The organism is Streptosporangium sp. LJ11, from assembly GCF_051918945.1.
Lineage (GTDB): Bacteria > Actinomycetota > Actinomycetes > Streptosporangiales > Streptosporangiaceae > Streptosporangium.
Window position 1 is genome coordinate 113,316 of sequence record NZ_JBPXMB010000006.1, and the last position, 55,976, is coordinate 169,291.

Sequence of the window (55,976 nt, forward strand, 5' to 3'; positions counted from 1 at the left end):
CGGCGGGCCCTTCAGCATCCTGCGGTTCTCCCAGCCCGACCTGCCCGACGTCGTCTACATGGAGCAGCTCACCAGCGCCGTCTACCTGGAGAAGCGCGACGACGTCGACAGCTACCTGGAGGTCATGGAGCGCCTGTGCATCAAGGCCGAGCCGGCCACGCGCACCCGCGAGATCCTCCTGGGGATCCGCGAGGAGTTCCAGCGGAGGCTGTGAGCCGGGAACGGGGCTCGCGGGACCGCCGGGCGGCGCCGTAAGCGGGGTCTCCGAGCCCGTGACGCGGCCCGGTCGCGACCGCCGGGCGGTGTCACGCCCGAGGTGTCCGAGCCGGTGACGCGGCCCGCCCGCAACCGCCGGGCGGCGCCGTACGAAGATGTGGGCATGAGATGTCTCGTGACCGGCGCGGCCGGATACATCGGAGGGCGGCTCGTCCCCGAACTGCTCGACGCGGGTCATGAGGTCCGCTGCATGGTGAGGTCGGCCGGCCGCCTGCGTGACCAGCCGTGGGCCTCCCGGGTCGAGGTCGCCCAGGCGGACGCGTCCGACGCCGAGCAGGCCGCCAGGGCCCTGGAGGGCATCGAGGTGGTCTACTACCTCATCCACACGATGGGCGGGGGGAGCGACTTCGCCGCCGCCGACCGCGAGGCGGCCACCACCTTCGCCGCCGCGTGCGAGCGCGCGGGGGTCCGCCGCGTCGTCTACCTCGGCGGTCTCGTCCCGGAGGAGAGGCACTCCCACCCCGGCGGTCCCGCGCCGGGCGAGAAGCTCTCGCCGCACATGAGCTCCCGCGTCGAGGTGGGGGAGATCTTCCTGCGCTCCTCGACGCCCGCGGTGGTGCTGCGGGCGGCGGTCATCATCGGATCCGGCTCCGCCTCCTTCGAGATGCTGCGCTACCTCACCGAGCGGCTGCCCGTGATGACGACGCCGCGCTGGGTCGCCACCAGGACGCAGCCCATCGCGATCCGCGACGTGCTGCGCTACCTCGTGGCCTGGGCCTCCGTCGAGGAGGAGGTGAACCGCTCCTTCGACATCGGCGGCCCGGACGTGCTCACCTACGCCGACATGATGCGGGTCTACGCGGAGGTCGCCGGGCTGCCCCGCCGGCTGATCATCCCGGTCCCGGTGCTCAGCCCCGGCCTGTCGAGCCACTGGGTGGGGCTGGTCACCCCGGTCCCGGCGGGCCTGGCCCGCCCGCTGGTGGAGTCGCTGCGCAACGAGGCCGTCTGCGGCGAGCACGACATCGCCCGCCACGTCGAGGACCCGCCCGGCGGCCTGACCGGGCTGAGGCGGGCGATCGAACTCGCCCTGGAGCGCATCAGGGAGGCCAGGGTCGTCACCCGCTGGTCCTCGGCCTCCATCCCCGGCGCGCCGAGCGACCCGCTGCCCACCGACCCGGGCTGGGCGGGCGGCAGCCTGTACGTCGACGCGCGGGCCCGCCGGGTCGGCGCCTCGCCGGAGGCCCTGTGGGCGGTCGTCGAGGCCGTCGGCGGGGAGTCGGGCTGGTACTCCCTGCCGCTGGCCTGGAGCCTGCGCGGCCTCCTCGACCGGCTGGTCGGCGGCGTGGGCCTGCGCCGGGGGCGCCGCGACCCCAAGCGGCTCCGGGTGGGCGACTCGGTCGACTTCTGGCGGGTCGAGGAGGTCGAGCCGGGCCGCCTGCTGCGGCTGCGCGCGGAGATGCGCCTGCCCGGCCTCGCCTGGCTGGAGATGCGGGTGCTCACGCACCGAGGGGAGACCGTCTACGGCCAGCGGGCGATCTTCCACCCCCGCGGCCTGGCCGGGCACCTCTACTGGTGGTCGGTCGCGCCCTTCCACAGCCTGATCTTCGGGCCCATGCTGCGCAACGTGGCGAAGGCCGCCGAGCGCGGCGTCCTGCCCGTCCCCTCCGAGGGCCGGACCGCCGGCCTCGACGCGCCCGCCGCCGGCGAGCCCAGGGACGCCGTCCCCCGCTGACCCGCCGCCGGCGGCCCGCCGTCACGACCGGCTGTCACGGCTCGCCGTCGCGGGATACGAGGACGTCGACGATGTCCGCGTACCCGATCTCCTTGTGCGTGAACTGTCCCGCCACCGCGAACTCCGCGAGGCCGTGGGCGGTCGAGAGCAGGGCCATCACCCGGGCCTTGGGCGCCGGCCCGTCCCAGGGACCCCGCATGCCGAGCGCGGTCGTCACCTGGTCGATCGCCGTCTCCAGCTCCGGGTGGTCCCCGGCGAGGAACTCCGCGGCGAACACCAGCCGGTACTCCTCGCGGTGCGTCGTGGCGTACTCGACGTAGCTCAGGTAGAAGGCCCGCAGCCGGTCGCGCGGGCTCGTCCCCTCCAGGATCGCCGCGGCGACGTGCGCGCTGAGGTCGGCGATGACCCGGACGGCGAGCGCCGCCAGCAGCGCGGTCTTGTCGCTGAAGTGCCGGTAGGGGGCCGTACGGGACAGGCCGGCCAGGTCGCCGACGGCACGCAGCGTCACGGCGTCGAGGCCCCCTTCGCGCAGCAGTCTCAGCGCGCTGTCGACCAGGCGGGTCCTGGTGTCGTCCACCATGTAGGTCCACCTTCCCGGGCCTCGCGTGTTGACAACGTCAACGTACCTGGTTGACACTGTCAACATGATGTTGACGACGTCAACCGGAGAGCTATGAAGATCACGGTGAACGGGCTGCCCGCCACGGTGGACGCCGGCCCCGACGACGCCGCCGTGGACGTCCTGCGAGACGGACTCGGCCTCACCGGCACCAAGGCCGCCTGCCGCACCGGAGTCTGCGGCGCGTGCACGGTCATGGTCGAGGGGGTGCCCCAGGCGAGCTGCCTGCTGCCGTCCGCCGCGCTGGAGGATCGCGAGATCACCACCGCCGAGGGCCTCGACCACCCCGTCCAGCGGGCGCTCGCGGTCCACGACGGCCTGCAGTGCGGCTACTGCACGCCCGGGTTCGCGGTCGAGGGCGCCGCCTTCGTCGACGCCTGGCGCGCCGAGCACGGCGACGTCGCGCCGCCGCGCGAGCGGATCGCCGCCGCCCTCGCCGGTCACCTGTGCAGGTGCGGCGCGTACGAGGGGATCTACGCCGCGATCGCCGCCGCCTGCCGGGGAGAGCACGACGGCGCCGCGGGGACACCCGCCCGGGTCGAGGCGATGGACAAGGTCACCGGCCGCGCCCGCTACACCACCGACGTGCGCCTCGAGGGCCAGCTGGAAGGGGTGATCATCCGCTCGGCGAGGGCGCACGCCCGCGTCACCTCGGTCACGGTGGACGCCGCCCACGTGGTCGACCTGCTGCCGCCCGACCGTACCGTCCGCTACGCGGGCCAGCCCGTCGCCGCCGTCGCCGCCCCCACCCGCCGCGAGGCGCTGGCGATCGCGGAGGCCGCCGAGATCGGCTACGACCCGATGCCCGCCGCGCTCGACGACGCGCCGGACGCCCCGCCCGTCTACGACGAGGCCGCCAAAAAGCACGTCCCCAGCTCCAGCGAGGGGCTGGAGCTGCCCGGCGACTGGAACGGCAACGTGCGCGGCCCCTTCACCAGGGCGAGCTGGCGCGGGCGCACCGCCGTCAAGCGGATCGAGGCCGCCCGCCGCGACGCCGACCCCCGCCTGGTGACCGGCACCTTCACCACCGCCGTCCAGGTCCACACCCCGCTGGAGCCGCACGCCTGCGTCGCCCGCTGGGACGCCGAGGGCGACCTGCACCTGCACCTGTCCACCCAGACCGTGGGCGTGGCCGCCGAGCAGGCCGCCAAGCGGTGGAACCTGCCTGCCGGGCGGGTCCACGTCGTCACCGACCACGTCGGCGGCGGCTTCGGGGCCAAGAGCGGCGTCGGCACGGAGACGATCGCCGCCGTCGAGCTCGCGCGGGCCTGCGGCGCGCCGGTGCGCGTGGTGTTCGGCCGCGCCGAGGAGCTCACCGACGCGGGCAACCGCCCCGGCACCCGCACCACCCTCGAACTGCTCACCGACGACCGGGGCGACCTCGCCGCCCTCACCATGGACGTCCACGGGCGCGGCGGCGTGGCCATCGGGTCGGCCGTCGCGGTGATGGCCCGCCTCATGTACGGCACCGCGCCCCGCCGGCTCCGCGACTACGACGTGGTCACCAACGAGCCGCCGGGCACCCCGTTCCGCGGGCCGGGGGCGCCGCCCATGCTCTGGGCGCTGGAGCAGGCGGTGGACGAGGCCGCCCACCGCCGGGGCGAGGACCCGATCGCGCTGCGCCGCCGCTGGGACGGCAACCGCAAGCGGCACGCCCTCTACGACCTGGCCGCGGCCCTGCCCGGGTGGACGGCCAGGCCGCGGACCGGCTCCCAGACGGGCCGCTTCCGCCGGGGTGTCGGGGTGGCCGCCGCCAACTGGGCCTACATGCTCGACCCCGGCACGGAGGTGGAGCTGCGCGTCGAGGGCGACGTGGTCGTGGCCCGCACCACGACCCAGGACATCGGGACCGGCATCCGCACCGTCATCGCCGACGTCGTGCGCGAGGAGCTCGGGCTGCCCGCCGAGCGCGTCCGCGTCGAGATCGGCAGGACGGGCACCGTGCACGGGCCGGCCTCGATCGGCAGCCGCACCACGGTCTCGGTGGCTCCCGCCGCGCGCGACGCCGCGCGGCGCCTGCGGAAGCTGGGCCTGGCCGACGGCGCCCGGGTCGTCGGCGGGCGCCGCCGCGACCGGCGCGGCTACGTCACCCCGTTCCCGGTGGGCGGCATGGCGATCGGCCGCGGGTTCAGCGGTTCGGTCCACGTCACCGAGGTCGAGGTCGACACCCGCCTGGGCGCCGTCAGGCCGCTGCGGGTGTGGGCCGGGATCGCGGTGGGCCACATCTACGCCGAGCGGCTGGCGCGCAGCCAGTGCGAGGGCGGCGTCGTGCAGGGCATCGGCTACGCCCTGTACGAGGAGCGCCTGGTCGACCCGGTGACGGGAGTCGTGCTGACCGCCAACCTCGACGACTACCGCATCCCCGGCATCGGCGACACCCCGGAGATCACCGTGCACTTCCACCGCGACGGGTGGGACCACGTCAACGGCCACGGCGTCGGGGTCGGCGAGATCTCCACGGTCGGCGTGGCCGCCTCGGTGGGCAACGCCGTCCACAACGCCACCGGCTGGCGCCCCCACGACCTGCCCATCCGTCCCGACCGGCTCCTCGAGGGGATCAACCGGTGATCCTCTTCCCGCGGATCCGCGCCGGAAGGTGTTCGACGATCCCTGCACTGGAAGGTGTTCGATGACCGTACTCACCGACCTCGGCGAGGCCGTGCGGCGCGGCGGCGAGTTCCGCGCCGGAGGCACCGACCTGATGGGCCGCCGCGCGGCGGGGCCGCACGTGGACCTGCGCGGCCTGCCCGATCTGTCCGGCGTCACCCGGCGGCCGGACGGCTCCGCCGGGATCGGCGCGCTGACCACGGTCGCGCGGGTGGCCCGCGACGCGCGCCTGGCCGCCGACCACCCCTGCCTGGCGCTGACGGCGGCGGCCCTGGCCACCCCCCAGATCCGGGAGGTGGCCACCGTCGGGGGCAACCTGCTGCAGCGCAACCGCTGCGCGTACTTCCGCAACCCGGCCTTCTCCTGCCACCAGGACGGCGGCGACCACTGCCCGGCCCGCGCCGGGCTCGCCCCGAACGCCGCGATCCTCGACACCGGCCCGTGCGTCGCGCCGCACCCGTCGTCGCTGGCGGTGGCCCTGCTCGCCTGCGACGCCTCCGTCGAGGTGCACGGCAGGGACGCGTTCCCGATCGCCGAGCTGTACGGAGACGGTTCGGACCCGTCCCGCGACCACCTGCTGGCCGCGGGGGAGATCCTTCTCTCCGTCGTCCTGCCGCCGCCCGTGCCGGGGGAGCGGGCCGCCTACCACCGGGCGATCGGCAGGTCGGAGGCCGAGTGGCCGCTGGTGGAGGCGGTGGCGCGGCTCGTCGTCGACGACGGCGGGAGGATCACCTTCGCCCGGGTGGCCGCGGGGGGCGTCGCCCGCGTCCCCGTCCGCCTGCCCGAGGTCGAGGAGGCGCTCCTGGCGGGCGAGCCCCTGGACCGGGCGGCCGGGCTGGCCACCGCCCGGTGCGCCCCGGCGGCCCGCGGCTCCTACAAGCTCGCGCTGCTCGCCGGGACCGTCCTGGAGGTCCTGGAGCGCGCGACCGGCACCGGCGAACCCCGCTGACCGTACCGTCCCCCGCCGCGCGAGGACGGGTGCGGCGGGCGCCCGGCCGGTCCGGTGCCCGAAAGGACCCGTCACGGCGGAACCGCGGGGTGGGGGCGCGGGGTCCGGCCTAGCGGGGCGGGCCCGCCGCCGTGACCAGGCCCGTCTCGTAGGCGACGATGACGAGCTGGGCCCGGTCGCGCGCGCCGAGCTTGCCGAGCAGGCGGCCCACGTGCGTCTTCACGGTCGCCAGGCTCAGGGTCAGATGATCGGCGATCTCCGTGTTGGACAGTCCTCTGGCGACGAGCGCCAGCACGTCGAGCTCCCGCCCGGTGATCCCGTCGAGCTCGCGGGCCGTCGGGCGCGCCGGTTCGGGCCGCCGGGAGAACTCGGCGATGAGCCGGCGCGTCACCGTCGGCGCGAGCAGCGCCTCGCCGGAGGCGACCACCCGGATCGCGGCCAGCAGGTCGCCCGGCGGGGTGTCCTTGAGCAGGAAACCGCTGGCCCCGGCCCGCAGCGCCGCGTAGACGTACTCGTCCAGGTCGAACGTGGTGAGCATGAGCACCCGCACGCCCGGGACGCCCGCCGGGCCGCAGATGCGGCGGGTCGCCTCGATGCCGTCCATCTCCGGCATCCGCACGTCCATGAGCACCACGTCCGGCGACCCGCCGCGCGCCAGCTCCACCGCCTCGGCGCCCGTCCCGGCCTCGCCGACCGTCACCAGGTCGGGCGCGGTGTCCACCAGCACCCGGAAGCTCCCGCGCAGCAGCGCCTGGTCGTCGGCGACGAGCACCCGGATCACCGGGCCTCCTCCTGCGGCGCGCGCGTCCTGCCGGGTGACGCGGACGTCTCCCCGTGCGGCACGCGCGGCGGGTGAGTTCCCCGGGGTGGCGGGCACGTCCCCTCGCCCGGTGCGCGCGCCTCCCGGTGCGGCACGCGCGTCTCCTCGTACGGGATGCGGGCCGAGACCCCGAACCCGCCCTCCGGGCGGCGCCCGGCCGTGAAGCTCCCGCCGTAGACGGCCACCCGCTCGCGCATCCCGATCAGCCCGTGCCCCGGCCCGCCGGGCAGCACCCGCTCGCCGGGCCCGTCGTCGGCGACCTCGACCCGGACCTCGCCCCCGGACGCCTCGACCGAGACCCGGCACCGGGCGGGGGCGGCGTGCCTGACGACGTTGGTCAGCGCCTCCTGGACGATCCGGTAGACCGACAGCTCCACCCCCTCGGGCAGGCCGGTCGCCCGGACGTCCAGCTCGACGCGCACCCCGGCCATCGACGCCCGCTCCACGAGGCCGGCGAGACCCGCGAGGCCGGGGGAGGGGGCGAGGGCGGGCGGCGCGCAGAGATCGGCGTCGTGGTCGGCCTCGAGGCCGAAGCGGAGCACTCCCAGCAGCTGGCGCATCTCGGCCAGGGCGCTCCTGCTGGTGGTCTCGATGACGCGCAGCGCGTCCGTGGCCTCCTCGGGCCGCACGGCGGCGACGTGGTGGGCGACGCCCGCCTTGACCGCGATCAGGCTCATGCTGTGCGCCACCACGTCGTGCAGCTCGCGGGCGATCCGCAGCCGCTCCTCGGCCACCGCCCGGTCCGCGAGCTGCTCGGCCGCCCGCGCCGTGTACGCCCGCCGCTCACGTACGGCGCGGCCCGCGATCCAGGCGCCGCCCATGAACGCCACCCCCACCAGCAGCGGCCCGGTGACGCCGGGCGCCGGGGCGGAGGTGCCCACCGCCGACAGCAGCAGGACGGCCACCGCGCCGCAGGCGCCGATCGCGATCGTGGGCTCCCACCGGGGCCGGGGCCGGGTGAGCGCCACGAGGTAGATCGCGAAGGCCGCCGCCGCGAACCTGTCGTGCACCGTGCCGAGGACGACGAGGGACACCAGCGACATCGCGAGGACGGCGCAGAAGACGGTGAGCGGCCACAGCCGCCGTACCGCGAGCGGCAGGGTGATCCCGGCCAGGATCAGGAACCGCGCCCACGCGGGCGCCGCCGGGTCCGGGTGCCCGGCTCCGAACAGCAGCAGCGCGAGCGCGTACCCCGCCGCCCCCAGGGTGTCGAGGCGGACGAGCCGGGCGCGGCTCCAGTGCCGCGGGAAGAGCGAGTCGTCCATGGTGAGGTCCACGGTGAGACCGTATCCGCCAGGGTCGCGTCCCCGCCTCCTCCCACGGGACGTCATCCCCGGGACCGACCCTCCCGCGCCGCGGGCGCCGCCGTCGGACCAGGGGCCGACCGCGAAGTGCCCGCCCTGGCCCGACGCGCCCGGGGCCTGCCCCGCGAGAGCCTCGACGGCATGATCGAAGTCAGGGAGTTGACCAAACGCCACGGCGCGACCGTCGCGGTGGACGGCCTGTCGTTCCAGGTGGGGCCGGGCCTGGTCACCGGGTTCCTCGGCCCCAACGGCGCGGGGAAGTCGACCACGATGCGGGTGCTGCTCGGCCTGGACGCCCCCACCTCCGGGCAGGGGCTCGTCAACGGGCGCCGCTACGCGACGATGCGGCACCCCCTGCACGAGGTCGGCGCGCTGCTCGACGCGAACGCGGTGCACGGCGGGCGCAGCGCCTACGACCACCTGCGCTGCCTGGCGCGGAGCAACGGGATCGGGGCCTCGCGGGTGGCCGTCGTCCTGGAGCGGGTGGGCCTGGCGGGGGTGGCCCGCAGGCGGGCCGGTGACCTCTCGCTCGGCATGCGGCAGCGGCTGGGGATCGCGGCGGCCCTGCTGGGCGACCCGGGCGTGCTGATGTTCGACGAGCCGGTCAACGGGCTCGACCCGCAGGGCGTGCGGTGGATCCGCCACCTGATGCGCTCGCTGGCCGCCGAGGGACGCACCGTGCTGCTCTCCAGCCACCTGATGAGCGAGATGGAACTCACCGCCGACCGCCTCGTGATCATCGGGCGCGGCCGGCTGGTCGCCGAGACCACGGTCGGGGACCTGGCCGCCCGCCGCGACCGGGGTGTGCTGGTGCGCTCCCCGCGCGCCGCCGAGCTCACCGGCGTGCTGGAGGCCGCCGGCGCGACGGTCGGGACGGAACCGGGCGGGGGACTGGTCGTCAGGGGGCTGGACATCGCGCGGATCGGGGACCTGGCCGTGGCCGCCGGCCTCGCCGTGCACGAGGTCACCCCGCGCGGCGCCTCGCTGGAGGAGGCGTACATGGAGCTGACCGGCGACAGCGCCGAGTACCTGGCGGGCGGGCGATGACCGGCCTCCCGCGTCTCCCGCGGGGCGAGGTGACGGGGAGCCGGCTGGCGGCGGACGTGCTGGCCGCCGAGTGGCTGAAGCTGCGCACCGTCCGCTCCACCTGGTACGTGCTGGCCGCCGTCGCCGCCTCCGTCGTGCTCATGGTGGTGTTCACCCTCTACGTGGGCGGTCTGTGGGACGGCCTGCCTCCCGAACGGCGGGCCACCCTGCGCGCCGCGCGGCCCGAGCAGCTCCTGCTGCTGCCGGTGCAGATCTGCATGGCCGTGCTCGGGGTCCTCGCGTTCACCTCCGAGTACGCCACCGGCATGGCCCGCACCACCTTCACGGCGGTGCCGCAGCGCGCGGCGGTGCTGGCGGCCAGGGCGGCGGTCGTGGCCGCCGTCGCGTTCGCCGTGGGGCAGGGGAGCGGGCTGGTGACGTTCGCCGCCGGCCGGCTGATCATCGGTGACCGCCCGATCCCGGGCTTCGCGACGCCGCTGTGGGAGGAGTTCCCCGGGATGTTCGCCACCGGGCTGTCGGCGGTGGTGCTCGCCATGGTCGGGCTCGGCGCGGGCGCCGTGCTGCGCTCCACCGCCGGGGCGATCACCGGCGTCGTCGCGTACCTGTACGTCCTGCCGAGGTTCGCGACCGCGCTGCCCGACCCGTGGAACGCCAGGGTCGGCTCGGTGCTGCTGGAGGACCTGACCCGGCAGGCCGCGGGCGAGCCGCCCCTGGCGGTCGGGCTCGGCGACGCGCCCGCCGGGATCGGACTGTCCCCGGCGGCGGCGCTGGCGGTGATGGCCCTGTACGTCGTCGCGGCCCTCGGCGCGGCGGCCGTCGCGCTCACCCGCAGGGACGTCCGGTGACCGGCGACGCGTGGTGGTGGGCCCCGAGGGAGATCCCGGGTCTCTCGCGTACGGCGGACCGCTGCCGCCGGCGCCGCGGGTCGCGATGGGGGACACCGGCGCACCCGCTGGGGGCGGTCGGCTCAGTGCCGGTGGAACGCCCTTACCGCCAGCACCGATGGGACGGCGTGCTCGCGTGGCTCGAAGAGCCGATCGATGCTCAGTCCCGCGTCGACGAACGCGTTGACCAGGTCGGGCAGCGGCACGTGGCTCATTCCGACCCGGTCTCGGACCCCGCCTTCGCGCCACCACGGCGAGCGCTTGTGCCGGCCCCTGAGCCGGTAGGTGGGGTGAATGACCACCGCTCCGTCGGTACGGAGCTCGATGTGCGGACCGTTGAAACAGGGGTGTACCCCGTAGAACAGCAGCAGCCCGCCCGGAAGCAGCACCCGGGCCGCCTCCTTGATCAGCCCGGCGAAGTCGCCGATGTCGGTGGAGACCCAGAGGGCGGTGACGGTGCCAAAGGTGTCCGCGGCGAACGGGAGCGTCGTCGCGTCACCCTGGAGGAGCGGGGCGCCGTCCCTGCGGCGGGCGAGACGCAACTGGTCGGCCGAGTGGTCGAGGCCGACGACGGTCCGGCCGGTGGATCGGATGGCGTCGAGGTAGAGGCCGGTGCCGCAGCCGACGTCCAGGCACAGGCCTTCACCGGGGCCCAGGAGATCGGCTATGTGGGCGACGTTGGCGGCGGCGCCGGGCCCGATGTAGTCGTCGTACCACTCGGCCTGGCCGTCATATCGCGCGGTCATGATTCAATCAAACATCAGGACCGCGGTTCACTGACGACAATCCCGGGTGTCCACCGGCACCGTCTCCGCGCGCGACGACAGATGGCAGTGAGCGCCGCACCGTTCGAACTCACCTTGCGGCGGGCCGGACATCCGTGTCGCGCGCGGAGACGATGGCTTCGGCTCACTCGGGGTCCCGGTAGCAACGAAGAAATTTCCAACGAAGTGCGGCCTGACCTGCAGTAACGGTTGTGTTTGACGGGTTGGTGATCACTGCCGCTACGTTCGTTCCGGTTTCGTCCGGTACGGCAGGTAGAGGTGGTGCGTTGTCCGAGAGGATGTTCTCCGAGGAGCATCTGGAGCAGCTGCGTTCGTTCCCGGAGATCACGAGTGATGAGTTGATCCGGTACTTCACGCCGACGGCGGCTGATCTGGCGTTCGTGAGCCCCGGTGGGCGGGGCCCGGTCGATCGGCTGGGCATGCTGGTCCGGCTCTGTGCGTTGCCCTGGCTCGGGTTCGTACCCGACGATGTGGCCTCGGCCCCACCAGCGGCGGTGGCTCGCCTGTCCGAGCGGCTGGGGGTAGGCCCGAAGGCGCTGAAGCTGTACGGCAAGAGGGAGCAGACCCGCTCCGACCACCTGGGCCAGGTCGCCAAGTACCTGGAGTGGAAGACCGCCCCGGCCGGCAGCCAGGCGATGAAGGAGTTGGAGCAGTTCCTACTGGACCGGGCGATGGAGCACGACTCGCCGACGCTGCTGTTCAACCTGGCGCGCGAGTACCTGATGGCGGCCAAGGTGCTCCGGCCCGGTGCGCTCATCCTGTGACGATCGGTGATCCGGGCGGGCGTGGTGCCTGGCCGGCTCCAGGCCGGTTTCCCGGTCCCGGCCCCGCGACCGCGCTTGCCACTGGCTCCGGCGGCAGCTGGGGCCGGCCCTGTTGCCGGTCGAGTTCGGCGGCCTGGCGGATGTAGCCACCCAAGGCGTCGCGGTCGATGTCCTCCGGCTTTTTGATCTTGACGTGCCGGGTTGTCTTCCCGACGCCTTCGAGCAGCCCGTGGGCGTCGGCGAACTCGGCGCCGCGGTCGAAGGCGAACGTGATGTGGGTCTTGCCGGCGCTGATGACGGCCAGAATCTTCTTGCCCCGCCAGGCGGGCGAGCCGTACGCGATCACCTCCCGGGCCTCGGGCGCGTGCTGTCTCATCAGCTCGCGCAGGGCGGCCACGGTGGGCCGGTGGACGGGCGCGACCCGGGTGGCGACGTACTCGTCGATGGCCGACTCGCTCATGAGCTTCTCCTTTCGGCAACGGGGCGTGCGGTCATCGAGCTGAGGCACAGGGCGGAGGCCCAGGTCCAGATGACGGCGCCGCCGGCGAGCATCAGCCGGTAGTCCTGGGCGGGAAAGGCGGCGAACCCCAGGACGAGGTACGCGGCGGGGGCCAGGACGCTGTAGACCGTCCAGCCGCGTCGGCCCTCGCGCGCGAATCGGCGGGCGAACACCAGGCAGGCCACGCTCAGCGCGAGCCCCATCCCGACGGGGGCGATGTTGTGCAGCATGCCATGCCAGCTCGCCTGGACGGGGGCGCCGGCAGGGGTTCCCGGCGGGAAGGCGTAGGCCGGATCGGTGGGGAAGAGGCCGGCCCAGATCAGGCTGGTGCCGTACACGGCCAGCAGTCCGGTACCCCAGGCGCGGCCCAAGGTCCTGGGTTCGAGCACGCGGCGCAGGCCGATGACGGAGGCCAGGATCAGCAGCCCGCAGACCAGGAAGTTGGCGGTCTGGATCCAGCCGTGTTCGCCCAGGCTGAGCATGCTGAGGGGATGACGGCGGGCGTCGAATCCGTCGCGGGTCATCGCCTGGCCCACGATCAGCAGGACGAATAGCGGGCCGGCGAGCACGCCGCAGGCGAGAAGGGCACGGGCCGGGGCGGCCGTCCCGGCCATGCGCCGGGAGACGGAGGCGTCGGAAGACATGGGGTGAGCTCCTGTGAACGGCCGGGCCCGCGCCGTGCAGGCGCAGGCCCGGGGGTGGGTCAGTGATAGAGAGGCCGGCCGGTTTCCAGCAGGGTCTTCAGGTCGCTGAGGATCTGGTTCCAGCCGCCGCCGGCCTCGGGGATCTGGCCTGCGCCCTGGGCCGCGGTCTGCGGCGCGCCGGTGACGTCATGGGTGACGGTCAGCTTGCACACGCCCGTGCCGTCCTGCTCGATCTCGTATGTGAGGCGGGTGAAGTCCTCTCCCATGAACAGCGCCCGCCAGGTCTGCACCAGCTTGCGAGGCGGGTCGGCCTCGACGACCTCGCCGTCGATCACGACGTCGGGAGCGCCGTGCTGCTTCATGGCCTCGCTGGCCCTGGCGCGGAAGGCGCCGCCGGGACGCAGGTCGTAGTCGACGGGCGACTGGTAGCCGAACTTCACCGTCCACTCGGGCTTGGTGATGGCGTCCCAGATGGCCTGCGGGGTTGCCTTGATGTAGACCTGGTAGACCTGGATGACCGCACTGTCGGCGGTGTCGGTCACGGATGACATGGCTTGTCGCTCCAGTTCCTTCTTAAGGTCGGCGAGGGCGGCCGCCGAGCGCTCGGTGTACTTGTCGATCCACCGGTCGTGGATCAACCGGATCGGCACGGGGTTGAGGAAGTGCAGCTTCTCTCGGCCCGATCGGCGTGTGATCACCAGTCCGGCGTCCTCCAGCATCCGCAGATGCTTGGCGACGCCGAACCTGGTCATCTCCACCTCGGCTTCCATCGCGCCCAGCGTCCGCCCGTCGCGGGCGAACAGCAGGTCGAGCAGGAAGCGGCGGGTCGGATCGGCGAGCGCCTTAAAAACAAGGTCATCGTCGCTCACCCCGCCAAAATATGTGACCATTTAGTCACATGTCAACAGGCAGGGTGTGCGGTTCCTCGTGAGCTTTGGGTAAGACCTGCGAGACATCGCCGCCCGGCTCGTCATCACCAGCGGCGCGAAAAGGGGCCGTCACCCCTCGGCCGCGACGGTCATGCGCATGCTGCGCGACCACGACCAGCAGAGCGCGACCTGACGGGCCCGGCCCGTCAACGCATGGAGAACAGCCGAACGCGGGGACTACTGCAGGCGAATCGACTCGGCCGTGCGCGGTGGCAGTCGGGTTGCCCGCGCGCCTCATCTTCGTAATTGAATCGAGACCTCAATCTCACGGTCCTCCATTTGCGCAGGTCAGACGTTACCTCGTTGGAAATTTCTTCATTGCTACCGGGACCCCCACTCCCGATGATCCGGTGACTCGGAGCGATCTCGGCCGGAGGCGCCGGCCCGCATCCGCACGGATGCGCGGCCGGCTCACCGCTGAGCTCGGCCGAAGCGGCTAACCGCCCAGCCGGATGATGCCGCGGGAGGCGGCGACCGTCACCGCGGCGGTGCGGTCGTCCACGCCGAGCTTGGCGAAGATGTGCAGCAGGTGGGTCTTGACCGTGGCCTCGCTGATGCACAGGTGGGCGGCGATGGCCTTGTTGCTCATCCCCTGGGCGACCGCGCCGAGGACCTCGACCTCCCGGCCGCTGAGCGCATCGGGGGCATCGGCCCGCGCCCACGACAACACTCGGGTCGCGATCGCCGGCGACAGGGCGCTCTCCCCTCGCGCCGCCGCCCGGATCGCGTCGAACAGCTGCTCACGGCCGGTGTCCTTGAGCAGGTAGCCGGTGGCTCCCGCGTCGATGGCGCGTGAGATGTCGCCATCGGTGTCGTAGGTGGTCAAGACGATCACCTTGGCGCCCGGGTCGTGTTCGCGGATCCGGGCGATCGCCGTCGCGCCGTCGATCTCGGGCAGCTGCAGGTCCATCAGGGTGACGTCGGGCCGCAGGTCGCGCGCCAGCCGCACCGCGTCCGCGCCGGAGACCGCTTCGCCGACCACCTCCAGATCGTCCTGGGTGCCCAGCATCGCCCGGATGCCGTCGCGGACCACCGGGTGGTCGTCGGCGATCAGGACCCGGACGGTCATCGCGCCCCGCTCAGCGTCATCACTGGAAGGCTGGCCGCCACCGTGGCACCCGCACCCGGGGCACTTTCCACGAGCAGCGTGCCGCCGAGCTGCTCCATCCTCTCCCGCATGATCGAAAGGCCGTGCCCGAAGACGGCCCGTCCGGGATCGAAACCGTCGCCATCGTCGTGGACGTCGAGCACGACCAGGTCCTCCATGTACGACAGGGTCAGCGTGACCTGCTCGGCGCGGGCATGGCGGCGAACGTTGGCGACCGCCTCCTGCGCCACGCGCAGCAACTCCGCCTGAACCTGGGCCTCGAGCGGCCGGAGCTTGCCGGTGATCACGGTGTGCGCGTGGATGCCGGTCTCGTCCGACAGCCGGCCGGACAGCCACCGCAGGGCCTCCGGCAGGCCGCACTCGTCGAGTCGGCCGGGACGCAGCGCTCTCACCACCCGGCGGCTCTCGGCCAAATTCTCCCGTGCCGCCCGCAGCGCCTGGCTCAGGTGCTTGTTGTCCGGCAGGGTCGCCTGGGCCGCCTCCAGCAACATCGCCACGCTGGCGAACCCCTGGGTCAGGCTGTCGTGGATGTCGCGGGCCAGCCGCTGCCGCTCGGCCGCCACGCCCGCCTGCCGTTCGGCCGCCGCCCGCGCCTCCTGCGCGACCTGCAGCCGGTCGAGGAGCCGCTTGCGCTCGGCGCTCTGCCGGGACACCGCGCCGAAGTACCCGACCGCGGTGGCCGCGCTGATCGCGATCAGCGCGGCGATGACGATCTCGGTCCAGGTGATCGTCCCGGTCGCGTGGAAACGATGCCACAGCCAGCCCCCGGCACACGACACCACCGCGACCAGCCCGACCCGCACGGCGTCCATGCAGTACGGCACGAGCACGCTCAGCACGACCACCAGGAAGGAGGAATCGATGGCGAACAGCCCCAGCCAGAGCAACCCGCCGCCGAGCGTGTACGGCACGGGCACGCCGTCGGAGGGCGGCGTGCGCAGCACGAACCACACCGCGTACCAGGCGGCCAGCCCGGCCACCAGCACGACCGGGAGCACCTGGCCCGCCTCCTTCAGGGGGCCGGCCGAGGTCAGCACCAGCCATGAGGCGAAGAAGGCGTGCTGCCACCGGCGCTGCGACCGCTCCCAGGACTCCACACCGCCGACGATAATCAACCACCCGTCCGTTCGGCATCAACCAGTCGACTGATCACGTAATCGGTGTTCCGCTCGATGCGGGCGCCGCCGTACCGGGACCAGACTCGATGGCGTGACCGCCATCCCGAGCCCGACCCAAGCCGTCTGGCACCTCGGCCCGCTCCCGATCCGCGCCTACTCCTTGCTGATGCTGCTCGCCGTCCTCGTCGGCATCTGGGTGACCCGGCGCCGCTGGGTCGCCCGCGGCGGCGAGCCCGGCGCGGTCGGGGACATCGCCACCTGGGCCGTGCCGTTCGGCCTGGTCGGTGCCCGGCTCTACCACGTGGCCACCGACTGGCAGCAGTACTTCGGCCCCGGCGACGACCCGCTGCGCGCGTTCGCGATCTGGGAGGGCGGGATCAGCATCTGGGGCGCCGTCGCGGGCGGTGCGGTGGGCGCGTGGCTGGCCTGCCGCCGGAGCGGCGTCGCGCTGCGCGACTTCGCCGACGCCGTCGCGCCCGGGATCGCGCTCGGGCAGGCGATCGCCCGCTGGGGCAACTGGTTCAACCAGGAGCTGTACGGCAGGCCGACGACCCTGCCCTGGGCGCTGGAGATCGACCCCGCCCATCGGCCACCCGGTATGGAATCCATCGCCACCTACCATCCGACCTTCCTCTACGAGTCGCTGTGGAACCTGGGCGTGGCCGGGTTCGTCATCTGGGCCGAACGGCGGTTCCGGCTCGACCGTGGCCGGACGTTCGCGCTCTACGTCGCCGCCTACACCGCCGGTCGCGCCTGGATCGAGTGGCTCCGCATCGACCCCACCCACCACATCCTCGGTCTGCGCCTCAACGACTGGACCGCCCTGCTCGTCTTCACGGCTGCGGTCACCTACCTCACCGTCACGCGAAAGGTCGCTCCGGCGGATCGACCGGGTGGCGAGCTTCCCCATGGACACGCGTGACGGGACGAGGTCGATCGGCACGACAACGGCGACGCACCGTTTCCCGACGGGTAGGTGGTCAACGCAGACCGAAGTGCGGCAGGCATGGCTGCAGGCCGTGAATCTCCACCGGGACCGGACCGGTGAAGCCGTCCCGATCGAGGCGCAGGCGCTGCTGAACGGCCCGCTGACCGCGCACCTGGTGCACCGACAGGCCGTCCGGCCGGTAGCCGAGCTTGCCGGAGACGGCCAGCGAAGCCGGGTTGTCCAGGAAGGCGCCGGACACCGCCGTCTGTGCGCCGAGCCCGGCGAAGGCCAGGTGCAGCGCGGCGGCACGCATCTCGGTGCCGAGCCCGTCGCCCTGATGGGCGCGGCCCAGCCACGAGCCGGTGTGTACCTCACGGGTGACCGGGAAGTCGGAGGCGGACACGTCCTGAATGCCGACCACGCGTCCCCTGTGAACGACGGCGAAGTTGCAGCACCAGCGCTCCGGCCGCCACCGCGAGATGACGCCGAGATGAAACCGGATGATATCGCCGGGTAGTTCGTCTGCGGGAGCGTCGGTCCAAGGGACGCCGAACGGCATCAGATCGGGGGCGTGGACACCCTCCAGGGCACGGTCGGCCAGTTCGTCGAGATCGTCCAGCGAGGGGATCCGCAGTTCGAGCCGGGGAGTGATCAATCGCATGTTCAGCAGAGGCCAGTGGCGCATACCTCGGAGACCAGATTTTGATCTACATTGTAAAGGCGGTGGCGCGGATGAAATGTCATCGGGGGAAAACCGCCCCCTCATCGGTTGCGGCGGCACCGGCCGGGCACGGGGCGGGTCCGGCGGGAGATCTCACCTGAGGGTGGCCGCCAGGTGCTCGGCCAGGCCCTTGGAGGCGGCCTCGACCATCTCCAGCACCTCGGCGAAGCCCTCGCGCTCGCCGTAGTAGGGGTCGGGCACCTCGGCGCCCTCGGGCGCGGCGGGGTCGAAGGAGCGGAACAGGCGCACGTCCGCTCCGTCGGGGGCGAGGCGGCGCAGGGCGCCGAGGTTGTGGGCGTCCATGGCCAGCACCAGGTCGACCCGGTCGTACCAGTGGCGCAGGAACTGCCGGGCCCGGTGCTCCGAACCGTCGTAGCCGTGCTCGGAGAGCGTCTCGGCGGCCCGCGCGTCCATCGGGCCGCCCTGGTGCCAGCCGCCGGTGCCCGCGCTGTCGACCGTGACGAGGTCACCGAGACCGTGGTCGTCGAGGGTCTTCCTCAGCACGACCTCGGCCATGGGGGAGCGGCAGATGTTGCCCATGCACACCACGCATATGCGATAGCTCATGCCTACCAGGATGCCGCCTGCCTGGGGTGCGCCGGCCGGGTGAGGGGCGGGGCGGGGGTCTCGCCCCAGGCCCGGGGAAGCGGGCACGTCCCGGGACGCAGCAGGAGGCGCCGCACCACCTCGGGGACGATCGCGGCGCCCAGGTGCCGTCCCAGGCAGAGGTGCGGGCCGTGGCCGAAGTGCAGGCCGGTGTGGGAGGGCCGGTCGGCGCGGAAGGCGTCGGGCTCCGGCACGGCGTCCGCGTCGAACATCGCCGAGGCGACGCAGGCGAAGACCAGCGTGCCCGCCGGGACGAGCGTCGCGCGCGGGGTGCCCGCCGCCAGCATGTGGTCGGTCTCGCACAGGCGGAAGATCATCCGGTTGGGCGGGGCGAACCGCAGGGCCTCCCAGACGTGGGCGTCGAAGCGCGCCGGATCCGGCTCCGCCGCCGCGGCGACGGCCGCCCTCCGCGCGTCGTCCCGCGACAGGAGCTCCCCTACCGCTCCGGCCACGGCCTGCGCGGTGTTCTCCACCGACCCGACGAGCAGGCCGGCCATGTTGGCCAGCACGCGCCGGTCGCCGAAGGCGATCTCCTCCGGCGGCCGGCCGCGCAGCAGGCGGGTCAGCACGTCGTCGGGGACGGTCCCGCCGCAGTCGAGGCGGGCCCGCCGGTCGTCGATGAGGTCGTGGAGGCGGTCGCGGAGCCGGGCGCCGGCGTCCAGTGAGGCGGCGTGGACCGCGGGGTCGCCGTGCAGGTTCTTGAAGATGTCGCTCTGGGCCGCCCGCGACCACGAGGACATCTCGTCGAGCCCGATGCCCGCGAGCCCGAAGTATTCGCGGCAGACGCGCAGCTGGACGTGGCGGGCGAGCTCCGCGACCGCCTCGGCCCGCCCGCGAGGCCGGGCGCGCTCCAGTGCCTCGTCGGCGAAGGCGGCGGCCATGCGGCGGACCCGGGGCACGTCCTGGACGGGCAGCACGCTCTGCATGAGGCCTCGCTCCGCCCAGTGCAGCGGCGTGTCGTCCTGCGACAGCATGAAGCCGCCGCCCAGGAACGGGTCCACGCGCGGGGCATAGAGCCGGACGGTGAAGACGCGCTCGCGCGACAGCACCTCGACGACGTCGGGAAAACGGGTCACCAGGGTGAGCAGCGGCGTGTGCATGATCGGCCGCCGCTCCCGCAGCTCGGCGAAGAACTCTCGCCACTCGGTGCGGATCCAGGAGACCACCAGGGCGGGCCGCCGGTCCTCCGCCGCCGACTCGTACCGGTCGAGAAACGACATCGATCCCCTTAGGTCGTCACCGGAATGCCGGGTCAAGTGGTAACACGCAGAGTAATCAAGAGTCAACGCCGGGTAATAGACCGGAGTCGTGCGTGGCTCCGCCCCACTCCGGTCCGCCCTGGACCGGTCCGGATCGGACGCGCCCGGTTTCGCGAGCCTCCCGCGGTTTTCCGGGGGCGATGGAAGCGATCACGCGTGCGTGATGTTCGATGACTCCATAGGCATCGTCCATAACGTGGAGGTCCCCGTGGGAAAGCTCAGTGAAGACGCCAAGGAACTGCTCAGGCAGCCCATCCACGCCTGGGCGACCACCGTCAGGCCGGACGGCTCGTTGCACAGCACCGTCGTGTGGGTCGACGTCGACGGGGACGACGTCATCTTCAACACGGCCGTCGGCCGGGCCAAGGAACGCCACCTGCGCGAGGACCCGCGCGTGTCGGTGAGCGTCCTCGACCCCAAGGACGCCTACCGCCTGGTCAGCGTCTCGGGTACGGCCCGGCTGGAGCTGGAGGGCGCGGACGAGGTGATCGACCACCTGGCGAAGAAGTACATCGGGGCGGAGTCCTATCCCTTCCGGACCCCGGATGAGCGGCGCATCACCGTGAGGGTCACGCCCGACGACGTCATCTTCAACCCGGGAGGCTGAGCGGTGGAGGCGAGTGGAGAGGGCCGGCCCGCGCCCATCCGTCACGTCGGCGACCCGGTGCTGCACCGGTCCTGCGAGCCGGTCACCCGTTTCGACGAGAACCTGGCCACGCTGGTGCACGACATGTTCGCCGGCATGTACGCCGCCGACGGCGTGGGGCTCGCGGCCAACCAGATCGGGGTGCCCCTGCGCGTGTTCGTCTACGACTGCCCGGACGACACCGAGGAGTACCGCAAGGGCGTCGTGGTCAACCCGGTCCTGGTGCTGCCCGAGGCCGCCGAGCGCACCCTGGCGGACTACGACGAGGGGTGCCTTTCGGTGCCGGGACAGCGGGCGTCGCTCGCCAGGCCCGACCGGGCGGTCGTGCACGGCTTCGACGTCACCGGCGCGCCCCTGACGGTCGAGGGCACCGGGTTGCTGGCCCGGTGCCTGCAGCACGAGACGGACCACCTCGACGGCCGCCTCTACATCGACCGGCTCCCGGCGGAGCGGCGTGAGGAGGTCCTGCGGGCCTACGAGGAGGAGCGCGACCGGCCCGTCGTGGACGGCTGACCGGCACCGGCCGAGGGCGACGGGCCGGGCGGCGCCGCTCCGACCGGAGCGGCGCCGCCCGGCCTCGGTCCGGTCCGGCAGGGGCGACCGCGGGGCCTGACCGGCGGCCGGGTCCGGTGGCGGGCGCGGCCCGGGGCTACCATGTCGCCCGGCAAACGGTATCGGGGAAGGGTCGGCTGTTGAAGGATCTCGGGGAGGAACTCCGCGCGTTCTGGCGGGAGCGTCACCTGTGCACGATGACCACCGTGCGCGCCGACGGCACGCCGCACGTCATCCCGGTGGGGGTGACGCTGGACGCCGAGGCGGGGATCGCCAGGGTGATCACCTCGGGTGGCTCGCACAAGGTCCGCCACGTGCTCGCGGCGGGGGACGAGGGCGCGGCCGTCGCGGTCTGCCAGGTGGACGGGCGCCGCTGGTCGACCCTGGAGGGGCGCGCGGTGATCCGTACCGGCCCCGGGTCGGTCGCCGACGCCGAGCGCCGCTACGCCGAGCGCTACCGCGCGCCGCGGGAGAACCCCGCCCGCGTCGTGGTCGAGATCCGCATCACCCGGGTGCTGGGCAATGTCTGACCCCGCCGCCCCCGGCGTCGCCTCCGCCGTCGGCGCCTTCGATCCCGTCGTCACCGTCGTCGGGATCGGGGACGACGGCTGGGCCGGTCTCTCCGAGGCGGCGCGGCGCGAGCTGCGCGCCGCCGAGGTCCTGATGGGCGGCGCCCGGCAGCTGGGCCTCGTCCCGGAAACCGGCGCCGAACCCGGCGCCGAGCGTGTCGTCTGGCCCTCGCCGCTGCTGCCGGCCCTGCCCGCGCTGATCGCCTCCCACCGGGGACGCAGGGTGTGCGTGCTGGCCAGCGGCGACCCCATGTTCCACGGCATCGGCACGACCCTGGTGCGGCTGCTCGGCGCGGACCGGGTCCGGGTCCTGCCGCACCCGTCGTCGGTCTCGCTGGCCTGCGCCAGGCTCGGGTGGGCGGCCGACCGCGTCGAGGTGGTCAGCCTCGTGGCGCGCCCCGCCGAGGTGCTGCACCCGGTCGTCCACGACGGCCGCCGCGTGCTGGTCCTCAGCGCCGACGGCCGCACCCCGGCCCGGGTCGCCGGGCTGCTCGCCGCCCGAGGCTACGGCGCGAGCCCGATGACGGTCCTGGAACGGCTCGGCGGCGCAGGGGAGCGCGCGGTCTCCGGTACGGCCGCCACCTGGTCGCTGCCCGCCACCCACGACCTCAACGTCGTCGCCGTGGAGTGCCGCGCCGACGCCGGGACCGTTCCGCTGCCCCGGCTGCCCGGCCTGCCCGACGAGGCGTTCGAGCACGACGGCCAGCTCACCAAGAGCGAGGTGCGCGCGGTCACCCTGTCCCGGCTGGCGCCCGTCCCCGGGCAGCTGCTGTGGGACGTGGGCGCGGGGGCGGGCAGCATCGGCATCGAGTGGATGCGCGCGCACCCGGACAACCGGGCCGTCGCGGTGGAGTCCCACCCGGGCAGGGCGGCCGCGGTCGCCCGCAACGCCGCGGCGCTGGGCGTTCCCGGCCTCGGCGTGGTGACCGGCGCCGCGCCCGCCGCGCTCGCCGGGCTGGAGCCGCCCGACGCCGTCTTCGTCGGCGGCGGGGTGACCGTTCCCGGGATGGTGGAGACGTGCTGGGAGGCGCTGCGGCCGGGCGGCAGGCTGGTGGCCAACGCGGTGACCGTCGAGTCCGAGGCGGTCCTGGCCCACTGGCACGGCAGGCTCGGCGGCGGCATGGTCCGGCTCGCGGTCAGCAGGGCCGCCCCGGTCGGCGGGTTCACCGGCTGGCGGCCCATGATGCCCGTCACGATCTGGACCGCGGTCAAGCCGCCCGTCCCGGAGGAGAAACGATGACGGTACGTTTCGTCGGGGCCGGGCCGGGCGCCGCGGACCTCGTGACCGTGCGGGGCCAGCGGGCGATCGCGTCCGCGCCGGTGTGCCTGTACGCCGGGTCGCTGGTCCCGGCCGAGCTGCTGGAGTCGTGCCCGCCGGGCGCGCGGCTGGTCGACACCGCCAGGATGGCCCTGGAGGAGATCGTCACGGAGATGGTCGCCGCCCACGGGGCCGGGCACGACGTGGCCAGGCTGCACTCCGGCGACCCGTCGGTGTTCAGCGCGATGGCCGAGCAGATGCGCAGGCTGGACGCCGAGGGGGTGCCGTACGAGGTGATCCCGGGCGTGCCCGCCTTCGCCGCCGCCGCGGCGTCGCTGCGGCGCGAGCTCACCGTGCCGGGGGTGGGGCAGACGGTCGTGCTGACCCGCACCTCGGTGCGCGCCACCCCCATGCCCGAGGGCGAGGACCTCGGCACGCTCGGCCGCAGCCGGGCCACGATGGTCCTGCACCTGGCGGTGCAGCGTATCGAGGCCGTCGCGGCGGAGCTCGTCCCCAACTACGGCGCCGACTGCCCGGTGGCCGTGGTGGCGAGGGCCAGCCGCGACGACGAGGTGATCCTGCGCGGCACCCTGGCCGACATCGCCGGACAGGTCCGCGACGCGGGGATCCTCCGTACCGCGGTGATCGTCGTGGGCCGCGTGCTGACCGCCTCGGAGTTTCCCGACAGCCACCTGTACTCGGCCGCCCGCTGCCGTGACTGAGCAGCCCGTGTTCCGAGGTGACGGCGTGCCGAACACGCTGAACGTGCTGATCCTGGGCGGCACCGACGAGGCCAGGCGGCTGGCCGCCGCGCTCGCCGGGCGCGCGGGGACGCGCGTGGTGTCCTCGCTGGCGGGCCGGGTCCGCGACCCGAGGCTGCCGGTGGGGGAGGTGCGCGAGGGCGGTTTCGGCGGCCCCGGCGGGCTCGCGGCGTGGCTGGCGGAGCACGGCGTCCACGTCGTCGTGGACGCCACGCACCCGTTCGCGGCCAGGATGACCGCCTCGGCGGTCGAGGCGGCGCGCCGGACGGGCCTGCCGCTGCTGATCCTGCGGCGTCCCGGCTGGCGGGAGGCTCCCGGCGACGACTGGCGCTGGGTGCCCTCCCTGGAGGCCGCCGCCGAGCTGCTGCCCTCGCTGGGGGAGCGGGTGTTCCTCACCACGGGACGCCGCAGCCTGCCGGTCTTCGCCGGCCTCGACGGCCAGTGGTTCCTGGCCCGCTCGGTGGACATGCCGGGACCGGTCGTCCCGCGGCGCCTGGAGGTGCTGCTCAGCCGGGGACCGTTCACGGTGGACGGCGAGCTGGCCCTGATGCGCGAGCACCGGGTGGAGGTGCTGGTCACCAAGGACAGCGGTGGCGAGATGACCACCGCGAAGCTGCTCGCCGCCCGCGAGCTGGGCCTGCCGGTCGTGATCGTGCGCCGCCCGCCCTCGCCCGAGGGGGTGACCTCGGTGGGGACCGTCGAGGCCGCGCTCGCCTGGCTGGAGACCGCGGCCGGCGGCCCTGGTCGAGCTGGTCGGTGAGCTCTCGACGCGGAGCGAGGTCTTCCGGCAGCGCTGGGCCTCCCACGACGTGCGGTTCCACCGCGCCGGCCGGAAGCGGCTGCCCGCCCGCCGGGTGACCCCGCAGGGCGGATTTGCCGACAGCGGACCCGGACGTGGGACGCCGTTCAGCCGGCCTCGACCGGCCGTGGGTAGGTCCGCCGACGACCGACAACGACGGAAGGCCCTCTCATGCGAGCAACTTTGATCTACGGTGCCGGTGACGTGCGCGTGGAGGACGTGCCCGACCCGGTGCTGCGGGAGCCCACCGACGCCCTGGTACGCGTGCTGCGCTCGTGCGTCTGCGGCAGCGACCTGTGGCCGTACAAGTCCCGGCCGGCCACCGAGCGGGGCGAGCGCATCGGGCACGAGTTCCTGGGCGTCGTGGAGGACGTCGGCGCGGACGTGCCGGGGCTGCGGCGCGGCGACGTCGTGGTGGCGCCGTTCGTCTGGTCGGACAACACCTGTGACTTCTGCCGTGAGGGCCTGCAGACCTCCTGCCGGCACGGCGGCCAGTGGGCCGCCGACGGCGTGGACGGCGGCCAGGGCGAGGCGGTCCGCGTCCCGCAGGCCCAGGGAACCCTGGTCAAGCTGCCCGTCGGCGAGGACAGCGCGCTGCTGCCGTCCCTGCTCACCCTGTCGGACGTCCTGCCCACCGGCCACCACTGCGCGGTCACCGCCGGGGTCGGCCCGGGCACGTCGGTGACGGTCATCGGCGACGGCGCGGTCGGGCTGATGGCGGTGCTGTCGGCCCGCCGGCTCGGCGCCGAGCGGATCATCCTGATGGGCGGCCACAAGGATCGCACCGAGCTGGGGCGCGACTTCGGCGCCACCGACATCGTCGCCGAACGCGACCAGGAGGGCGTCGAGCGGGTACGGGAGTCGACCGGCGGCGACGGCACCCACACGGTGCTGGAGTGCGTCGGCACCGAGCGGGCCATGGCGACGGCGTTCGCCGTGGTCCGCGACGGCGGCACGGTCAGCCGGGTGGGTGCTCCCCAGTACGAGAAGGTGCCGATGGGCTTCGGTGAGTTCATGCGCAACCTCACCCTGACCGGCGGTGTCGCGCCGGCCCGCGCCTACATCGAGGAACTGCTGCCCGAGATCCTGGACGGCGCCCTGGAGCCCGGCCGCGTGTTCGACCGCACCGTCGCCCTGGAGCAGGTGCCCGACGGTTACCGCGCGATGAACGACCGCACCGCGCTGAAGGTCCTCATCCAGCCCTGATCAGGAAGGAGGCGTCCGTGACGGCCGCCTGGACCGGCGACGAACCCGACACCGTCGGCGGCGACGGCGCCGAGTCCGGCCGCCGGCGTGAGTCTCACCGGCACCCCGTCCCGCTCCGGAATCAGGGCGTTCCCGATGTCATGGAGATCTCCCAGAAGTCGGCATAGCGGCCGCCGCGGCGCAGCAGGTCGTCGTGGCCGCCCTCCTCCACGATCCGGCCACCGTCCAGGAAGACGACGCGATCGGCGCGCCGGACGGTCCGCATCCGATGCGCCACCATCACCACCGTCCGGCCCGCCATCAGGCGCTCGATGCCTTCGTGGACGGCCGTCTCGTTGACCGGGTCCAGGGCTGAGGTGACCTCGTCCAGCAGCACGATGGGCGCGTTCTTCAGCAGCGCCCGCGCGATCGAGACACGCTGGCGTTCACCGCCCGACAGCAGTGCGCCGCCCTCGCCGACGTTCGCCGTCCACCCGCCGGGCAGCCGCTCGATCACCTCGTCCAGCCGCGCCGCGGTCGCCGCCTCCCGTACCTCGGCCTCGCCGGCGTCGGGACGGCCGAGACGCACGTTCTCCTCGATCGTGCCGTCGAAGAGATAGACGTCCTGGAAGACGATGGCGATCCGCGCCATCAACACCTCGGTGTCGATCGCGCGCACGTCCACACCCCCCACGCGCACCGCGCCCCTGTCCACGTCGTGGAAACGCGCGAGCAACTGCAGCAGGGTGCTCTTGCCCGCGCCCGACGGCCCGACGACGGCGAGCCGCTGTCCCTGCGGTACGGACAGCGACACCCCGTCGATCACCGTGTGGCCGCCGTGCCGGAAGGTGACGGAGTCGAACTCCAGGTCATGTCGTCGCGGCTGGATCGGCTCGCGCGGTTCCGGCAGGGGCTCGGTGCGCAACACCGCGTCGAGTCTGGCCAGCTCGGAACGTGCGCCGCGCAGCTGGCCACCGATGTCGGCCAGCGACAGCAGCGGATCGGCGCAGCGGGCGGCGAGCACCAGGACGGCCAGCACCTCCGCCGCGCCGATGCTCCCGCCGAGCGCGAGGTAGGCGCCCAGGACCAGCAGGACGGTGAACACCGCCTGCACGGTGAGCGTCAAGCCCACGGCGCCGGGCAGCGTCGCCAGCACGGTACGGCGGGACGCGCGCTGGACCTCTCGCAGCGAGTCGTCGAGCAACCGGAAGCGTTCGGCGCTCCGGCCGCCGGCTCGCAGCACCGGCTGGGCCTGGAGGTATTCGATGACCCGCCCGGTGGCCTCGTGGTCGCGTTCCGCGCGCTCGGCATCGGTGGCGGCCGTCGACCGTGCCGTCCAGATCTGGATCGCCGCCACGATCGGGGCGGCGGCCAGCGCGGCCAGCCCCATCTGCCAGTTGAAGGCGAGCATCACGACAATGATCGTCAGGGGGGTCACGGCGGCGGAGATGGACGGTGCCAGCAGATGCGCGATCGCGCTCATCGCCTGCAGGACGCCGCGGCCGGCCAGGACGGACAGCTCGCCGACCCGGCCGGCGCCGTACCAGCCGATGGGCAGGCGGGCCAGGTGATCGCCGAGCCGGTGGTACATGCCGCGCAACATCGTGGTCCCGACGCGGAAACCGGATAAATCGCTGTAGTAGCGCAGTGCCGCGTAGGTCGCGACCGCGGCCCCGAACGCGATCAGCCAGGGCCGGGCGTCCCCGGGCGTGCCCCCGAACAGGGCCCGCAGCACGGGAACCAGCAGCGCGTAGGACAGGCCCTCGGCTATCGCGGTCGTCGTCATCAGGGCCACGGTGCGACGTACCGGGCGGGCGTACCGGTGCCCCAGCACGCGCAGCAGCATTCGAATCATCGAGGCTGGTCTCCTTGCGGTATGCCACGGCGGGTTTCGGTCTCGCCGGCGCTCGCGGACGGGTGGGATTGCCAGAACGCGGCGAACTTTCCGTTCTGTGCCAGTAGGTCGGCTGGCCTGCCGCGTTCGACGATCACCCCGTTCTCCAGGACCACGACGGTGTCGGCGCCGGCGACCGTCTCCAGACGGTGGGCGATGACCAGGATCGTCCGCTCGCCCGCCGGCGTCACCAGGGCGTCGCGCACCGCCTGTTCGGTCCGCGGGTCGGCGAAGGCGGTCGCCTCGTCGAGCACCAGGACGGGCGTGTCGGCGAGCAGCGCGCGTGCGATCGAGATCCGCTGCGCCTCGCCACCCGACAGCGTGACGTCCTCACCGATCACCGACTCGTATCCGCGCGGCAGCGCGAGAATCCGATCATGAATGTTCGCCAGCCGGGCGGCGCGCACCACGTCGTCGCGGCCGGCCCGCGGCACGGCCAGCGCGATGTTGTCCGCGACCGACGCGCGCAGCAGCCGAACGTCCTGGAAGACGAAGGAGACCATCCGGTGGAGCTCCCCGCCGAGCTCGCGCAGATCGACACCGCCCAGGACGACCGAACCGTGGGTCGGGTCGAAGAACCGGGGCAGCAGCTGGACCAGCGTGGACTTCCCGCTTCCCGACGGTCCCACGATCGCGGTGACCGTCCCCGGTTCGAGCACCAGGTCGATCCCGCGCAGCACCTCGTGGCCGGTTTCGTAACCGAACCGGACGTCACGCAGTTCCACCCGGTGTCCCCGTGGCGCGACCGGGTGCGCGGGCTCGGGCAGCGACCGCACCGCGAGCACGTCCCGGATCCGGCCGGCCGCGCGCCGGGCGGCCTGCAGGTCGTCGAAACCGTGGCCGAGAGCCGCCACCGGAGCGGTGAGGCCCAGTCCCAGCAGCAGGAAGGGAAGCAGGTCCGCCGGGGCCATGGAACCGGTGGTGATCAGAGCCGTACCGCCGGTCAGCACGACCAGCAGCACGAACGGCGGCGACAGTGCCACCTGCATCCCCGCACCGAGCGCGGAGAGACCGCGCACCATCCGGTGGAAGACGCGGGCGAAATCGTCCGCGGCCGCGCGGAATTCACGGTGTGCGCGCTCGCCCCCGCCGAACGCCTTGATCACCGAGATGCCCTGGACGAACTCGACGACGGAGCTCGCGATCCGTTCCATGGCGGCGTCGAACGCCTTCTGCTCGCGCAGCCGGGCCGGGGTCATCATCAGCGGGACCAGCGCCACCGCCAGCGCCACCGGGATCAGCGTGATCAGCGTGAGCCGCCAGTCGACGGTGAGCAGGTAGACCAGTGACACCAGCGGCACCACGAACGCGGAGACGAGCTCGCCGGGGGCGTGGGCGATGAGCGGATGCATGGCACTCACGTCCCGCCCCACCACCTTCGCCAGCTCGCCGGTCCGGCGCCGGGAGAGCCAGCCGATCGGTACGCGCCCCAGCCGCATGGCCAGTCGCCGGCGGAACGACAGTTGCACGTGGTCGTCGAGGACGTGCCCGATGCCGGATGACGCGGCCGTGAACAGCAGCCGGACGAAGAAGCCGATCGCACCCGCGATCACGACGAGCCGGACATGACCGTGATCGATCGGGCCTGGCGACAACAGGGCACGGCCCAGCTCGACGACCGCCAGCAGCGGCGCCAGACCCGCGACAGCGCCGATGACCTGCAGGATGACGACGGCGGCGAAACCCCGGCGGTAAGGGCGCAGCAGCCTCGCCAGGCTCTGCCCGGCCGCGGGATCGGCCTCCGGTGGTGGTGCGGACCGCTCCCTCGCCTCGGCGACGGCGGTGGCGTTCATCGCTCTCCCCTCCTCGTCGGTCTCGTCGTGACCGAGCACGTGACCGAGCACGTGACCGAGCACGTGACCGGGCCGGCGGTGGCCGGCCGGGTCGTCCGCGCCGGCCTCACCCGGCCAGGGCGCGGCGCAGGGCCGCGGCGAGCTCGGCGATCTGCCGTTGCGACACCTCGGCGGACAGGATCGCGTGCGACCCGTGGAAGGTGCCGGGCCACTGGTGCAGCTCGACCGACACGCCCGCCTTCAGCAGGCGCAGCGCGTAGTCGATGTCCTCGTCGCGGTTCGGACAGAGCTCCGCGGTGGCGATGTAGGCGGGTGGCAGGCCGGACAGATCGGTGGCCCGCGCCGGGGTGGCGTAGGGCGAGGCGGGCGCGGAGCCCAGATAGTGCCGCCAGGCCGCGGTGACCGTGTCGCGGTTCATCCAGGGCGTGTCGGTGAAGTGCCGCGCCGACCACGTCTCCTGCCGGTCGTCGAGCCCCGGCTGGTTGAGCAGCTGGAAGCGGATCCGCGGCCCTCGCTGGTCACGCGCCCGCAACGCCACCCCGGCCGCGAGCCCCGCGCCGGCGCTGTGACCCCCGACCGCGATCAGCTCCGGGTCGATGCCGAGCTCGGCCGCGTGCTCGGCCGCCCAGGTCAGCACGGCGTAGGTGTCGTCCAGGGCGGCGGGGAACGGATGCTCGGGGGCGAGGCGGTAGCCCACCGAGATCACCACCACGCCGGAGGCGTCCGCGAGCCGGGTGGCCCACGGGTGCTCGGTGTCCACGTCACCCATGACGAATCCACCGCCGTGCATCCAGATGACGGCGCCCCGCGCCCGGTGCGGGCGATAGATCCGCACCGTCACCTCCGGGTCGGCGGGCACCGTACGGTCCTCGATCTCCATGTCCGCGACGGCGGGTGCCGGTATCGCGGTGGCCAGCTCGGCGAAGTTCTTGCGTTCGGTGACCGGGTCGGTCAGGTCTGCCTTCGGGATGAGCGGGATGAATGCTTCCAGTTCGGGATCCATGACCACGATGCTCGCAGTCGGTGCCCCGGACATCATCCGCCACTCGTCGGGCATTCCATCCCCGGCGCGCGACGATCGCCGCATATCCTTCGGGCATGGAGGCATTGGCCGCACGGCTGTCGCGGTTGGACTCGGAGGCCGGGGGCGCGCTCCGCGTCGTGATGTTCTACGACACGCTGATGCGCCGACGGGTCGACCTTCCGGCGCTCGCGCGGGCCTCGGCGGGCCTGGCCGAGTGCGTGGCCGGGGTGCGGCTGCACGGCACCGGGCGGGCGATCCGCATGTCGCCCGACGGCGGTGAGGCGTCCGCCACGGCGCCACCCTCGTCCACCACGATGCCGATCCTCCTCGACGGGGAGGAGATCGGCACGGTGTGGCTGGAACGCCCGGGCCCGCCCGGCCCGCTCGACGAGCTGCTGCTGGACCGGCTCGCCATCGCCGCCACGGCGGTCGTCGAGAGGTACGGCCCTGCTCGCACCACCATGGCCGATCCCGCGCTCGTCGAACTGGTGATCAGTTCCGGCAGCGACGAGGCGGCCAGGGCCCGGGCCCTGCGACTGCTGGGCTTCGCCGCCGACCTGCCGATCCGCGTCATCGCCGTACGGTCGCGGCGTCCGCTCGACCAGGTCGGCGGCCTGATCTGCCCGGCCCGCCCGGTGAAGGCGGCACCGGTCGCCGACGTGGGCGTCATCCTGGCCACCACCCTGGACCCGGCCCGCTTCCCGGCAGGCGTACAGGCGGGCATCGGCGCCGCGGAGAGCCCCGACCGCTCCTGGCGGGAGGCCCGCACCGCCCTCCGCTTCACCACCCCGCGCCGGCCGGTCGTCCACCACGACGACCTGGGCGTGCTGGCGCTGCTCGCGCAGGTCCCCCAGGACACCGCGCGAGACAACGCCGACGTGGCCGCGATCGCCCGGATGGCCGGCACCCCGGAGGACCTGGACACCCTGGACGCCTACTGCGCCACCGGCTCCCTGCGCCGGGCCGCGGACCTTCTCCACCTGCACCACAGCAGCGTCTCCCGCCGCCTCGAACAGATCGGGAAGACCCTGGGCGTCGAGCTCACCGAGCCCACCGGGCTGATACGGGCCAGGCTCGCCCTCACCGTGTGGCGGCTCCTCGACGACTGAGGAGGAGCCGCCTCGCCGTCCCGGGCACCGCCGGCGGTGGCCCGCCGTGCGCGGGGCGCGCCGGGTGGGGCCGCGCCGTGCCGGATCGGTCCGCCGGAGGCCACGCCGCCTCCGGCCCGGCGCGTCAGGCGGGGTAGCGGCGGGGGGTGAACACCACCCGGCCGCCGTCACCCCGCTCGGCCACCCGCGTGGTGGACGAGCCCACCAGCAGCAGGCAGCGCATGTCGATCGCGTCGGGGTCCAGGTCGCCGAGAGTGGTGACGGTCATGCTCTCCCGGGGCCCGCCGACGTCGCGGCCGACGACCACGGGGGTCTCCGGCGCCCGGTGCTCCAGCAGCAGGTCCCGCGCGGCGGCCACCTGCCAGGTACGGCTCTTCGACGCCGGGTTGTATATCGCCAGGACGAGGTCGGCCTTCGCGGCGGCGCTGATCCGTTCGGCGACCACCTCCCAGGGCTTGAGCAGGTCCGACAGCGACAGCACGCAGTAGTCGTGGCCGAGGGGCGCACCGGCCCTGCTCGCCACCGCGTGCGCCGCGGTCAGGCCGGGCAGCACCCGTACCGGCACGTCCGCGAACCTCGGTTCGCACGCCACCTCCAGCACCGCGCTGGCCATCGCGAACACCCCGGGGTCGCCCGAGGACACCACGGCCACCCTCGATCCGGCCGCGGCCAGCTCCAGCGCGTGCGCGGCCCGTTCGGCCTCGACCCGGTTGTCGGTGGGGTGGCGGCGCTGGCGCGGGTTGGGCGGGACGCGGTCCAGGTAGGGGCCGTACCCGACGAGCTCGTCGACCCCGGCCAGCGCCTCCTGCGCCTCCGGCGTCAGCCACGGCCGCCCGGCGGGGCCGAGCCCCACCACGACCACCTCGCCGCGCGCCCTCACCTCGCCCGCGCTCCCGGTTCCGGTGGCGGGCGCGGGGCTCGCCGCGTTGACGGGGCTCGGGATCAGCGCCAGCGAGAAGTACGGGACGCTGCCCGGGTCGACCTCGGCGAGGGGGGCGAGGCGCTGCTGCCCGGTGGTGGCGCGCTCGACGTACCAGGCCTCGTCGAGACGCCCGGCCTGGGCCAGCGCGTCGCGGACCTTGGTGAAGGTACGGCCGAGCTTCAGCACGGCCGCCGAGTCGGTGGCCGCCAGGCGCTCGGCGAGCACCTCGGCCGGGAGCGTTCCCGGCAGCACGGTCAGGACCTCGTCCCGCTCGACCAGCGGGCGCCCCAGGACCGCCGAGGCGCCGCTCACGGACGTCACGCCCGGCACGACCTCGGTGACGTAGCGGTGCGACAGGCGCTTGTGCATGTGCATGTACGAGCCGTAGAAGAGCGGGTCGCCCTCGCACAGCACCACCACGTCGCGCCCGGCGTCCAGATGGGCCGCCAGCCGTACCGCGCAGGCGGCGTAGAAGTCGTCGATCGCCCCCTGGTAGCCGCCGGGGTGGTCGGTGGTCTCGGTGGTGAGCGGGTAGATGAGCGCCTCCTCGACCTGTCCCTCCCGCAGGTAGGGGGCGGCCACCGAGCGGGCGATGCTCCGGCCGTGGCGGGCGCTGTGGAAGGCGATCACATCCGCCTCGCCGATCAGGCGGGCGGCCTTGACGGTCACCAGTTCGGGGTCGCCGGGTCCGAGCCCCACGCCCCACAGCCGTCCGGTCACGCGTCCGGTCACGTCGTCGCTCACTCTTCCTCGCTCGCCATCGCGTTGACCGCGGCGGCGGTCATCGCGCTTCCGCCCCGCCGCCCGTCCACGACCAGGTACTCCAGGTTCGCCGGGTGCTCGGCGAGGGCCTGCTTGGACTCGGCGGCACCGATGAAACCGACCGGGACGCCGAGTACGGCGGCCGGGCGGCCCGCGCCCTCCTCGACCATCTCCAGCAGCCGGAACAGCGCGGTCGGCGCGTTGCCGATCGCGACCACCGAGCCCTGGAGCCTGTCGCGCCACAGCTCCAGCGCGGCGGCGCTGCGGGTGGTGCCCAGTTCCGCGGCGAGTTCCGGCACCCGGGGGTCGCCGAGGGTGCAGATCACCTCGTTGCCCGCGGGCAGGCGCCGCCGGGTCACCCCGGAGGCGACCATCATGGCGTCGCAGAGCACCGGCGCGCCCGCGCGCAGCGCCTCGCGCGCCGAGGCCACCACGCCGGGTGACCAGCGCAGGTCGCTCACCAGGTCGACCATCCCGCAGGCGTGGATCATGCGGACCGCGACCCGGGCGACGTCGGCGGGCAGGCCGGACAGGTCGGCTTCCGCGCGGATGGTGGCGAAGGAGCGGCGGTAGATCTCCGCGCCGTCGCGGACGTAGTCGATCACAGTTCCCCTCTGGCGGCCGCCAGCGCGGCCGCGGTCTCCTCGATGCCGGAGCAGGTCAGATCGGTGCCGTCCAGCTCCAGGCGGTAGCCGTCACCGGTGGCGACCACATCCGCGACCCGCCCCCTCGGACGGCCGCAGCGCCTGCCGCAGCCCGCCCAGTGCACGGGGAGCGTATCGGTGCCCGGCCCGTTCCCGGACGGCGGGGCCACGGACGGCCCGCTCCCGAACCGCTCCCTTCCGGGCGGCACGGCCGGGGGTGGTGCGACCGCGGGCGGCGGGACGGCGGGCGGCGAGGTCGTGCCGACGGCTACGGCGGTGGCTGTGCCGACGGCTACGGCGGTGGCTGTGCTGACGGCTATGGCGGCGGCCGCGTCGGCCTGGACGTCGGCCAGGGACTTGGCGCAGCCGGGGCGGCCGGTGCAGGCCGTCACGCCGATCCACGGCGAGGCGGGGTCGACGACCAGCCCGGCGGCCTCCAGACGGGCGGCCGTGCCCGCGACCTCGGCGCGGTCCAGGCCGGGCAGGACCACGCCACGCCATGGCGTGAGCCGGATCTCCCCGCCCGAGGCGGCGTCCGCGAGCAGCAGTGCCAGCGCGGAGGTCAGCCGCCCCAGCGGGATCGCCACCCCGAGCGCGACCCGCGCGTCCCCGTCTCCGGTGCCGCTCGCGGGATCCGTCCCTCCTCCGGCGCCGGTTCCGCTCCTCGTCCCGTCCGTGCTCCCGAGGACCCCGACCGGCCCGAGGGTCACGACCCGCGGTCTCACCGGGTCGAAGGGTGTCGTGCCGGGAACCCCGAGGGCGGTTCGCACGCGGGCGGCGATCAGGGAGGGACCGCCGGGGAGTTCGGCGATCCGCCAGGCGGTGACGTCCCGGGTGGCCAGCTCGTCGAGGAACGCCTCGGCGGCGGCGAGCAGGGCGGTCACGGCTCCGGCCGGCGGGACGCGCAGGCCGGTGTCGGTCCCGGCGAGGATCAGCGCGGCCTCGTCCGGCCCCGTGAGCAGGATCCCGGCGTCCGCGCCCAGACCGGCCACGTCCCCCCGGCCGTCGTCGAGGGCGAACATGAACCGCCCCGGCAGGGCGGCGAGGGCGGGGCGGGCGCACAACCGCCGGTCCAGCTCGCCGATCAGCGGTGTGACGTCGGCGATGCCGCCGCCGCGCGGATAGTGCGGACGATCCGAGATACCCGTGCTGTCTGGAGTGTCCGCACCGCTCGATCTGTTCGGCCCGCTCGGCCCGGCCGGCCCGCTCGGCTCGGTGGGTCCGTCCAGTCCGGTCAGCGGGGAGGCGAGGATGTTGCGGATCCGCTCGTGCGTCGCCGAGGGCAGCAGGCCCGCCCTCGCCATCCGCGTGGCGAACCCGTCCCCCGTACCGCTGTCCGGATCCTCCGGGCCGAGGCCGCGCACCTGGACGTTCGCGCGGGAGGTCAGCTCGATGACGCCGCCGCCGTACGCCGCGGCGGCCTCGGCGAGTTCGCGCAGCTGGAAGGGGGTGAGACGGCCTCCGGGCACGCGGACGCGGGCCAGGCCGCCGTCCGCGGCGGCATGGACCTGAAGCGCACCGGGACATGCGTCGAGTCGCGATCGTCCGGAAAAGTCGGCAATGGACACTCGAAGGATGCTAACGCCAGTTTCTTGCAACGAACCGGACTGCCGTAGTGTCATCGGTGGCGACGGCAAAGGGAGGAAGCCGGTGTGAATCCGGCGCGGTCCCGCCACTGTAACCGGGGAGCGAACCCCACCCGGGCCACTGTCCGACGACGGGCGGGAAGGCCGGGGTGAGCACCGATCCGGGAGCCAGGAGACTCCAGCCGTCGCGGCCGACGACGACCCGGGGCGAGGACCCCGAGGGAGGAAGCTCCGTGCGCTCTTCGCCGTTCCCCCGCGACACCGTGGCATCGCCGTTCCCCCGCCACACCGCGCGCTTCTCACGGTTCCCCCGCCACATCGTGGCGCCGTTCCCCCGCCACGCCGTGGCGCCCCTGGGCCGTACCGCCCTTCCTCTCCCGGAGTGTGGCGCGTGATCCTCCTGCTCTCGACCTCCGACACCGACCTGCTGAGCGCTCGCGCGAGCGGCGCCGGCTACCGGCTCGGCAACCCCGCCCGGCTCGCCGCCGCAGACCTCCCGCCGTTGCTGGAGGGCGCCGACCTGGTCGTGGTACGCCTGCTGGGCGGGCGCCGCGCCTGGGAGGAGGGGCTGGACGCCCTGCTCGCCGGCCCCCGGCCCGTCGTCGTGCTCGGTGGCGAGCAGGCGCCCGACGCCGAGCTGATGGAGCTGTCCACGGTGCCCGGTGGGGTCTGCGCCGAGGCGCACGCCTACCTCGCCCACGGCGGCCCGGCCAACCTGACCGAGCTGCACCGTTTCCTGTCCGACACGCTGCTGCTCACCGGCCACGGGTTCGCCGCGCCCGAGCCCACCCCCACCTGGGGGACGCTGGAGCGCGAGGCGCGCGACCAGGACGGTCCCGTCGTCGGAGTGCTCTACTACCGGGCCCACCACGTGGCCGGCAACACGGCCTTCGTCGAGGCGCTCTGCTCGGCGATCGAGGACGCGGGCGCGCGGGCGCTGCCGGTGTACTGCGCCTCCCTGCGCACCGCCGAGCCCGGCCTGGTGGAGGTCCTGCGCGCGGTGGACGCCCTGGTGGTGACCGTGCTCGCCGCGGGCGGGACCCGCCCGGCGACCGCGTCGGCGGGCGGGGACGACGAGGCCTGGGACGTCGGCGCGCTCGCCGAGCTGGACGTGCCGATCCTGCAGGGCCTGTGCCTGACGAGCAGCCGGGCCTCCTGGGAGGAGAACGACGACGGCCTGTCCCCGCTGGACGCCGCCACCCAGGTCGCGATCCCCGAGTTCGACGGGCGGATCATCACGGTGCCGTTCTCCTTCAAGGAGATCGACGAGGACGGGCTCACCGTCTACGTGGCCGACCCCGAGCGGGCCTCGCGGGTGGCGGGCATCGCGGTGCGCCACGCCGCGCTGCGGCACATCCCGCCCGCCGAGCGGCGGCTGGTGCTGATGCTGTCGGCCTACCCCACCAAGCACGCCCGCATCGGCAACGCCGTCGGCCTGGACACCCCGGCCAGCCTGGTGCGGCTGCTGGCCGCGCTCGCGCGGCGCGGTTACGACATCGGCGCCGAGGACGAGCTGCCCGGGGTGACCGGGCAGGACGGCGACGCGCTCATCCACGCGCTGATCGCCGCGGGCGGGCAGGACCAGGACTGGCTCACCGAGGAGCAGCTCGCCGGAAACCCGGTGCGCATCGCGGCGAGCCGGTACGCCGAGTGGTACGCCACCCTCCCGGCGGACCTGCGCGCCCGGATGGAGGAACACTGGGGCCCGGCGCCCGGCGAGCTGTTCGTGGACAGGTCGCGCGACCCGGAGGGCGAGATCGTGCTGGCCGCGCTGCGCTCCGGCAACGTGGTGGTCATGGTGCAGCCGCCGCGCGGCTTCGGCGAGAACCCCATCGCGATCTACCACGACCCCGACCTGCCGCCCAGCCACCACTACCTGGCCGCCTACCGCTGGCTGGCCGACGGCTTCGGCGCGCACGCCGTGGTCCACGTGGGCAAGCACGGCAACCTGGAGTGGCTGCCCGGCAAGTCGGCGGGCCTGTCGGCCTCCTGCGGCCCGGACGCCGCGCTCGGCGACCTGCCGCTCATCTACCCGTTCCTCGTCAACGACCCCGGCGAGGGCACCCAGGCCAAGCGCCGCGCGCACGCCACCCTGGTCGACCACCTCGTCCCGCCGATGGCCCGCGCCGACAGCTACGGGGACATGGCCAGGCTGGAGCAGCTCCTCGACGAGCACGCCTCCATCGCGGCGATGGACCCGGCCAAGCTGCCCGCGATCCGCGCCCAGATCTGGACGCTGATCCAGGCCGCCAGGCTCGACCACGACCTCGGCGTCGCCGACCGCCCGCACGACGCCGAGTTCGACGACTTCCTGCTGCACATCGACGGCTGGCTGTGCGAGGTCAAGGACGTCCAGATCCGCGACGGCCTGCACGTGCTCGGGGCCGCCCCCGAGGGGCGGCCGCGCGTCGACCTGGTGCTGGCCATGCTCCGCGCCCGGCAGATGTGGGCGGGCGGCGAGGCGCTCGTCGGGCTGCGCGAGGCCCTCGGCCTGGCCGAGGACGGCAGCGCCGGACGGATCGGCGTCGACGAGGCCGAGACCCTGGCCCGCGCCCTGGTCGAGGCCATGGAGCACCGCGGCTGGGACCCGTCGGCGGCGGGGGAGGTGACCGCCGAGGTCCTGGGCCGGGCGGACGCCCCGGCAGGAGGCGCCGGTTCGACCGGCACGCACGACGCGACCGGCCGGAGCGGCGCGCCCGGCGCCGGGGGAGCGGCCGTCGCGCGCGGAGCGGATCCCGGGACGGTGGAGAGGATCCTGCGGTTCGCCGCCGTCGAGGTCGTGCCCCGGCTGGCGCGTACCACCGACGAGATCGACGCGATCCTGCACGCCCTCGACGGCGGTTACGTCCCGGCCGGGCCGAGCGGGTCGCCGCTGCGCGGGCTGATCAACGTGCTCCCCACCGGCCGCAACTTCTACTCGGTCGATCCCAAGGCGGTGCCGAGCAGGCTGGCGTGGGAGACCGGCCAGGCGATGGCCGAATCCCTGCTGGAGCGCTACCGCGCCGACACCGGTGACTGGCCGCGCTCGGTCGGGCTGTCGGTCTGGGGGACGAGTGCCATGCGCACCGCCGGGGACGACGTCGCCGAGGTGCTGGCGCTGCTCGGCGTGCGGCCGGTCTGGGACGAGGCCTCGCGCCGCGTCACCGGCCTGGAGCCGATCCCGGCCACCGAGCTGGGCCGCCCGCGCGTGGACGTCACCATCAGGATCAGCGGCTTCTTCCGCGACGCCTTCCCGCACGTCGTGGCGATGCTGGACGACGCCGTACGGCTGGCGGCCGGGCTGGAGGAGCCCGAGGAGCTCAACTACGTGCGGGCGCACGTGCTCGCCGACCAGGCCGAGCACGGCGACGAGCGCAGGGCCACCATGCGGATCTTCGGCTCCCGGCCGGGGGCCTACGGGGCCGGGCTGCTGCCGCTGATCGACAGCCGCAACTGGCGCGACGACGCCGACCTGGCCGAGGTGTACGCGGTCTGGGGCGGCTTCGCCTACGGCCGGGGCGTCGACGGCGTTCCCGCCAGGCGGGACATGGAGACGGCCTACCGCAGGATCGCCGTGGCGGCCAAGAACGTCGACACCCGCGAGCACGACATCGCCGACTCCGACGACTACTTCCAGTACCACGGAGGCATGATCGCCACCGTCCGGGCGCTCACCGGCAAGGCCCCGGCCGCCTACATCGGCGACAGCACCAGGCCGGACGCGGTCCGCACCAGGACGCTCTCCGAGGAGACGTCCAGGATCTTCCGCGCCAGGGTGGTCAACCCCCGCTGGCTGGCCGCGATGCGCAGGCACGGCTACAAGGGCGCCTTCGAGCTGGCCGCCACCGTCGACTACCTGTTCGGCTACGACGCCACCACCGGCGTCGTCGCCGACTGGATGTACGACAAGCTGGCCGCGACCTACGTGCTGGACCCGGAGAACCAGGCGTTCATGGCCCGGTCCAACCCGTGGGCGCTGCACGGGATCGCCGAGCGGTTGCTGGAGGCGGCCGGCCGGGGCATGTGGGAGCACCCCGACCCCGCCATCCTGCGCGACCTCCAGGAGGTCTACCTCAAGTCCGAGGGAGACCTGGAGGACGGCGCCTGACCCACGGACTCACCGGCCCCGCGCGGCCCGCCCTCGCGGCGGGGCCGCGCGGGGCACGCGCCCGGACGGGCGTTCAGCCCAGGGCGTGGTCGAGGTTGAACGCGGCGCTGATCAGCGCGAGGTGGGTGAAGGCCTGCGGGAAGTTGCCGAGCTGCTCGCCGGTCTGCCCGATCTCCTCGGCGTACAGGCCGAGGTGGTTGGCGTACGTGAGCATCTTCTCGAACGCCAGCCGGGCCTCGTCCAGGCGCCCGGCGCGGGTGAGCCCCTCGACGTACCAGAACGAGCAGATCGAGAAGGTGCCGTCCTCGCCGCGCAACCCGTCCGGGCTGACCGCGGGGTCGTAGCGGTAGACCAGCGAGTCGGACACCAGGTTCGCGCCGAGCGCGTCGAGGGTCGACAGCCACTTCGGGTCGATGGGGGAGATGAACTTCGCCATCGGCATCATCAGCACCGAGGCGTCCAGGACGTCGTCGTCGAAGTGCTGGACGAACGCCCGCAGCTCCTCCGACCAGCCGCGCCGCATGATCTGCCGGTAGATCGCGTCGCGGGCCAGCTGCCAGCGCGGCGTGTCGGCGGGCAGCCCACGGTGGGCGGCCATCCGCATGGCCCGTTCGATGGCCACCCAGCACATCAGCCGCGAGTAGACGAAGTCCTTGCGTCCGCCGCGCGTCTCCCACACGCCCTCGTCGGGCCGGTCCCAGTTGTCGCAGACCCAGTCCACCAGGATGTGGACGTCGTCCCAGAGGGCGCTGGAGATCGGCTGGTGCCACTTGTCGTAGAGGTAGACGGAGTCGAGGAGGGCGCCGTAGATGTCCAGCTGCAGCTGGTCCACGGCGGCGTTCCCGACGCGCACCGGGGCCGAGCCCTGGTAGCCCTCGAGGTGGGGCAGCTCGATCTCGGGCAGCTCGGTGCGCCCGTCGATGCCGTACATGATCTGCAGCGGGCCCGAGGGGCCGTCGCCGTCGCGGCTGACGTGCCGGGACAGGAATCCCATGAACGCCTCGGCCTCCTCGCCGAAGCCCAGCCGCAGCAGCGCGTACACGCAGAACGCCGAGTCGCGGATCCAGACGTAGCGGTAGTCCCAGTTGCGCTCCCCGCCGAGCTGCTCGGGCAGGCTGGTCGTCACGGCGGCCACGATCCCGCCGGTCGGCGCGTACGTGAGGAGCTTCAGCGTCAGCGCGGACCGGTGGACCATCTCCCGCCACCGGCCCCGGTACCTCGAGGAGGACAGCCAGCGGCGCCAGTACGCCACGGTCGCGGCGAACTCCTCCTCGGCCTCCTCGGTCGGGCACGCGCGCAGCGCCACGTCGTCGCCGAACCTGTCGAGGGCGAACACCGCGCACTCGCCCTCGTTGAGCTTGAACTCCGACCGCACGTCCTGGCCGTCCACCTCCAGGGTGGTGCTGGACGACAGGGCCAGGGACAGCGACGGCGACTCGAAGAGCGCCCGGCCCCGGTGCATGCTCAGGGTGTGGGACTGCCTGCCGTAGTCGAACCGCGGCGCCACCCGCGCCCGGAACGGCAGCGACCCGCGGACGCACTTCACCCGCCGGATCAGCCGGTGCCGGGCGCCGTCGCGCGTGTCGCCGACGATCGGCATGAAGTCCTGGATCTCGCCCACTCCGTCGGCCGCGGAGAAGCGGGTGATCAGCACGTTGGTGTCGGGGAAGTAGAACTGCTTGGTCCTGGCCGGGGTGGCCGTGCCCAGCTCGAACGATCCGCCCCGGCCGGCGTCCAGGATCGAGCCGAACACGCTGGGCGCGTCGAAGCGCGGGCAGCAGTACCAGACGATGGTGCCGCCGGTGTCCACCAGCGCCGCGGTGTGCAGGTCGCCGATCAGCCCGTGGTCGGCGATGGGCCGGTATCCGGGGGCGTCCGCCGGGTCCTGACGAGCGGATTCCGCTGCTGTCATGTCGGCCTTCTCACGTCGCGAGCCGGGCATTACGCCCTCAAGCTACGTGCCCCGGACACCTGCCCGGTTCCGTCCCGCGTCAAGGAGTCGGCACGTTTCCCGCCGCCGACGGCAAAGGCCGCCCGACGACGGCCGCGTCACCGGGCGCGAGTGCGAATCCGGGCTGTGACTTCCGGCGACTCGCGGCCCGGGGTCGTCACCGGGCGCGGGTGTCGTCTCCGGGCCGGGAGCCGCGGCTCAGGCGCTCTCCGAGCGTCCCAGCCGCCAGTAGCCCATGAAGGCCACCGAGGCGCGGTCGATCCCGGCCTCCTGCACCAGGTGGCGGCGGAGCAGCTTGACCACGCCCGCCTCGCCCGCCAGCCAGGCGTACAGGCCGTCGCCCTTCGAGGCCTCGGGGACCTCCCAGAGGATCCCCTCGTCGACGTCGACGTCCTCCAGCGGGTTCGCGGCGCCGGGACCGGCGGGGGAGGTGGGCTCGCCGGTGAGGGCGCCGCCCGGCGCGGTGAGCGCGCTCAGGGTCTCGCGTACGGCCGGGATGAGCAGGTCGCCGTGGCGGGCCCCCTCGCGGGGCAGCCAGACGACCTGCACGCCGGGACGGACGTCCAGCGGGAGCGCGTCGGCGGCCTCGGGGACCTCCAGCAGCGCGGTGGCGCGCACGGAGCCGGAGAGCGACTCGACGATCGCGGCGATGGCGGGCACGGCCGTCTCGTCCCCGGCCAGCAGCAGGTGCGACGCCCCGGCGGGCGGGGCCCACTCCTGGCCGCCGACGGGGCCGGAGCAGGCGGCGTTGGGACCGACCACCACGACCCGGTCGCCCGGGGTGACGCGGGTCGCCCACCGGGAGGCGGGGCCGCTCTCACCGTGCAGGACGAAGTCGACGTCGAGCTCGCGCAGCTCGGGCCGCACGGCTCGCGCGGTGTAGGTGCGGATCGGGTTGCGCAGCTCGTCGGGGAGCGCCCGCCACCGCTGGTACCAGTCGTCTCCGTCGCCCAGCGGGGTGATGCTGCCGTCCGGCAGCGGGAGGATGACCTTGATCCGCTGGTCGAAGCCCTTGTCGGCGAAGCCCGCCAGGTCCTCGCCGCCGAAGGTGACCCGGACGAAGTTCGGGCTGAGCCGCGCCGTCCGCACGACCTCCACCTGATGGCCGCGATAGGCCGGAACCTCCGCCGCGCGCTCCAGGGTCTGCTCGCTGCCCGCTGTCATCGTGCCGCCTTCGCTGGGAAATGCCGTCCCCGGCAACTTAGCTTTGCCTAACCTTATTCGGCAACCTGGTGCGATCTCCGTTCTGTCCTGGTCTTGTGTGATTTTGCTCGTACGGTCGCGTGGCTTCCGCCCGTACGGTCACGCGGCGCGGGCCTCCTCGCCCTCGCGCGTCTCCCGCGCGCCGCGCCGCGCCTTCCCGTCGAGGTCCGGCCCGGGGGCGGGCCGCGTGCCGGTACGGCCCGGGATCCCGGCGCCGTCGGCCCGCTTCGGAAGACCCGTGCGGTACGGCTCGCACGCCCAGCTCGGCCTGCTCACGCGGAGCGTCTCGCGGCCCCGGGGCGCGGTGTCCGCCCGGCCCTGCCGGCTCTGCCCGCCCGGATGGAGCGCCACGGTGTGCGGGAGCGCCTTCCATGCCGGCGGCGTCTCCGCGCGCAGGAGCGTCTCCTCGGCCGGACACGTCACGCCGGTCCACAGGTCCGCCCGTTCCCGCCGCGCGCCTCTCCTGCGGTGCCGTCCCGCCGAGACGCGGGGGCGCAGCCGGGACAGGACGAACGTCGTGCCGAGGACGAAGGTCAGCACCCCGACGATCACGGCGGTCTCCATGGAGACGGGAAGCGTTCCCGGCACGTCCGCCGGGGGAGCGGAGCCCGGGGCGAGTGCCGGGCGGATCTCGATCCGCCCGGCGGCCTGCGGGGCCGTGGCGTCCTCCCCGGAGGCGGCGCCCGTCAGTTTCTCCTTCACCTTGCGCGGCAGCCCGTATCCGACGACCTTGCTCTGGTCGCGCGTCTTGCGCTTCAGCCAGATCCGGTCGACGTTTCCCTCGATGGTGTGGATCGTTCCACCGTTCACGCTCTCGACGACGCCGACATGGTCGATCCCCTTGATGTCCTTGCCGCCGGACCAGTCGAAGAAGACCAGGGCGCCCGGCTCCGGAGTCCGGGTCCACGCGTCGTTGGTCTCGAACCAGCGCGCCTGCGACGGGGTCCAGGCGAACTGCCCCACGTACTCCTGCACGCCCGCCTTCTCCGCCGCCCAGGCGATGAACATCGCGCACCAGGGGGCCGTCCTGTACTGCGGGTCCTGGGCCACGTTGACCGCGTACCACTCGCCGAACTTGCTGTACTGGCCGGATCCCTCCCGGTACCCGAGTTCGGGCTTGATGGTCCTGAGCAGATCGTCACCGATCGGATCCATGGCTGTGAGCCACCCCGTCCACTCTCCTCCCCTTCGGAGAAGGGGGCGCCGTCCGACAAAGCTGGACTGTATTCGCAGAAAAACGGAAAAGTGAGGCTATTTGCTTAAAAAGCCAAGGAGGACGGCTGTCGAATACCGGATTCGGCGAAAGGCGGGAAAGGCGCCCTCACAGCACCTACCATCGACTGCCCATCCGTGCCGGCCGCCGACTCCGGAGTCCCGCTCCGGTCCCGGTGCGCGCGGGTGAGCGGCCCGGGAGCGCCGGGGCCGTTCGTGCGCACCGGGCATATCCCAATTCACCCCGCGCTCACGGGTCACACCGGTACGCGTCCCTGCCCATCGGGTCGAATAGCATGTGATGGCACGTGCGCGGCATGCGCCGGTGCCGACGCCGAGGCCCTCCCTCCCGGTCCGGCGAGAAACGGGGACACGAAGGCGGAACGGGTTTTCCATGTTCGACGACAAGACGCAGGAGACCCTCCGCCGCCTCCTGGACCTCGCCGAGCACCCCGCGACCTCGCAGGCCGAGCGCACCCTGGCCGTCGCGCGGGTCCGGGCCCTCATCATGGTGCCCGAGGGCGACGCCCGGCGGGCGCCGGTCACCCCGGCGATGGAGGCGGGGATCCTCCGCAGGGTCAGGCCGCTCGCCCATCGGGTCGACGAGGACCTGGTGAACGAGGTGCACGGAGACCTCTACGCCTTCAGCACGCGCTACCGGGTGATCGGCGAGCTCGCCGAGGAGATCGCCCTCCTGCTCGAACGCTGGAGCGCCGTCGTCCCGCAGAAGCGCCACCGCCACGAGGAGGCCGTCAGGACCGCAGCCGCGAAGCTCGTCTACCTGCTGGAGCGCCGCGACCTCTTCCGCAAGCCCAAGTGGGGAAACCGCCCGAGAACCCGTTAGAACCCGCGGCGACCGCGGGAGAGGCGGGCGTCCGGCGGGCGCCTCAGCGGTCCGGCCGGTCGTGCCGGTCGAGTGGGCCCGCCGCGCGGTCCGGACGCTCGGCGAGCAGCGGCAGCAGCGGGTTCCAGGCGGTCCCGTCCCGGGCGTCGCGCCGCCGCCGGGCGATGGCGCTCAACGCCTCCAGCACCACGCGGTTGGCCAGCGCGGCGGTGATGTCGGCGTGGTCGTAGGGCGGGCTGACCTCCACGACGTCGATCCCGACGACCGGCAGCTCCAGGCAGACGCGCCGTACGGAGTCCAGGAGCTGGCGCGCGGTGAGGCCGCCGGGTTCCGGCGTCCCGGTGCCCGGCGCGTGGCCCGGGTCGCACACGTCGATGTCGACGGACAGGAAGACGCCGTCGCACTCGTCGACGGCGATGGCGAAGGCCTCGGTCAGGCACTCCTGCAGGCCGCGGTGCGTGATCTCGGTCATCTCGTACGAGCGCATCGCCCGTTCCGCCATCCAGTCCAGCGTCTCCGGCGGCGGCCAGTAGCCGCGCAGGCCGATCTGCAGGAACCGGTCGCCGCGCAGCGCCCCCGACTCGATGAGCCTGCGCATCGGCTGCCCGTGCCCCCACAGCGAGCCGAACTCGATGTCGCCGGTGTCCGCGTGGGCATCGAAGTGGATCATCGAGATCCGGCCGTGGCCGAGGACGTTGGCCACCCCCTTGGCGTCGGGGAAGGCGATCGAGTGGTCACCGCCCAGGATCACCGGAACGGCTCCGGAGCGGGCGATCTTCTCGACGGCGGCCTCCAGGGCGGCCAGCGACGCCAGGATGTCGCCGGGCGGCATCTCGACGTCGCCCGCGTCCAGGACGCGCAGGTCGCGCAGCCCGTCGGTGCGCAGCGCCAGGCTGGGACGCGCCCCGTCGTGCGGCAGGTAGTCGGTCATCCTGATCGCCTGCGGCCCGAAGCGCGCGCCCGGCCGGTGCGAGGTGCCGCCGTCGAACGGCGCTCCCACGATCACGATGTCGGCGCCCGCGTGACTCGCGGGATCGTCCAGCGAGCACCGCTCGACGCCGAGGAAGGTGATGTCGGGCCCGAACTGGGGTCCGTAGCGGCTCGTCACCGTTCCTCCGGGGGGAAGGCGCCGCTCCGCGAGCGCCCGCGGCCCGTCGCCGCCGGGCACGCCTCGCGGGGACCCGACGGGGTGAGTGGTGGCCGTGGCCCGGGGAGACTTTCCGCCCGCGCGAGGCACGACCTCGCGCGATCCGGCGATTCGTCCCGGGGCCACGGCGTGTGAACTGGCAGATCCCGATGCCCGGCGGGGGAAGGGTAGCCGGTCACCGTGGGATGAGTGGGACCCGCCAGAGCTCTCCGTCGACGCGCTGACCGGGGGTGCGTGACCGCCGCACTGCGGTACGCACAACCGTGACGGTAAGCAGCCCTGGGCGGGTGCCTCAATGATGTTGCCGGATGTTGCGTGGAATTCGCCCTCGCGCGGCGGACGCCGCCACGGGCGTTCGCCGGCCCATCGGCGCGCCGGCCGGCCGGCGCGCCGATGGAGGAGCCTCGCGGGGAGGCCACGCGACCGGGGCCGCGAGACCACGCGGGCTCACGCGAGGTCACGGAGCCGGGCTCCGCCGGCGCCACGGCGGCCGGTCGGGGTCCGTGGCCCGCCCGCGACGTCATCTGCCGGTCGGCTCACCGGTGGGGTCGTCGGCCTCGCTCTCCGGCGCGGGATCGTCGCCGGCGCCGAGCTCCTTACGCAACCGGTCGATGTCCATGCTGTGGCTGCTGTACTTCAGCTCGCGAGCAACCTTCGTCTGCTTAGCCTTGGCTCGGCCCCGTCCCATTGGCTGTACTCCCTCGCGCAGGCCGTGCTCGGCCTCTCGTCACTGTCGCATCGCCGGCTGGCGCGCTCTGACGCCGCAGGTCAGTCTGCGGTAGCCGTACCAAGTATCCCGCTTCGCGGTCGATCCGTCATCGATCGGGCTCGAACCGGCTGCGGGCCCTGTTGGAAAACGGCCTTCGCCATCATAGCCAACGTCATTACGATTTGAAGAATTATGCAATTTGCCACATCATGAGGAACGGTGTGCCGATAAACCAGACGCCGGGGAGTGGCCTGATCCACGGGAGGTGGGGGACATGAGCGAGTTCGCGGCGGAGCTACGGGCGCGCATCGCCGATGTCGACGGCGAGCTGGAGCTCATGCGCCAGGCCTTCGACGATCACGCGGTCGAGGTCCTGTCCGGGCGGCTGGAGAACCTGCTGCGCATCGCCGACCGGCACGGCGTCGACGTGCGGTACGCCGGTGGCGGGCCCGTCGCCGGAGCTGTGTGATCATGCCGGTGCCGCTGCACCAGGCCAAGGCCGAACTCTTCCGCACCATCGGCCATCCGGTCCGCGTCCAGGTGCTGGAGCTGCTGCGGGACGGCCCCCTGCCGGTGCGGGATCTCCTGAGCGCCATCGACGTCGAGGCCTCCAACCTCTCCCAGCAACTCGCCGTGCTGCGCCGCGCGGGAGTCGTGACCGCCACCAGGGACGGCGCCACCGTCGTCTACGCCCTGTCCACCCAGGACCTGGCCGAGCTGATGGCCGTGGCGCGGTCGATCCTGGCCGAGGTGCTCGCCGAGCAGGGTGAGCTGCTCGCCGAGCTGCGCGCCGAGGCTCGCGGCTAGCGGTTTCGGCGGCCCGGCCTGTCACTCGACGACCGATTATGATCGGCTCAGATCACATGATTCGGAGCGGACGGGGTCGGTCGTGAAAAGTGGGGGAGAGAGTTCGGGGCAGGCGGAGTATCGTCGTCCCGTGTTCGCCGCGGAGCGCCGTCAGCGCATCCTTGAGCTGGTACGCGCCAACGGCGCGGTCTCCCTCCGGGATCTGGCCCAGTCGGTTCAGTCGTCGGAGGTGACGGTCCGGCGCGACCTGCGCGCCCTGGAGGCCGAGGGCCTGCTCAACCGGCACCACGGCGGTGCCACGCTCCCCGGCGAGCTGTCGCGCGAGCCGACGTACTCGCAGAAGATGCAGACGGCGGCCGCGGAGAAGCGGGCCATCGCCGATCTCGCGGTCTCCCTGGTCGAGGACGGCGACGCGATCGTGGTCGGCGCCGGCACCACCACCCAGGACTTCGCCCGGCGCCTGGCCCGGGTGACGGAGCTGGCCGTGGTGACCAACTCCCTGCTGGTCGCGCAGGCGCTCACCGACTCGCCCCGGGTCGAGGTGGTCATGACCGGCGGCACCCTGCGCGGCTCCATCCACGCCCTGGTCGGCAGCGCCGCCGAGCGCTCCCTGGCCGGCCTGCGGGTGCGCAGGGCCTTCATCTCGGGCAACGGGCTGACCGCGGAGCGGGGCCTGTCCACGCCCAACATGCAGGTCGCGAGCGTCGACCGGGCCCTGGCGGCGGCGGCCGAGGAGGTAGTCGTGCTGATCGACCACACCAAGGTCGGGGTCGACACGATGGTGCAGACCGTGCCGACCGAGGAGATCACCCATCTGATCACCGACGACGAGGCGCCCAGGGAGGTGCTGGACGACCTGACGGGGCGGGGGGTGCGGATCCACGTCGCCCGGATCTGACGATCGGGAAAGGCCATGGTTCCGACAGCCTGGTGACCGAATCTGATCGAATGCGATCAATCGTGACCCAGTGATGTCCATTTCTTTACGATTTTGTTTCCTGGCCGGATGAACATCGAGCGCATCGACGTTCCATCGTCCTGTCCGGGAGGGCACCATGACCCTGCTCACGAGTCGTCCGGGAAGAGTCGCCGCGCTGCTGGCCGCCGCCGCCCTCGTCGCGTCAGGTTGCGCGAAGGGAGAGGAGACCGCCGCCGCGCCGAGCGGTTCGAGCACCCAGGGCGGCCAGGTCGTCCGGACGCCGGCCGCCGACGCGGGCGCCGGGTGCACCATCGACGCCTTCGGTGCCCAGAAGTTCGACCTCAAGACCGCCGTCGTCGGCTTCTCCCAGTCGGAGAAGGAGGCCAACCCCTTCCGGATCGCCGAGACGAAGTCGATCAAGGATGAGGCCGCCAGGCTCGGCATCGCCAACCTCAAGGTCACCAACGCGCAGTCGCAGTTCTCCAAGCAGATCAGCGACGTCCAGCAGCTCATCGCCCAGGGCGCGCGGCTGCTGGTGATCGCCCCGCTCAACTCCGACGGCTGGGAGCCGGTCCTGCAGCAGGCCGCGGCCAAGAAGGTGCCGATCATCACGATCGACCGCAAGATCAACGCCGCTCCCTGCACGGACTACCTGACCTTCATCGGCTCCGACTTCGTCGAGCAGGGCAAGCGCGCCGCCGACCAGATGGCCAAGGCGCTCGGCAACAAGGGCGAGGTGGCCATCCTGCTCGGCGCGCCGGGCAACAACGTCACCACCGAGCGGACCAGCGGCTTCAAGGACCGGATCAAGGAGGTGGCTCCCGACATCGAGATCACCTTCGAGCAGACCGGCGAGTTCGCCCGCGAGAAGGGCCAGCAGGTCACCGAGCAGCTCATCCAGTCCAACCCCGACATCGACGGCGTCTACGCCGAGAACGACGAGATGGCGCTGGGCGCGGTCACGGCGCTCAAGGGCGCGGGCAAGAAGGCGGGCGACGTCCAGATCGTCTCCATCGACGGCACCCGCGGCGCGGTCCAGGCCATCGCCGACGGCTGGCTGGTCGGCGTGGTCGAGTCCAACCCCCGCTTCGGCGCCCTGGCCTTCGAGACCGCCCAGAAGTTCCTCGACGGCCAGGCCATCCCCGAGAAGGTCATCATCTCCGACCGCGAGTACGACAAGGCCAACGCGGAGAGCTCCCTCTCCGAGGCCTACTGATCACCGGACCCGGTGCCGGACCCCGGTCGCCGGATCCGGACCCCGGGTCCCGGTGACCGGATCCGACCGTTGAACCCGATCATCGAATCCTCCCGGGGCGCCGCCCCCGGCCCCCGGGCGGATCGAGGAGATCTGAGGAGAGGAGCCCTGTGGCCACGACCGGCCGAGTCCTGGAAGCCGCCGGGGTGCTGAAGGTCTTTCCCGGCGTCCGCGCGCTGGACCACGTGTCGTTCACCCTCGGCAGGGGCGAGGTGCACGCCCTGGTGGGAGAGAACGGCGCGGGCAAGTCAACGTTGATCAAAGTGCTGACCGGGGTCTACCAGGCCGACGCGGGCCAGGTGAGGTACCGCGACGAGGTGGTGAGCTTCTCGAGCCCGCTCGACGCGCAGCGGGCCGGCATCTCCACGATCTACCAGGAGGTCAACCTGGTCCCCTCCATGAGCGTGGCGCGCAACCTGTTCCTCGGGCGCGAGCCCAGGGGCCGCTTCCGGCTCATCGACTTCGGCGCCGTGCACGAGCAGGCCAGGGAGATCCTCAAGGGGTACGGCGTCCACGTCGACGTCCGCCGCCCCCTCGGCTCCCTGGGCATGGGCACCCAGCAGATGGTCGCCCTGGCCCGCGCCGTCTCCGTCGACGCCCGGGTCGTCATCATGGACGAGCCCACCTCCTCGCTGGAGCCGCGCGAGGTCGGCAGGCTCTTCGAGGTGATCAGGGGGCTGCGCGACCAGGGCCGCTCGGTGATCTACGTCAGCCACCGGCTGGACGAGCTCTACCGGATCTGCGACCGGGTCACCGTGCTGCGCGACGGCAGGCTGGTCCACACCGGCAGGATGGCCGAGCTGGAGCGCCTGCGCCTGGTCTCGCTCATGCTCGGGCGCAAGCTGTCGGAGGTGCGGGCCGAGGGCGCCACCAAGTTCAGCGGCTCCCACTCCCAGGGCGGGCAGGGCGGGCAGGACGAGCAGGACCCGCCGGTGCTCACCGCGACCGGCCTCACCCGCAGGCACCGGCTCGACGGCGTCTCCCTGGCGCTGCGGCCCGGCGAGGTCGTCGGCCTGGGCGGCCTGCTCGGCGCCGGGCGCAGCGAGACCGCCAAGGCGATCGCGGGTGCCCTCAGGGTGGATTCCGGGGAGGTCGTCGTGGCGGGCGTACCGCTGCGCACCGGCTCGGTCTCCGCGGCGATCCGCGCCGGGATCAGCCTGCTGCCCGAGGACCGCAAGGCCGAGGGGATCGTGCCGACCCTGTCGGTGCGGGAGAACATCGCGCTGGCCGCGCTGCCCCGGCTCTCGCGGGCGGGCATCGTCTCCGACCGCCGGGTCGACAGGATCGTGGAGACCTTCATGAAACGGCTGCGGATCAAGGCCGCCGGGCCCGGCCAGCCGGTCGGCGAGCTGTCCGGCGGCAACCAGCAGAAGGTGCTGCTGGCCCGCTGGCTCGCGATGAGCCCCAAGGTGCTGCTGCTGGACGAGCCCACCCGTGGCGTCGACGTCGGCGCCAAGGCCGAGGTGCAGATGCTCATCGACGAGCTGGCCGTGGACGGCCTGGCCGTCCTGCTCATCTCCTCCGACCTGGAGGAGATCGTCGAGGGCTGCGACCGGGTCGTGGTGCTGCGCGACGGTGCCGTCCAGGGCGAGCTGCACGGCACCGAGGTGAGCGAGGAGGCGATCATGTCCATGATCGCCCGGCCGGTGGAGGTCCCCCGATGAAGGCCGTGACGGTCACCCCCGGCCCGCTGCCCGGCAGGGCGGCGCTGCTGTCGTGGCTGCAGCGGTACGGCGTCTACGTCGCCGTCGTCGTCCTGGTGCTGTTCAACGCCGCCTTCACCCCCAACTTCCTGGCGGCCGGCAACTTCCGCACCCAGCTCCTGCAGGTCGCCCCCGTCGTCGTGGTCTCCCTGGGCATGGCCCTGGTCATCGGCGCCGAGGGCATCGACCTGTCGGTCGGCTCCGTCATGGCGCTGTCGGCGTCGATGATCGCCCTCTACCTCGGCTACGGCGCCTGGCCCGCGATGCTCATGGCGATCCTCGCGGGGGCGGTCGTCGGAGGCGTCGGCGGCACGCTCGTCTCGCTGGTCGGGGTGCAGCCGATCGTGGCGACGCTGGCGCTGCTCGTCGGGATACGCGGGCTGGCCAACGTACTGCTGCCGCAGCTGAAGGAGATCGGCAACCCCACGCTCACCGCCCTGGGCAGCGAGTCGGTGCTCGGCGTGCCGTACGTCGTGCTGGTGGCGGTGGCGCTCACCCTCCTGGTGCTGTTCGTCGTCCGCAAGAGCACCTTCGGCCGCCAGGTGGTCGCCGTCGGCGGCAACCGGGTGGCCAGCGAGCTGGCCGGACTGCCGGTCCGGCGGATCCTGCTGCTGGTCTACGTCATCTCCGGCGTGCTCGCCGCGATCGCCGGGATCCTCGCCAGCTCCCGCCTGCAGGCCAGCGACCCCACCTCGCTGGGCCTGTTCATGGAGCTGTCGGCCATCACCGCCGTGGTGGTGGGGGGCACCCCGCTGAGCGGCGGACGGGTCCGCGTGCTGGGGACCGTGATGGGCGCGCTGCTCATGCAGCTGCTCCAGGCCACACTGATCAAGCACAACCTGCCGCAGTCCTGGACCCAGATGGCCCAGGCCGTGATCATTCTCGCCGCCGTCTACGCCGCCAGGGAGCGCCGATGACCCTCACCACGGTTCCGGCGGAGACCGAGTCCCCCCGCGAGCGCGCCGGGAGGATCTTCCGCGGGCACGGCGCGCTGATCGTGCTCGCCGTGCTCGCGGTCGCCGGCTCGCTGGCCTTCGACTCCTTCGCCACGGTGGCGAACGTCGGCAACATCGCCACGTCCTCCTCGTTCCTGGCGATCATCGCGATCGGCATGACCTTCGTCATCATCTCCGGCGGCATCGACCTGTCGGTGGGGTCGCTCTTCGTGCTCGGCGGCGTCCTGGCGGCGTACGGCTCGCAGTACGGGCTCCTCGTCGCGCTCGCCCTGCCGCTCGCGGTGTCCGGGCTGTTCGGCCTGGTCCACGGGCTGATCATCGCCAGGACCGGGATGGCGCCGTTCATCGTCACCCTGGCCGGGCTGCTGGGCGCGCGGGGGCTGATGCTGGCCATCTCCGACGAGGGCGCCGCGACCTACCTGGTCGAGGACCCGTCCTTCGCGCTGCTCGGCCAGGGCTCCGTCCTGAACGTCGGCTACCCGGTGTTCGTCGCCGCCGTCCTGCTGGGCGTGGGAATGGTCCTGCTGCGGCGCACCGGTTTCGGGCAGAACGTCTACGCCATCGGCGGCAGCGAGGACGCCGCCGGCCTCATGGGCGTGCCGGTGGCCCGCACCAAGGTCGCCGTCTACCTCATGTCGGGGCTGCTTGCCGGGCTGGCCGGGGCGCTCAACGCGGCCCGGCTGTCGTCGGGGGTGACGATCCTCGGCATCGGGCTGGAACTCGACGTGATCGCCGCCGTCGTCATCGGCGGCACGCTGCTCACCGGGGGAGCCGGGGCGCTCGGCGGCACGATCGCCGGGGCGCTGCTGCTCGGCGTGATCCAGAACCTGATCAACCAGGTCGGCAACCTGAACGCCTCCTTCCAGCAGGTGGTCAGCGGGCTCTTCCTCGCCCTCGTGGTGATCGCCCACCGGTTCCTGGGAGGGGTGCGCAAGACCGAGTGAGGACCGGCGGGACGCGCGCTTCCCGAGCACGGGCCCCTGTGCGGATTTGTACCGGGACAGGACGTCCCCGCAGGCGCATCCTGCGGGAAGACGACGGCGGACCGCCGTCACGAGGCAGACCAGCGCAGACCAGCGCAGACCAGTGAGGTACGCCATGTGCCGGCACGAAACCCCATGCCCCCCGGCCTACGCTCCCGGCAGGGAGGCCGCGACACCGATCGCCTCCCACCCCGAGCAGGGCTGGAGCCTGCTCTGCAACGGGGTGGTGCTCTTCGAGGACACCGGCGAGCTGCTGCCCGACGGCCGGGCCGTCCCGCCGCACCGCCCGCCCGTCGCGTCCTCCCGGCCCGCCGTCCGGCCCGCCGCTCAGCCCACGATGGCGGTCTCGGGGTCGTGGCCGTAGAGCCAGGCGCTCTGCCGGAGCGGGTCGCTGCCGGCCAGGGCCGCGTCGCGCTCCAGCTGGGCGGGCCCGTCGGGCAGGTGGTTCTGCACCTCGCGGCCCCGGCTCATCAGCTGCACCCGTGAGGCCCGGGGCCGGCGGATCTCCTCGTAGCGGACCAGCGCCTTCGCCGCCGTGTCGCCGGTGGCGTCGCGCAGGCAGCTCGTGAGGACCACCGCGTCCTCGACCGCCTGGGCGGCGCCCTGGCCGAAGAAGGGCAGCATCGAGTGGGCGGCGTCACCCAGCAGGGCCACCCGCCCCGACGTCCAGCGCTCCAGGGGGGCACGGTCGTACAGCGCCCAGCGCTTGGTCTCGGTGGCCGCGGCGATCAGCCGTCCCAGCCGGGGGTCCCAGGTCTCGAACTCGCGCGCCAGGTCCTCGAGCCGCCCGTCGGCCGTCCACGACTCGACGCGCCACTCGCCCGCGGGCACGATCGCGACGATGTTGATCAGCTTTCTGTCCCTGATGGGGTAATGGACGAAGTGGCGGCCGGGACCCAGCCAGAGCGTCTGCACCCGGCGCAGCGCCAGCTCCGGCGCCCGCTCGGCGTCGACCAGGCACCGGTAGGCGCACAGCCCGGAGAAGCGCGGCGGCTCCTCGTCGACGATCGCGGGCCGGACGGCCGAGTGGATGCCGTCCGCGCCGATCACCACGTCGGCGACGACCGTCGTCTTCACACCCCGGGTGTCGGTGAAGACCAGCTCGGCCTCGTCGCGGTCCTGCCGCAGCACCTCCAGCCGCCGGTCGGTCCTGACCGCGTCCGCGGGCAGCGCCTCCAGCAGCATGTCGAGCAGGTCGGCCCGGTGCGCGACGTAGCAGTCGGTGCCGTACAGCCGCCGGCACTCCTCGCCCATCGGCTGGGAGGACAGCACCCGGCCGTCCTCCCAGCGCCTGAACTCCCAGGCGGTCTCCAGGGGGACGGCGAAGGACGCCAGCCGCTCGCCGAGCCCGGCCCGTACCAGGGGGCGGACCATGTTGGGGCCCACCACGATCCCCGCGCCGACCTCGCGCAGCTCGGCGGCCTGCTCGTACACGACGGCCTCGAGGCCGGCCTGGCGCAGCAGCAGCGCGGTGGCCAGCCCGCCGAGGCCTCCTCCGACAATGGCGATCTTCACTCAGGGGTTCCTCTCCTCGGGCGGCGTCTCACCCCGCGGTACCGCGGTGCTCCTCGATGAGGTGTCTCATCAGCAGGTCCTCGCCGAAGTCGTTGGCCGGGTCGCGCCACACGCTGTGGGCGTGGTCGGCGTCGTCCTCGGTGTTGTCGAACTCGATCAACGTGACCGGGCCCTGGATCCGGTAGTAGTGGCCGAGCCCGTAGTCGTCGGCGCCGGCCCAGGCGAAGTGCAGGTCACCGGCGGCGCGGACGCGGTCCATCTCGGCGGCCACCTGGCCGGGCCTGGCCCGGTCGAGGTAGCACTCCAGCAGCTCGTCGAACGCGCGCCGCTGCCGGGAGGTCAGGTCGGCGGCGGCGATCCCGCGCGGGTGCGACCTGATGTAGCGCAGGGCCTGCCGGTCGGCCTCGGTGATCATCGCGTCCCGGCGGCCGACCCCGTGCAGGTCGGGCAGCTCCACCTCGCCGATCCTCGGCACCGTGCGGGTGACGAAGTCCGCCGGGGGGACCGGGTGGATGATCGCCCGCGCCCGCCGCCCGTCGTCCAGGGAGCGCAGCAGCGCGAACCCCAGGTCCTCCTCCTCGCCCAGCACCCGGTACGGGCCGAAGCGGGCCGGCTCCGAGCCCAGCAGGAACGGCGTCACCGCCAGGTGGTCCTGGTTGACGACCGTGAAGTTCAGCGACAGGTGGTGGCCGACCAGCCGCCATCCCCACACCGAGTCGGGGTTGGGCTGCCCGAAGAACGTCAGGAAGTACATCCCCGGGTTGCGGAACTCCCTGGCCACGTGCCCGAACCGCTCCAGGTTCAGCTCGCGCAGCACGTGCTCCAGCGAGATCACCTGCACCACCTGCGCGTACGCCCGCTCCGAGCAGCACTGGGCGATCAGCCGGTGCGCCAGGATGCCCTGGTCGAAGCTCAGGTCCCGCAGCGGCACCCCGGCGCGTCCGGAGGCGGGCAGGAAGTTCCAGTTCGAGCGGTCGGCGTCGTCGAAGGGCAGCAGCGCGCGGGCCCGCTGCTCGCCGTCCAGGGCGTCGTACAGCGCCATCGCGGCGAAGGTGATCAGGGTGACGTTGAAGTCTCCCGGGCGCTCCTCCAGCCCCGAGCGCGGCACCCGCCCCGCTGGGGGGTGGGCGCCTTGTCCATGAGGGGAGTGGCTGAAATGCGAGGTTTGCGACATCGGTCAGCTCTCCGGCCAGGCCACGATCGGGTTGCGCACCGACCCCAGCCGGTCGATCTCCACCTCGACCACGTCCCCGGGCCGCAGGAAGCGCGCCGGGGTGCGCGCGTGCCCCACCCCGGCGGGGGTGCCGGTCGCCACCAGGTCGCCGGGGCGCAGCGTCATGGTCCGGCTCAGGTGCGCCAGCACCCGCCCGACCGGGAAGATCATGTCCTTGGTGTCGCCGTCCTGGACGACCTCGCCGTTGACCCGGGTCACCAGCCGGAGCCCGCCGGCCGGGTCGCCCACCTCGTCGGCGGTGACCACCGGCCCGATCGGCCCGCTGTGGTCGGAGTTCTTGCCGAGCGTCCACTGCGCGGTCAGCCGCTGCGCCCGGCGGGCGCTCAGGTCGTTGAAGGTCGCGTAGCCGAACACCCCCGCCAGCGCGGTCTCCTCGTCCACGCACCGCAGCTCCGCGCCGACCACCGC

General features: G+C 73.3%; 53 protein-coding genes and 1 riboswitch (2 of these 54 cut by a window edge). Of the genes, 27 read left to right on the plus strand and 26 right to left on the minus strand.

All coding sequences use genetic code 11. The annotated features are described in order from the left end of the window. Nucleotides 1–214, plus strand: partial view of a helix-turn-helix domain-containing protein gene (locus ACTOQ3_RS11175; protein WP_440083280.1) — the end only. The gene continues 704 nt to the left of window position 1, outside the view; 214 of the gene's 918 nt are visible here — the last part of the coding sequence; its start codon lies off the left edge, out of view; the stop codon is at nt 212–214. 165 nt (nt 215–379) lie between these two features. Next, nucleotides 380–1,948 (plus strand): SDR family oxidoreductase, encoded by a 1,569-nt coding sequence (locus ACTOQ3_RS11180; protein ID WP_440083281.1) that lies wholly within the window; start codon nt 380–382, stop codon nt 1,946–1,948. Nucleotides 1,949–1,982: 34 nt separating this feature from the next. On the opposite strand, the gene ACTOQ3_RS11185 is transcribed toward ACTOQ3_RS11180, so the two are convergent. Next, the gene (locus ACTOQ3_RS11185) at nt 1,983–2,528 is read right to left on the minus strand and encodes a TetR/AcrR family transcriptional regulator (RefSeq protein WP_440083282.1); all 546 of its coding nucleotides are present in this window, start codon (nt 2,526–2,528) and stop codon (nt 1,983–1,985) included. Between the two features lie 93 nt (nt 2,529–2,621). Between ACTOQ3_RS11185 and ACTOQ3_RS11190 the strand changes: the two genes are divergently transcribed. Both ACTOQ3_RS11190 and ACTOQ3_RS11195 read left to right on the plus strand, forming a co-directional pair. Further along, nucleotides 2,622–5,135: a molybdopterin-dependent oxidoreductase gene (locus ACTOQ3_RS11190; protein WP_440083283.1), complete on the plus strand. Its 2,514-nt coding sequence runs from the start codon at nt 2,622–2,624 to the stop codon at nt 5,133–5,135. A gap of 61 nt (nt 5,136–5,196) precedes the next feature. Continuing rightward, entirely contained in the window at nt 5,197–6,123 is a 927-nt protein-coding gene (locus tag ACTOQ3_RS11195; RefSeq protein WP_440083284.1) for an FAD binding domain-containing protein, read from the plus strand. A 109-nt stretch (nt 6,124–6,232) separates the two neighbouring features. Here the strand turns inward: ACTOQ3_RS11195 and ACTOQ3_RS11200 are convergent, their stop codons facing one another. Both ACTOQ3_RS11200 and ACTOQ3_RS11205 read right to left on the minus strand, forming a co-directional pair. Next, complete coding sequence (locus tag ACTOQ3_RS11200; protein WP_440083285.1) at nt 6,233–6,904, minus strand: response regulator; 672 nt, start codon at nt 6,902–6,904, stop codon at nt 6,233–6,235. Further along, nucleotides 6,901–8,220 carry a histidine kinase gene (locus ACTOQ3_RS11205; protein WP_440083286.1) on the minus strand — a complete coding sequence of 440 codons (1,320 nt, stop codon included), beginning with the start codon at nt 8,218–8,220 and terminating at the stop codon, nt 6,901–6,903. The genes ACTOQ3_RS11200 and ACTOQ3_RS11205 overlap by 4 nt, the downstream gene beginning before the upstream one ends. 168 nt (nt 8,221–8,388) lie before the next feature. On the opposite strand from ACTOQ3_RS11205, the gene ACTOQ3_RS11210 reads away from it, so the two are divergent. Next, nucleotides 8,389–9,294, plus strand: a complete 906-nt coding sequence (locus ACTOQ3_RS11210; protein ID WP_440083287.1) for an ABC transporter ATP-binding protein — start codon at nt 8,389–8,391, stop codon at nt 9,292–9,294. Then, nucleotides 9,291–10,139 (plus strand): ABC transporter permease, encoded by an 849-nt coding sequence (locus tag ACTOQ3_RS11215; protein ID WP_440083288.1) that lies wholly within the window; start codon nt 9,291–9,293, stop codon nt 10,137–10,139. The genes ACTOQ3_RS11210 and ACTOQ3_RS11215 overlap by 4 nt, the downstream gene beginning before the upstream one ends. Nucleotides 10,140–10,261: 122 nt before the next feature. Here the strand turns inward: ACTOQ3_RS11215 and ACTOQ3_RS11220 are convergent, their stop codons facing one another. Continuing rightward, nucleotides 10,262–10,924: a class I SAM-dependent methyltransferase gene (locus ACTOQ3_RS11220; protein WP_440083289.1), complete on the minus strand. Its 663-nt coding sequence runs from the start codon at nt 10,922–10,924 to the stop codon at nt 10,262–10,264. Nucleotides 10,925–11,229: 305 nt separating this feature from the next. Between ACTOQ3_RS11220 and ACTOQ3_RS11225 the strand changes: the two genes are divergently transcribed. After that, complete coding sequence (locus tag ACTOQ3_RS11225) at nt 11,230–11,727, plus strand: DUF4158 domain-containing protein (protein ID WP_440083290.1); 498 nt, start codon at nt 11,230–11,232, stop codon at nt 11,725–11,727. On the opposite strand, the gene ACTOQ3_RS11230 is transcribed toward ACTOQ3_RS11225, so the two are convergent. The 5 genes from ACTOQ3_RS11230 to ACTOQ3_RS11250 form a co-directional block, all read right to left on the minus strand. Continuing rightward, nucleotides 11,717–12,187 (minus strand): DUF1801 domain-containing protein, encoded by a 471-nt coding sequence (locus ACTOQ3_RS11230; protein WP_440083291.1) that lies wholly within the window; start codon nt 12,185–12,187, stop codon nt 11,717–11,719. The genes ACTOQ3_RS11225 and ACTOQ3_RS11230 overlap by 11 nt on opposite strands. Then, the gene (locus tag ACTOQ3_RS11235; protein WP_440083292.1) at nt 12,184–12,870 is read right to left on the minus strand and encodes a DUF998 domain-containing protein; all 687 of its coding nucleotides are present in this window, start codon (nt 12,868–12,870) and stop codon (nt 12,184–12,186) included. The genes ACTOQ3_RS11230 and ACTOQ3_RS11235 overlap by 4 nt, the downstream gene beginning before the upstream one ends. A gap of 59 nt (nt 12,871–12,929) precedes the next feature. Next, nucleotides 12,930–13,739: an ArsR/SmtB family transcription factor gene (locus ACTOQ3_RS11240; RefSeq protein ID WP_440083293.1), complete on the minus strand. Its 810-nt coding sequence runs from the start codon at nt 13,737–13,739 to the stop codon at nt 12,930–12,932. Between the two features lie 496 nt (nt 13,740–14,235). Further along, nucleotides 14,236–14,868, minus strand: a complete 633-nt coding sequence (locus ACTOQ3_RS11245; RefSeq protein ID WP_440083294.1) for a response regulator — start codon at nt 14,866–14,868, stop codon at nt 14,236–14,238. Continuing rightward, complete coding sequence (locus tag ACTOQ3_RS11250) at nt 14,865–16,004, minus strand: sensor histidine kinase (RefSeq protein ID WP_440083295.1); 1,140 nt, start codon at nt 16,002–16,004, stop codon at nt 14,865–14,867. The genes ACTOQ3_RS11245 and ACTOQ3_RS11250 overlap by 4 nt, the downstream gene beginning before the upstream one ends. 112 nt (nt 16,005–16,116) lie before the next feature. Between ACTOQ3_RS11250 and lgt the strand changes: the two genes are divergently transcribed. Beyond that, entirely contained in the window at nt 16,117–16,947 is an 831-nt protein-coding gene (gene lgt / locus ACTOQ3_RS11255; protein WP_440083296.1) for a prolipoprotein diacylglyceryl transferase, read from the plus strand. A gap of 58 nt (nt 16,948–17,005) precedes the next feature. Here the strand turns inward: lgt and ACTOQ3_RS11260 are convergent, their stop codons facing one another. The 3 genes from ACTOQ3_RS11260 to ACTOQ3_RS11270 all read right to left on the minus strand — a co-directional run bounded on the left by ACTOQ3_RS11260 (nt 17,006) and on the right by ACTOQ3_RS11270 (nt 19,500). Continuing rightward, entirely contained in the window at nt 17,006–17,638 is a 633-nt protein-coding gene (locus tag ACTOQ3_RS11260; protein WP_440083297.1) for a GNAT family N-acetyltransferase, read from the minus strand. A 129-nt stretch (nt 17,639–17,767) separates the two neighbouring features. Continuing rightward, nucleotides 17,768–18,241 (minus strand): low molecular weight protein-tyrosine-phosphatase, encoded by a 474-nt coding sequence (locus ACTOQ3_RS11265; RefSeq protein ID WP_440083298.1) that lies wholly within the window; start codon nt 18,239–18,241, stop codon nt 17,768–17,770. Nucleotides 18,242–18,243: 2 nt separating this feature from the next. Next, nucleotides 18,244–19,500 carry a cytochrome P450 gene (locus tag ACTOQ3_RS11270; protein WP_440083299.1) on the minus strand — a complete coding sequence of 419 codons (1,257 nt, stop codon included), beginning with the start codon at nt 19,498–19,500 and terminating at the stop codon, nt 18,244–18,246. A gap of 247 nt (nt 19,501–19,747) precedes the next feature. Here ACTOQ3_RS11270 and ACTOQ3_RS11275 point away from each other — a divergent pair, with 247 nt between their 5' ends. The 8 genes from ACTOQ3_RS11275 to ACTOQ3_RS11310 all read left to right on the plus strand — a co-directional run bounded on the left by ACTOQ3_RS11275 (nt 19,748) and on the right by ACTOQ3_RS11310 (nt 25,330). After that, nucleotides 19,748–20,146: a TIGR03618 family F420-dependent PPOX class oxidoreductase gene (locus ACTOQ3_RS11275; RefSeq protein ID WP_440083300.1), complete on the plus strand. Its 399-nt coding sequence runs from the start codon at nt 19,748–19,750 to the stop codon at nt 20,144–20,146. Nucleotides 20,147–20,149: 3 nt separating this feature from the next. Beyond that, nucleotides 20,150–20,698, plus strand: coding sequence for a peptide deformylase (gene def, locus ACTOQ3_RS11280; RefSeq protein WP_440083301.1), 549 nt, complete (start codon nt 20,150–20,152; stop codon nt 20,696–20,698). Between the two features lie 179 nt (nt 20,699–20,877). After that, entirely contained in the window at nt 20,878–21,267 is a 390-nt protein-coding gene (locus ACTOQ3_RS11285) for a pyridoxamine 5'-phosphate oxidase family protein (RefSeq protein ID WP_440083302.1), read from the plus strand. Further along, complete coding sequence (gene cbiE / locus ACTOQ3_RS11290) at nt 21,260–22,546, plus strand: precorrin-6y C5,15-methyltransferase (decarboxylating) subunit CbiE (protein ID WP_440083303.1); 1,287 nt, start codon at nt 21,260–21,262, stop codon at nt 22,544–22,546. Before ACTOQ3_RS11285 ends, cbiE begins: the two co-directional genes overlap by 8 nt. Continuing rightward, nucleotides 22,543–23,286 (plus strand): precorrin-4 C(11)-methyltransferase, encoded by a 744-nt coding sequence (cobM, locus tag ACTOQ3_RS11295; RefSeq protein WP_440083304.1) that lies wholly within the window; start codon nt 22,543–22,545, stop codon nt 23,284–23,286. Before cbiE ends, cobM begins: the two co-directional genes overlap by 4 nt. Before the next feature lie 25 nt (nt 23,287–23,311). Then, nucleotides 23,312–24,085 (plus strand): cobalt-precorrin-6A reductase, encoded by a 774-nt coding sequence (locus ACTOQ3_RS11300; protein ID WP_440083305.1) that lies wholly within the window; start codon nt 23,312–23,314, stop codon nt 24,083–24,085. After that, on the plus strand, nt 24,075–24,311 hold the full coding sequence (locus ACTOQ3_RS11305) for an MmyB family transcriptional regulator (RefSeq protein ID WP_440083490.1): 237 nt from the start codon (nt 24,075–24,077) through the stop codon (nt 24,309–24,311). Before ACTOQ3_RS11300 ends, ACTOQ3_RS11305 begins: the two co-directional genes overlap by 11 nt. After that, nucleotides 24,296–25,330: a zinc-dependent alcohol dehydrogenase family protein gene (locus ACTOQ3_RS11310; protein WP_440083306.1), complete on the plus strand. Its 1,035-nt coding sequence runs from the start codon at nt 24,296–24,298 to the stop codon at nt 25,328–25,330. Before ACTOQ3_RS11305 ends, ACTOQ3_RS11310 begins: the two co-directional genes overlap by 16 nt. 121 nt (nt 25,331–25,451) lie before the next feature. On the opposite strand, the gene ACTOQ3_RS11315 is transcribed toward ACTOQ3_RS11310, so the two are convergent. From ACTOQ3_RS11315 to ACTOQ3_RS11325, 3 genes are all read right to left on the minus strand, one after another. Then, on the minus strand, nt 25,452–27,164 hold the full coding sequence (locus tag ACTOQ3_RS11315) for an ABC transporter ATP-binding protein (RefSeq protein WP_440083307.1): 1,713 nt from the start codon (nt 27,162–27,164) through the stop codon (nt 25,452–25,454). Next, on the minus strand, nt 27,161–28,996 hold the full coding sequence (locus ACTOQ3_RS11320; protein ID WP_440083308.1) for an ABC transporter ATP-binding protein: 1,836 nt from the start codon (nt 28,994–28,996) through the stop codon (nt 27,161–27,163). Before ACTOQ3_RS11320 ends, ACTOQ3_RS11315 begins: the two co-directional genes overlap by 4 nt. A 106-nt stretch (nt 28,997–29,102) precedes the next feature. Continuing rightward, nucleotides 29,103–29,999, minus strand: coding sequence for an alpha/beta hydrolase (locus ACTOQ3_RS11325; RefSeq protein ID WP_440083309.1), 897 nt, complete (start codon nt 29,997–29,999; stop codon nt 29,103–29,105). 95 nt (nt 30,000–30,094) lie between these two features. Here ACTOQ3_RS11325 and ACTOQ3_RS11330 point away from each other — a divergent pair, with 95 nt between their 5' ends. Further along, nucleotides 30,095–31,129, plus strand: coding sequence for a PucR family transcriptional regulator (locus ACTOQ3_RS11330; protein WP_440083310.1), 1,035 nt, complete (start codon nt 30,095–30,097; stop codon nt 31,127–31,129). Between the two features lie 124 nt (nt 31,130–31,253). Here the strand turns inward: ACTOQ3_RS11330 and ACTOQ3_RS11335 are convergent, their stop codons facing one another. From ACTOQ3_RS11335 to ACTOQ3_RS11345, 3 genes are read right to left on the minus strand one after another with little or no spacing between them, the layout of a single operon-like run. Beyond that, nucleotides 31,254–32,771, minus strand: a complete 1,518-nt coding sequence (locus ACTOQ3_RS11335; protein ID WP_440083491.1) for a precorrin-2 C(20)-methyltransferase — start codon at nt 32,769–32,771, stop codon at nt 31,254–31,256. Nucleotides 32,772–32,791: 20 nt separating this feature from the next. Beyond that, nucleotides 32,792–33,418, minus strand: coding sequence for a precorrin-8X methylmutase (locus ACTOQ3_RS11340; protein WP_440083311.1), 627 nt, complete (start codon nt 33,416–33,418; stop codon nt 32,792–32,794). Next, nucleotides 33,415–35,025 carry a precorrin-3B synthase gene (locus ACTOQ3_RS11345; protein WP_440083312.1) on the minus strand — a complete coding sequence of 537 codons (1,611 nt, stop codon included), beginning with the start codon at nt 35,023–35,025 and terminating at the stop codon, nt 33,415–33,417. Before ACTOQ3_RS11345 ends, ACTOQ3_RS11340 begins: the two co-directional genes overlap by 4 nt. A gap of 46 nt (nt 35,026–35,071) precedes the next feature. Continuing rightward, nucleotides 35,072–35,244, plus strand: a riboswitch (cobalamin riboswitch). A gap of 190 nt (nt 35,245–35,434) precedes the next feature. Here ACTOQ3_RS11345 and cobN point away from each other — a divergent pair. Then, a complete protein-coding gene (gene cobN / locus ACTOQ3_RS11350) occupies nt 35,435–39,130 on the plus strand; it encodes a cobaltochelatase subunit CobN (RefSeq protein WP_440083313.1) in 3,696 nt (1,231 codons plus the stop codon). A gap of 73 nt (nt 39,131–39,203) precedes the next feature. Here cobN and ACTOQ3_RS11355 read toward each other — a convergent pair whose 3' ends face one another. From ACTOQ3_RS11355 to ACTOQ3_RS11365, 3 genes are all read right to left on the minus strand, one after another. After that, nucleotides 39,204–41,042, minus strand: a complete 1,839-nt coding sequence (locus tag ACTOQ3_RS11355) for a glycoside hydrolase family 15 protein (RefSeq protein ID WP_440083314.1) — start codon at nt 41,040–41,042, stop codon at nt 39,204–39,206. A 237-nt stretch (nt 41,043–41,279) separates the two neighbouring features. Continuing rightward, the gene (locus ACTOQ3_RS11360) at nt 41,280–42,245 is read right to left on the minus strand and encodes a siderophore-interacting protein (protein ID WP_440083315.1); all 966 of its coding nucleotides are present in this window, start codon (nt 42,243–42,245) and stop codon (nt 41,280–41,282) included. Nucleotides 42,246–42,383: 138 nt separating this feature from the next. Beyond that, the gene (locus ACTOQ3_RS11365; protein WP_440083316.1) at nt 42,384–43,439 is read right to left on the minus strand and encodes a CHAP domain-containing protein; all 1,056 of its coding nucleotides are present in this window, start codon (nt 43,437–43,439) and stop codon (nt 42,384–42,386) included. 451 nt (nt 43,440–43,890) lie between these two features. Here ACTOQ3_RS11365 and ACTOQ3_RS11370 point away from each other — a divergent pair, with 451 nt between their 5' ends. After that, a complete protein-coding gene (locus tag ACTOQ3_RS11370; protein ID WP_362850642.1) occupies nt 43,891–44,340 on the plus strand; it encodes a hypothetical protein in 450 nt (149 codons plus the stop codon). 43 nt (nt 44,341–44,383) lie between these two features. Here ACTOQ3_RS11370 and speB read toward each other — a convergent pair whose 3' ends face one another. Beyond that, a complete protein-coding gene (gene speB, locus ACTOQ3_RS11375; protein ID WP_440083317.1) occupies nt 44,384–45,448 on the minus strand; it encodes an agmatinase in 1,065 nt (354 codons plus the stop codon). Nucleotides 45,449–46,007: 559 nt separating this feature from the next. Continuing rightward, complete coding sequence (locus tag ACTOQ3_RS11380; RefSeq protein WP_344743362.1) at nt 46,008–46,175, minus strand: DUF3073 domain-containing protein; 168 nt, start codon at nt 46,173–46,175, stop codon at nt 46,008–46,010. Between the two features lie 295 nt (nt 46,176–46,470). Between ACTOQ3_RS11380 and ACTOQ3_RS11385 the strand changes: the two genes are divergently transcribed. The 8 genes from ACTOQ3_RS11385 (at nt 46,471) to ACTOQ3_RS11420 (ending at nt 53,183) form a co-directional block, all read left to right on the plus strand. Then, nucleotides 46,471–46,665 carry a hypothetical protein gene (locus ACTOQ3_RS11385; protein ID WP_362695007.1) on the plus strand — a complete coding sequence of 65 codons (195 nt, stop codon included), beginning with the start codon at nt 46,471–46,473 and terminating at the stop codon, nt 46,663–46,665. 2 nt (nt 46,666–46,667) lie between these two features. Next, the gene (locus ACTOQ3_RS11390; RefSeq protein WP_440083318.1) at nt 46,668–47,003 is read left to right on the plus strand and encodes an ArsR/SmtB family transcription factor; all 336 of its coding nucleotides are present in this window, start codon (nt 46,668–46,670) and stop codon (nt 47,001–47,003) included. Nucleotides 47,004–47,133: 130 nt separating this feature from the next. After that, complete coding sequence (locus ACTOQ3_RS11395; RefSeq protein ID WP_350976185.1) at nt 47,134–47,901, plus strand: DeoR/GlpR family DNA-binding transcription regulator; 768 nt, start codon at nt 47,134–47,136, stop codon at nt 47,899–47,901. Between the two features lie 157 nt (nt 47,902–48,058). Next, the gene (locus ACTOQ3_RS11400; protein WP_440083319.1) at nt 48,059–49,138 is read left to right on the plus strand and encodes an ABC transporter substrate-binding protein; all 1,080 of its coding nucleotides are present in this window, start codon (nt 48,059–48,061) and stop codon (nt 49,136–49,138) included. 149 nt (nt 49,139–49,287) lie between these two features. Next, nucleotides 49,288–50,841, plus strand: coding sequence for a sugar ABC transporter ATP-binding protein (locus ACTOQ3_RS11405; RefSeq protein ID WP_440083320.1), 1,554 nt, complete (start codon nt 49,288–49,290; stop codon nt 50,839–50,841). Further along, nucleotides 50,838–51,797, plus strand: coding sequence for an ABC transporter permease (locus ACTOQ3_RS11410; protein ID WP_440083321.1), 960 nt, complete (start codon nt 50,838–50,840; stop codon nt 51,795–51,797). The genes ACTOQ3_RS11405 and ACTOQ3_RS11410 overlap by 4 nt, the downstream gene beginning before the upstream one ends. Next, nucleotides 51,794–52,780, plus strand: a complete 987-nt coding sequence (locus ACTOQ3_RS11415) for an ABC transporter permease (RefSeq protein ID WP_440083322.1) — start codon at nt 51,794–51,796, stop codon at nt 52,778–52,780. Before ACTOQ3_RS11410 ends, ACTOQ3_RS11415 begins: the two co-directional genes overlap by 4 nt. Before the next feature lie 154 nt (nt 52,781–52,934). Further along, the gene (locus ACTOQ3_RS11420) at nt 52,935–53,183 is read left to right on the plus strand and encodes a DUF5999 family protein (RefSeq protein WP_440083323.1); all 249 of its coding nucleotides are present in this window, start codon (nt 52,935–52,937) and stop codon (nt 53,181–53,183) included. On the opposite strand, the gene ACTOQ3_RS11425 is transcribed toward ACTOQ3_RS11420, so the two are convergent. The 3 genes in view from ACTOQ3_RS11425 to ACTOQ3_RS11435 are tightly spaced (at most 28 nt apart) and all read right to left on the minus strand, a layout consistent with a single transcriptional unit that may run on beyond the window. Continuing rightward, entirely contained in the window at nt 53,147–54,334 is a 1,188-nt protein-coding gene (locus ACTOQ3_RS11425) for an FAD-dependent monooxygenase (protein ID WP_440083324.1), read from the minus strand. The genes ACTOQ3_RS11420 and ACTOQ3_RS11425 overlap by 37 nt on opposite strands. 28 nt (nt 54,335–54,362) lie before the next feature. Further along, nucleotides 54,363–55,508, minus strand: a complete 1,146-nt coding sequence (locus ACTOQ3_RS11430; RefSeq protein ID WP_440083325.1) for a DUF3500 domain-containing protein — start codon at nt 55,506–55,508, stop codon at nt 54,363–54,365. A 3-nt stretch (nt 55,509–55,511) separates the two neighbouring features. Continuing rightward, nucleotides 55,512–55,976: the 3' portion of a fumarylacetoacetate hydrolase family protein gene (locus tag ACTOQ3_RS11435; protein WP_440083326.1), read on the minus strand. 384 nt of this gene lie beyond the right edge of the window; 465 of the gene's 849 nt are visible here — the last part of the coding sequence; its start codon lies beyond the right edge, outside the window — the gene reads right to left on this strand; its stop codon occupies nt 55,512–55,514.

Bases quoted from the DNA above. Each gene is read 5' to 3' on its own strand.
- ACTOQ3_RS11180 (WP_440083281.1), top strand. From the start codon at position 380: ATGAGATGTCTCGTGACCGGCGCGGCCGGATACATCGGAGGGCGGCTC.
- ACTOQ3_RS11185 (WP_440083282.1), bottom strand. From the start codon at position 2,528: ATGGTGGACGACACCAGGACCCGCCTGGTCGACAGCGCGCTGAGACTG.
- ACTOQ3_RS11190 (WP_440083283.1), top strand. From the start codon at position 2,622: ATGAAGATCACGGTGAACGGGCTGCCCGCCACGGTGGACGCCGGCCCC.
- ACTOQ3_RS11195 (WP_440083284.1), top strand. From the start codon at position 5,197: ATGACCGTACTCACCGACCTCGGCGAGGCCGTGCGGCGCGGCGGCGAG.
- ACTOQ3_RS11210 (WP_440083287.1), top strand. From the start codon at position 8,389: ATGATCGAAGTCAGGGAGTTGACCAAACGCCACGGCGCGACCGTCGCG.
- ACTOQ3_RS11215 (WP_440083288.1), top strand. From the start codon at position 9,291: ATGACCGGCCTCCCGCGTCTCCCGCGGGGCGAGGTGACGGGGAGCCGG.
- ACTOQ3_RS11220 (WP_440083289.1), bottom strand. From the start codon at position 10,924: ATGACCGCGCGATATGACGGCCAGGCCGAGTGGTACGACGACTACATC.
- ACTOQ3_RS11230 (WP_440083291.1), bottom strand. From the start codon at position 12,187: ATGAGCGAGTCGGCCATCGACGAGTACGTCGCCACCCGGGTCGCGCCC.
- ACTOQ3_RS11235 (WP_440083292.1), bottom strand. From the start codon at position 12,870: ATGTCTTCCGACGCCTCCGTCTCCCGGCGCATGGCCGGGACGGCCGCC.
- ACTOQ3_RS11245 (WP_440083294.1), bottom strand. From the start codon at position 14,868: ATGACCGTCCGGGTCCTGATCGCCGACGACCACCCGGTGGTCCGCGAC.
- ACTOQ3_RS11260 (WP_440083297.1), bottom strand. From the start codon at position 17,638: ATGCGCCACTGGCCTCTGCTGAACATGCGATTGATCACTCCCCGGCTC.
- ACTOQ3_RS11265 (WP_440083298.1), bottom strand. From the start codon at position 18,241: ATGAGCTATCGCATATGCGTGGTGTGCATGGGCAACATCTGCCGCTCC.
- ACTOQ3_RS11270 (WP_440083299.1), bottom strand. From the start codon at position 19,500: ATGTCGTTTCTCGACCGGTACGAGTCGGCGGCGGAGGACCGGCGGCCC.
- cbiE (WP_440083303.1), top strand. From the start codon at position 21,260: ATGTCTGACCCCGCCGCCCCCGGCGTCGCCTCCGCCGTCGGCGCCTTC.
- cobM (WP_440083304.1), top strand. From the start codon at position 22,543: ATGACGGTACGTTTCGTCGGGGCCGGGCCGGGCGCCGCGGACCTCGTG.
- ACTOQ3_RS11310 (WP_440083306.1), top strand. From the start codon at position 24,296: ATGCGAGCAACTTTGATCTACGGTGCCGGTGACGTGCGCGTGGAGGAC.
- ACTOQ3_RS11315 (WP_440083307.1), bottom strand. From the start codon at position 27,164: ATGATTCGAATGCTGCTGCGCGTGCTGGGGCACCGGTACGCCCGCCCG.
- ACTOQ3_RS11320 (WP_440083308.1), bottom strand. From the start codon at position 28,996: ATGAACGCCACCGCCGTCGCCGAGGCGAGGGAGCGGTCCGCACCACCA.
- ACTOQ3_RS11325 (WP_440083309.1), bottom strand. From the start codon at position 29,999: ATGGATCCCGAACTGGAAGCATTCATCCCGCTCATCCCGAAGGCAGAC.
- ACTOQ3_RS11330 (WP_440083310.1), top strand. From the start codon at position 30,095: ATGGAGGCATTGGCCGCACGGCTGTCGCGGTTGGACTCGGAGGCCGGG.
- ACTOQ3_RS11355 (WP_440083314.1), bottom strand. From the start codon at position 41,042: ATGACAGCAGCGGAATCCGCTCGTCAGGACCCGGCGGACGCCCCCGGA.
- ACTOQ3_RS11360 (WP_440083315.1), bottom strand. From the start codon at position 42,245: ATGACAGCGGGCAGCGAGCAGACCCTGGAGCGCGCGGCGGAGGTTCCG.
- ACTOQ3_RS11365 (WP_440083316.1), bottom strand. From the start codon at position 43,439: ATGGATCCGATCGGTGACGATCTGCTCAGGACCATCAAGCCCGAACTC.
- ACTOQ3_RS11370 (WP_362850642.1), top strand. From the start codon at position 43,891: ATGTTCGACGACAAGACGCAGGAGACCCTCCGCCGCCTCCTGGACCTC.
- ACTOQ3_RS11380 (WP_344743362.1), bottom strand. From the start codon at position 46,175: ATGGGACGGGGCCGAGCCAAGGCTAAGCAGACGAAGGTTGCTCGCGAG.
- ACTOQ3_RS11385 (WP_362695007.1), top strand. From the start codon at position 46,471: ATGAGCGAGTTCGCGGCGGAGCTACGGGCGCGCATCGCCGATGTCGAC.
- ACTOQ3_RS11390 (WP_440083318.1), top strand. From the start codon at position 46,668: ATGCCGGTGCCGCTGCACCAGGCCAAGGCCGAACTCTTCCGCACCATC.
- ACTOQ3_RS11400 (WP_440083319.1), top strand. From the start codon at position 48,059: ATGACCCTGCTCACGAGTCGTCCGGGAAGAGTCGCCGCGCTGCTGGCC.
- ACTOQ3_RS11410 (WP_440083321.1), top strand. From the start codon at position 50,838: ATGAAGGCCGTGACGGTCACCCCCGGCCCGCTGCCCGGCAGGGCGGCG.
- ACTOQ3_RS11415 (WP_440083322.1), top strand. From the start codon at position 51,794: ATGACCCTCACCACGGTTCCGGCGGAGACCGAGTCCCCCCGCGAGCGC.
- ACTOQ3_RS11420 (WP_440083323.1), top strand. From the start codon at position 52,935: ATGTGCCGGCACGAAACCCCATGCCCCCCGGCCTACGCTCCCGGCAGG.
- ACTOQ3_RS11430 (WP_440083325.1), bottom strand. From the start codon at position 55,508: ATGTCGCAAACCTCGCATTTCAGCCACTCCCCTCATGGACAAGGCGCC.